49 protein-coding genes are annotated in these 55,706 nt (G+C 55.3%); 35 read left to right on the top strand and 14 right to left on the bottom strand.

All coding sequences use genetic code 11. From position 1 onward, the window contains the following. Nucleotides 1-250: 250 nt before the first annotated feature. The 4 genes from metA to aceK all read left to right on the top strand — a co-directional run bounded on the left by metA (nt 251) and on the right by aceK (nt 6,204). On the top strand, nt 251-1,180 hold the full coding sequence (metA, locus tag ACMVME_RS20425; RefSeq protein WP_014168174.1) for a homoserine O-acetyltransferase MetA: 930 nt from the start codon (nt 251-253) through the stop codon (nt 1,178-1,180). 270 nt (nt 1,181-1,450) lie between these two features. Continuing rightward, on the top strand, nt 1,451-3,052 hold the full coding sequence (gene aceB, locus ACMVME_RS20420; protein WP_032681929.1) for a malate synthase A: 1,602 nt from the start codon (nt 1,451-1,453) through the stop codon (nt 3,050-3,052). A 31-nt stretch (nt 3,053-3,083) separates the two neighbouring features. After that, a complete protein-coding gene (gene aceA, locus ACMVME_RS20415) occupies nt 3,084-4,388 on the top strand; it encodes an isocitrate lyase (RefSeq protein WP_020882864.1) in 1,305 nt (434 codons plus the stop codon). Between the two features lie 88 nt (nt 4,389-4,476). Next, nucleotides 4,477-6,204, top strand: coding sequence for a bifunctional isocitrate dehydrogenase kinase/phosphatase (gene aceK, locus ACMVME_RS20410; protein ID WP_251859095.1), 1,728 nt, complete (start codon nt 4,477-4,479; stop codon nt 6,202-6,204). A 43-nt stretch (nt 6,205-6,247) separates the two neighbouring features. On the opposite strand, the gene iclR is transcribed toward aceK, so the two are convergent. Continuing rightward, nucleotides 6,248-7,075 (bottom strand): glyoxylate bypass operon transcriptional repressor IclR, encoded by an 828-nt coding sequence (iclR, locus tag ACMVME_RS20405; protein ID WP_020882862.1) that lies wholly within the window; start codon nt 7,073-7,075, stop codon nt 6,248-6,250. A gap of 194 nt (nt 7,076-7,269) precedes the next feature. Between iclR and metH the strand changes: the two genes are divergently transcribed. The 3 genes from metH to rluF all read left to right on the top strand — a co-directional run bounded on the left by metH (nt 7,270) and on the right by rluF (nt 13,703). Further along, the gene (gene metH / locus ACMVME_RS20400; RefSeq protein WP_032681927.1) at nt 7,270-10,953 is read left to right on the top strand and encodes a methionine synthase; all 3,684 of its coding nucleotides are present in this window, start codon (nt 7,270-7,272) and stop codon (nt 10,951-10,953) included. Nucleotides 10,954-11,067: 114 nt separating this feature from the next. Next, nucleotides 11,068-12,699: a Na/Pi cotransporter family protein gene (locus ACMVME_RS20395; protein WP_020882860.1), complete on the top strand. Its 1,632-nt coding sequence runs from the start codon at nt 11,068-11,070 to the stop codon at nt 12,697-12,699. A gap of 134 nt (nt 12,700-12,833) precedes the next feature. Next, nucleotides 12,834-13,703 (top strand): 23S rRNA pseudouridine(2604) synthase RluF, encoded by an 870-nt coding sequence (rluF, locus tag ACMVME_RS20390; protein ID WP_014168181.1) that lies wholly within the window; start codon nt 12,834-12,836, stop codon nt 13,701-13,703. Here rluF and ACMVME_RS20385 read toward each other — a convergent pair whose 3' ends face one another. From ACMVME_RS20385 to lysC, 3 genes are all read right to left on the bottom strand, one after another. After that, a complete protein-coding gene (locus tag ACMVME_RS20385) occupies nt 13,704-13,976 on the bottom strand; it encodes a DUF3811 domain-containing protein (protein ID WP_014168182.1) in 273 nt (90 codons plus the stop codon). A gap of 50 nt (nt 13,977-14,026) precedes the next feature. After that, a complete protein-coding gene (gene panS, locus ACMVME_RS20380) occupies nt 14,027-14,971 on the bottom strand; it encodes a ketopantoate/pantoate/pantothenate transporter PanS (protein ID WP_014168183.1) in 945 nt (314 codons plus the stop codon). 92 nt (nt 14,972-15,063) lie between these two features. After that, nucleotides 15,064-16,413, bottom strand: a complete 1,350-nt coding sequence (gene lysC, locus ACMVME_RS20375) for a lysine-sensitive aspartokinase 3 (protein ID WP_014168184.1) — start codon at nt 16,411-16,413, stop codon at nt 15,064-15,066. Between the two features lie 375 nt (nt 16,414-16,788). Here lysC and pgi point away from each other — a divergent pair, with 375 nt between their 5' ends. The 5 genes from pgi (at nt 16,789) to ACMVME_RS20350 (ending at nt 22,635) form a co-directional block, all read left to right on the top strand. Continuing rightward, nucleotides 16,789-18,438: a glucose-6-phosphate isomerase gene (pgi, locus tag ACMVME_RS20370; protein ID WP_251859094.1), complete on the top strand. Its 1,650-nt coding sequence runs from the start codon at nt 16,789-16,791 to the stop codon at nt 18,436-18,438. A gap of 367 nt (nt 18,439-18,805) precedes the next feature. Then, nucleotides 18,806-19,048: an exopolysaccharide production protein YjbE gene (gene yjbE, locus ACMVME_RS20365; RefSeq protein ID WP_014168186.1), complete on the top strand. Its 243-nt coding sequence runs from the start codon at nt 18,806-18,808 to the stop codon at nt 19,046-19,048. A gap of 118 nt (nt 19,049-19,166) precedes the next feature. Further along, a complete protein-coding gene (locus ACMVME_RS20360; protein ID WP_020882855.1) occupies nt 19,167-19,805 on the top strand; it encodes a YjbF family lipoprotein in 639 nt (212 codons plus the stop codon). Continuing rightward, on the top strand, nt 19,802-20,539 hold the full coding sequence (locus ACMVME_RS20355; protein WP_047954910.1) for a capsule biosynthesis GfcC D2 domain-containing protein: 738 nt from the start codon (nt 19,802-19,804) through the stop codon (nt 20,537-20,539). The genes ACMVME_RS20360 and ACMVME_RS20355 overlap by 4 nt, the downstream gene beginning before the upstream one ends. Then, nucleotides 20,539-22,635 carry a YjbH domain-containing protein gene (locus ACMVME_RS20350; protein WP_014168189.1) on the top strand — a complete coding sequence of 699 codons (2,097 nt, stop codon included), beginning with the start codon at nt 20,539-20,541 and terminating at the stop codon, nt 22,633-22,635. Before ACMVME_RS20355 ends, ACMVME_RS20350 begins: the two co-directional genes overlap by 1 nt. Nucleotides 22,636-22,673: 38 nt before the next feature. Here ACMVME_RS20350 and ACMVME_RS20345 read toward each other — a convergent pair whose 3' ends face one another. Both ACMVME_RS20345 and ACMVME_RS20340 read right to left on the bottom strand, forming a co-directional pair. Beyond that, nucleotides 22,674-23,129: an acyltransferase gene (locus tag ACMVME_RS20345; protein WP_020882853.1), complete on the bottom strand. Its 456-nt coding sequence runs from the start codon at nt 23,127-23,129 to the stop codon at nt 22,674-22,676. An 8-nt stretch (nt 23,130-23,137) separates the two neighbouring features. Next, nucleotides 23,138-23,653 carry a GNAT family N-acetyltransferase gene (locus tag ACMVME_RS20340; RefSeq protein ID WP_052951135.1) on the bottom strand — a complete coding sequence of 172 codons (516 nt, stop codon included), beginning with the start codon at nt 23,651-23,653 and terminating at the stop codon, nt 23,138-23,140. 129 nt (nt 23,654-23,782) lie between these two features. On the opposite strand from ACMVME_RS20340, the gene psiE reads away from it, so the two are divergent. Then, on the top strand, nt 23,783-24,193 hold the full coding sequence (psiE, locus tag ACMVME_RS20335; protein ID WP_020882851.1) for a phosphate-starvation-inducible protein PsiE: 411 nt from the start codon (nt 23,783-23,785) through the stop codon (nt 24,191-24,193). A 96-nt stretch (nt 24,194-24,289) separates the two neighbouring features. On the opposite strand, the gene malG is transcribed toward psiE, so the two are convergent. From malG to malE, 3 genes are all read right to left on the bottom strand, one after another. Next, nucleotides 24,290-25,180, bottom strand: a complete 891-nt coding sequence (gene malG, locus ACMVME_RS20330; RefSeq protein WP_014168193.1) for a maltose ABC transporter permease MalG — start codon at nt 25,178-25,180, stop codon at nt 24,290-24,292. A gap of 14 nt (nt 25,181-25,194) precedes the next feature. Continuing rightward, complete coding sequence (malF, locus tag ACMVME_RS20325) at nt 25,195-26,739, bottom strand: maltose ABC transporter permease MalF (protein ID WP_020882850.1); 1,545 nt, start codon at nt 26,737-26,739, stop codon at nt 25,195-25,197. A 66-nt stretch (nt 26,740-26,805) separates the two neighbouring features. Beyond that, nucleotides 26,806-27,996 carry a maltose/maltodextrin ABC transporter substrate-binding protein MalE gene (gene malE, locus ACMVME_RS20320; RefSeq protein WP_020882849.1) on the bottom strand — a complete coding sequence of 397 codons (1,191 nt, stop codon included), beginning with the start codon at nt 27,994-27,996 and terminating at the stop codon, nt 26,806-26,808. A gap of 372 nt (nt 27,997-28,368) precedes the next feature. Here malE and malK point away from each other — a divergent pair, with 372 nt between their 5' ends. From malK to ubiA, 5 genes are all read left to right on the top strand, one after another. Next, nucleotides 28,369-29,478 carry a maltose/maltodextrin ABC transporter ATP-binding protein MalK gene (gene malK, locus ACMVME_RS20315; RefSeq protein ID WP_014168196.1) on the top strand — a complete coding sequence of 370 codons (1,110 nt, stop codon included), beginning with the start codon at nt 28,369-28,371 and terminating at the stop codon, nt 29,476-29,478. A gap of 42 nt (nt 29,479-29,520) precedes the next feature. After that, a complete protein-coding gene (locus tag ACMVME_RS20310; protein WP_020882848.1) occupies nt 29,521-30,831 on the top strand; it encodes a maltoporin in 1,311 nt (436 codons plus the stop codon). Nucleotides 30,832-30,945: 114 nt separating this feature from the next. Then, nucleotides 30,946-31,899: a maltose operon protein MalM gene (gene malM / locus ACMVME_RS20305; protein WP_032681924.1), complete on the top strand. Its 954-nt coding sequence runs from the start codon at nt 30,946-30,948 to the stop codon at nt 31,897-31,899. A gap of 180 nt (nt 31,900-32,079) precedes the next feature. Beyond that, nucleotides 32,080-32,577, top strand: coding sequence for a chorismate lyase (gene ubiC / locus ACMVME_RS20300; RefSeq protein ID WP_014168199.1), 498 nt, complete (start codon nt 32,080-32,082; stop codon nt 32,575-32,577). A gap of 12 nt (nt 32,578-32,589) precedes the next feature. After that, nucleotides 32,590-33,459, top strand: a complete 870-nt coding sequence (gene ubiA, locus ACMVME_RS20295; RefSeq protein WP_025206398.1) for a 4-hydroxybenzoate octaprenyltransferase — start codon at nt 32,590-32,592, stop codon at nt 33,457-33,459. Nucleotides 33,460-33,523: 64 nt separating this feature from the next. Here ubiA and plsB read toward each other — a convergent pair whose 3' ends face one another. Further along, the gene (gene plsB / locus ACMVME_RS20290) at nt 33,524-35,944 is read right to left on the bottom strand and encodes a glycerol-3-phosphate 1-O-acyltransferase PlsB (RefSeq protein ID WP_020882845.1); all 2,421 of its coding nucleotides are present in this window, start codon (nt 35,942-35,944) and stop codon (nt 33,524-33,526) included. Between the two features lie 154 nt (nt 35,945-36,098). Between plsB and ACMVME_RS20285 the strand changes: the two genes are divergently transcribed. The 4 genes from ACMVME_RS20285 to ACMVME_RS20270 all read left to right on the top strand — a co-directional run bounded on the left by ACMVME_RS20285 (nt 36,099) and on the right by ACMVME_RS20270 (nt 38,914). After that, nucleotides 36,099-36,467, top strand: a complete 369-nt coding sequence (locus tag ACMVME_RS20285) for a diacylglycerol kinase (RefSeq protein WP_014168202.1) — start codon at nt 36,099-36,101, stop codon at nt 36,465-36,467. 108 nt (nt 36,468-36,575) lie between these two features. Continuing rightward, nucleotides 36,576-37,184, top strand: coding sequence for a transcriptional repressor LexA (gene lexA / locus ACMVME_RS20280; protein ID WP_014168203.1), 609 nt, complete (start codon nt 36,576-36,578; stop codon nt 37,182-37,184). Nucleotides 37,185-37,247: 63 nt separating this feature from the next. Beyond that, entirely contained in the window at nt 37,248-38,585 is a 1,338-nt protein-coding gene (dinF, locus tag ACMVME_RS20275) for an MATE family efflux transporter DinF (RefSeq protein WP_014168204.1), read from the top strand. Between the two features lie 119 nt (nt 38,586-38,704). Continuing rightward, a complete protein-coding gene (locus tag ACMVME_RS20270) occupies nt 38,705-38,914 on the top strand; it encodes a CsbD family protein (protein ID WP_014168205.1) in 210 nt (69 codons plus the stop codon). Nucleotides 38,915-38,962: 48 nt separating this feature from the next. Here ACMVME_RS20270 and zur read toward each other — a convergent pair whose 3' ends face one another. Then, the gene (zur, locus tag ACMVME_RS20265; protein WP_014168206.1) at nt 38,963-39,475 is read right to left on the bottom strand and encodes a zinc uptake transcriptional repressor Zur; all 513 of its coding nucleotides are present in this window, start codon (nt 39,473-39,475) and stop codon (nt 38,963-38,965) included. Nucleotides 39,476-39,590: 115 nt separating this feature from the next. Between zur and ACMVME_RS20260 the strand changes: the two genes are divergently transcribed. The 4 genes from ACMVME_RS20260 to pspG all read left to right on the top strand — a co-directional run bounded on the left by ACMVME_RS20260 (nt 39,591) and on the right by pspG (nt 43,017). Next, nucleotides 39,591-40,079, top strand: a complete 489-nt coding sequence (locus ACMVME_RS20260) for a cupin domain-containing protein (RefSeq protein WP_032679386.1) — start codon at nt 39,591-39,593, stop codon at nt 40,077-40,079. 221 nt (nt 40,080-40,300) lie between these two features. Continuing rightward, nucleotides 40,301-41,560, top strand: coding sequence for a conjugal transfer protein TraF (gene traF / locus ACMVME_RS20255; protein ID WP_153853120.1), 1,260 nt, complete (start codon nt 40,301-40,303; stop codon nt 41,558-41,560). A gap of 82 nt (nt 41,561-41,642) precedes the next feature. Beyond that, nucleotides 41,643-42,638: a tRNA dihydrouridine(20/20a) synthase DusA gene (gene dusA, locus ACMVME_RS20250; protein WP_032681921.1), complete on the top strand. Its 996-nt coding sequence runs from the start codon at nt 41,643-41,645 to the stop codon at nt 42,636-42,638. Nucleotides 42,639-42,774: 136 nt separating this feature from the next. Then, on the top strand, nt 42,775-43,017 hold the full coding sequence (gene pspG / locus ACMVME_RS20245) for an envelope stress response protein PspG (protein ID WP_020882842.1): 243 nt from the start codon (nt 42,775-42,777) through the stop codon (nt 43,015-43,017). Nucleotides 43,018-43,201: 184 nt separating this feature from the next. Here pspG and ACMVME_RS20240 read toward each other — a convergent pair whose 3' ends face one another. Next, nucleotides 43,202-44,185, bottom strand: coding sequence for a quinone oxidoreductase (locus tag ACMVME_RS20240; RefSeq protein WP_014168211.1), 984 nt, complete (start codon nt 44,183-44,185; stop codon nt 43,202-43,204). A 66-nt stretch (nt 44,186-44,251) separates the two neighbouring features. On the opposite strand from ACMVME_RS20240, the gene dnaB reads away from it, so the two are divergent. From dnaB to ACMVME_RS20200, 8 genes are all read left to right on the top strand, one after another. Continuing rightward, the gene (dnaB, locus tag ACMVME_RS20235; RefSeq protein WP_008503375.1) at nt 44,252-45,664 is read left to right on the top strand and encodes a replicative DNA helicase; all 1,413 of its coding nucleotides are present in this window, start codon (nt 44,252-44,254) and stop codon (nt 45,662-45,664) included. Between the two features lie 16 nt (nt 45,665-45,680). Then, entirely contained in the window at nt 45,681-46,760 is a 1,080-nt protein-coding gene (alr, locus tag ACMVME_RS20230) for an alanine racemase (protein ID WP_014168212.1), read from the top strand. A gap of 22 nt (nt 46,761-46,782) precedes the next feature. Continuing rightward, entirely contained in the window at nt 46,783-47,340 is a 558-nt protein-coding gene (pnuC, locus tag ACMVME_RS20225) for a nicotinamide riboside transporter PnuC (protein WP_014168213.1), read from the top strand. Then, nucleotides 47,337-48,347: an AAA family ATPase gene (locus ACMVME_RS20220; RefSeq protein ID WP_068795427.1), complete on the top strand. Its 1,011-nt coding sequence runs from the start codon at nt 47,337-47,339 to the stop codon at nt 48,345-48,347. The genes pnuC and ACMVME_RS20220 overlap by 4 nt, the downstream gene beginning before the upstream one ends. Before the next feature lie 75 nt (nt 48,348-48,422). Next, on the top strand, nt 48,423-49,616 hold the full coding sequence (gene tyrB, locus ACMVME_RS20215) for an aromatic amino acid transaminase (RefSeq protein ID WP_032679391.1): 1,194 nt from the start codon (nt 48,423-48,425) through the stop codon (nt 49,614-49,616). Between the two features lie 253 nt (nt 49,617-49,869). Next, nucleotides 49,870-50,583 carry an acid phosphatase AphA gene (gene aphA, locus ACMVME_RS20210; RefSeq protein WP_014168217.1) on the top strand — a complete coding sequence of 238 codons (714 nt, stop codon included), beginning with the start codon at nt 49,870-49,872 and terminating at the stop codon, nt 50,581-50,583. A 113-nt stretch (nt 50,584-50,696) separates the two neighbouring features. Beyond that, entirely contained in the window at nt 50,697-51,113 is a 417-nt protein-coding gene (locus ACMVME_RS20205) for a secondary thiamine-phosphate synthase enzyme YjbQ (protein WP_014168218.1), read from the top strand. A gap of 2 nt (nt 51,114-51,115) precedes the next feature. Beyond that, nucleotides 51,116-51,469 (top strand): MmcQ/YjbR family DNA-binding protein, encoded by a 354-nt coding sequence (locus ACMVME_RS20200; RefSeq protein WP_014168219.1) that lies wholly within the window; start codon nt 51,116-51,118, stop codon nt 51,467-51,469. A 3-nt stretch (nt 51,470-51,472) separates the two neighbouring features. Here the strand turns inward: ACMVME_RS20200 and uvrA are convergent, their stop codons facing one another. Beyond that, nucleotides 51,473-54,295, bottom strand: a complete 2,823-nt coding sequence (gene uvrA, locus ACMVME_RS20195) for an excinuclease ABC subunit UvrA (protein WP_014168220.1) — start codon at nt 54,293-54,295, stop codon at nt 51,473-51,475. A gap of 251 nt (nt 54,296-54,546) precedes the next feature. On the opposite strand from uvrA, the gene ssb1 reads away from it, so the two are divergent. Continuing rightward, on the top strand, nt 54,547-55,074 hold the full coding sequence (gene ssb1, locus ACMVME_RS20190) for a single-stranded DNA-binding protein SSB1 (protein ID WP_014168221.1): 528 nt from the start codon (nt 54,547-54,549) through the stop codon (nt 55,072-55,074). A gap of 63 nt (nt 55,075-55,137) precedes the next feature. On the opposite strand, the gene ACMVME_RS20185 is transcribed toward ssb1, so the two are convergent. Then, nucleotides 55,138-55,419, bottom strand: coding sequence for a YjcB family protein (locus ACMVME_RS20185; RefSeq protein WP_020882839.1), 282 nt, complete (start codon nt 55,417-55,419; stop codon nt 55,138-55,140). Between the last annotated feature and the right edge of the window lie 287 nt (nt 55,420-55,706).

Genomic DNA, 55,706 nt, shown 5'->3' with positions numbered 1-55,706 from the left:
CTCAGAAGTGAAACGCCGTAGCGCCGATGGTAGTGTGGGGTCTCCCCATGCGAGAGTAGGGAACTGCCAGGCATCAATTAAAAGAACCCCGTACCGTATGGTGCGGGGTTTTTTGCTTTTTGGGCTTCTTACTTCCTCCTTGAAACTTTCTCACCTTCCGCTTGCAGACTCGACATTCAGCCTGTTTCTGGGTATCGTTAGCTGTCTGGATGTCTAAACGTTTATACGTATGCTGTGAGGATATGAGGTTATGCCGATTCGGGTGCAGGACGAGCTACCAGCCGTCAATTTCTTACGTGATGAAAACGTCTTTGTGATGACGACTTCACGCGCTACAGGTCAGGAAATTCGCCCACTGAAGGTGCTTATTCTCAATCTGATGCCGAAAAAGATCGAAACAGAGAACCAGTTCCTGCGTTTGCTTTCGAACTCGCCGCTGCAGGTTGATATCCAGCTGCTGCGAATCGATGCCCGTGAGTCGCGAAATACGCCTTCTGAGCATCTGAATAATTTTTACTGTAACTTCGACGACATTCGCGACGAAAACTTCGACGGACTGATTGTGACCGGTGCACCGCTGGGCCTGGTCGAATTTAATGATGTTGCCTACTGGCCGCAGATCAAACAGGTACTGGAGTGGGCTAAAGATCACGTCACGTCCACGCTGTTTGTTTGTTGGGCGGTGCAAGCCGCCCTGAATATCCTCTATGGGATCCCCAAACAAACCCGCACTGAGAAGCTTTCAGGTGTTTACGAGCACCACCTTGTCCAACCTCACGCCCTGTTGACGCGCGGGTTCGATGACTCCTTCCTGGCCCCACACTCGCGCTACGCCGATTTTCCGGCACAGCTGATTCGTGATTACACCGATCTCGATATCCTGGCCGAAACCGAAGACGGGGATGCTTACCTGTTTGCCAGTAAAGACAAGCGCATTGCCTTTGTTACCGGCCATCCTGAGTACGATCCGAACACCCTCGCGTCGGAGTATTTCCGTGACGTTGAAGCCGGTCTGAATCCGGACGTTCCGTACAACTATTTCCCCAAAAACGATCCACAGAACAAACCGAGAGCCACCTGGCGTAGCCACGGGAATTTGCTGTTTACGAACTGGCTCAACTATTACGTCTACCAGATCACACCATACGATCTGCGCCACATGAATCCAACGCTGGAGTAATCTTCTGCACTAAACGATCCTAAAGCGTTTCAGCTATTCACATCAGGCACCTTCGGGTGCCTTTTTCATTTCCGAAATACCACTCAACAAACAATAAAACTTTAATTTCATATTAATCAATGTGTTAAGTTCATTTAATAATTAAAATGGAAATTGTTTTTGATTTTGGAAAAAATATAGATAGTCTTAATTCTGCTGAGCGAAAACTACACAACGATCTTTCGTTCGCATCGGGGGCGTGATTTTGGATCTTTGATGAGGAGCAGAGTAATGACTCAACAGGCAACGACGGTCGATGAACTGGCCTTTACCCAGCCGCATGGCGAGCAAGAACAGCAAATTTTGACAGCAGACGCTGTCGAATTCCTGACCGAACTGGTGACCCGCTTTACGCCAACGCGCAATAAGCTGCTGGCGGCACGCATTCATCAGCAGCAGGAAATTGATGATGGCAAGTTGCCTGGGTTTATTTCGGAAACCGCTTCCATTCGCCGTGGTGAGTGGAAAATCCGCGGCATTCCGGATGATTTACAGGATCGGCGCGTCGAAATCACCGGCCCGGTGGAGCGCAAAATGGTGATCAACGCCATGAACGCGAACGTAAAAGTCTTTATGGCAGATTTTGAGGACTCACTGGCGCCGGACTGGCATAAGGTTATCGACGGGCAAATCAATCTGCGCGATGCCGTAAATGGCACCATCAGCTATACCAACGAAGCCGGCAAAATCTATCAACTGAAACCCAATCCGGCGGTTCTGATCTGTCGCGTACGTGGACTGCATCTGCCTGAAAAGCATGTCACCTGGCGCGGCGAAGCCATTCCGGGCAGTCTGTTTGACTTCGCCCTCTATTTCTTCCACAACCACAAGAATCTGCTGGCAAAAGGCAGCGGCCCCTATTTCTATCTGCCGAAAACACAGGCCTGGCAGGAAGCGGCCTGGTGGAGTGAAGTGTTTAGCTTCACGGAAGATCGTTTCAACCTGCCGCGCGGCACCATTAAAGCCACCCTGCTGATTGAAACGCTGCCTGCCGTGTTCCAGATGAACGAAATTCTGCATGCGCTGCGCGACCATATTGTTGGGCTGAACTGTGGACGCTGGGATTACATCTTCAGCTACATCAAAACCCTGAAAAATCATCCCGATCGTGTACTGCCGGATCGCCAGGTGGTCACCATGGATAAACCGTTCCTGAGTGCCTACTCACGCCTGTTGATTAAGACCTGCCACAAGCGTGGGGCCTTTGCGATGGGTGGAATGGCGGCATTTATCCCAAGCAAAGATGCTGAACGTAACAATCAGGTGCTCAACAAGGTGAAAGCCGATAAAGAGCTTGAAGCACGAAATGGCCATGACGGAACGTGGATCGCGCATCCGGGTCTGGCGGATACGGCAATGGACGTCTTCAACCGCGTACTCGGTGAGAACAAAAACCAGCTGTTTGTGACGCGTGATGAGGATGCCCCAACGGCTGAAGAACACCTGCTGGCACCGTGTGCGGGCGAGCGTACGGAAGAGGGCATGCGCGCCAATATCCGCGTAGCCGTCCAGTACATTGAAGCGTGGATCTCCGGTAACGGCTGCGTGCCGATATACGGCCTGATGGAAGATGCCGCTACCGCCGAAATCTCTCGCACCTCAATCTGGCAGTGGATCCACCATCAAAAAACGCTCAGCAACGGCAAGCCGGTGACCAAATCCCTGTTCCGTCAGATGCTGGCCGAAGAGATGCGGGTGATCCAGGACGAACTGGGTGAACACCGCTTCAGCAGCGGACGTTTTGATGACGCCGCACGCCTGATGGAGCAAATCACCACATCTGATGACTTAATCGACTTCCTGACCCTGCCGGGCTACCGCTTCCTGGCGTAATTCACCCCACAACAATATGGAGCATCTGCACATGAAAACCCGTACCCAACAAATCGAAGAATTGAAGAAAGAGTGGACCCAACCTCGCTGGGAAGGCATCCGCCGCCCGTATAGCGCGGAAGAGGTGGTGAAATTGCGTGGCTCGGTCAATCCGGAATGTACCCTGGCGCAGCGCGGCGCGGCGAAAATGTGGGATCTGCTGCACGGCGGTGCCAAAAAAGGTTACATCAATAGCCTCGGCGCGCTGACTGGCGGCCAGGCCCTGCAGCAGGCGAAAGCCGGCATCGAAGCCATCTATCTTTCCGGCTGGCAGGTTGCGGCGGACGCCAACCTGGCCTCCAGCATGTATCCGGATCAGTCGCTCTATCCGGCAAACTCGGTACCAACCGTGGTGGATCGGATCAACAACACCTTCCGCCGTGCGGATCAGATCCAGTGGGCGGCAGGCATTGAGCCAAACGATCCGCGTTTTATTGATTATTTTCTGCCAATCGTCGCGGATGCGGAAGCGGGATTCGGCGGCGTGCTGAACGCCTTTGAGCTGATGAAATCGATGATTGAGGCCGGTGCAGCGGCCGTTCACTTCGAAGACCAGCTGGCGTCAGTGAAGAAATGCGGACACATGGGCGGGAAAGTCCTTGTCCCAACCCAGGAAGCGATTCAGAAGCTGGTTGCGGCGCGTCTGGCGGCTGACGTGCTCGGCGTACCCACGCTGGTGATTGCCCGTACCGATGCGGATGCGGCTGACCTGATCACCTCTGACTGCGATCCTTACGACAGCGAGTTCATTACCGGCGAACGCACCAGCGAAGGGTTTTATCGTACCCATGCTGGCATTGAACAGGCGATCAGCCGTGGGCTGGCATATGCACCGTATGCGGACCTGGTCTGGTGCGAAACCTCCACGCCGGACCTGGCGCTGGCAAAACGCTTTGCCGATGCTATCCACGCCAAATATCCGGGCAAACTGCTGGCCTATAACTGCTCGCCGTCCTTCAACTGGCAGAAGAAACTGGACGATAAAACCATCGCCAGCTTCCAGCAGCAGCTGTCCGACATGGGCTACAAATATCAGTTCATCACGCTGGCTGGCATTCACAGCATGTGGTTCAACATGTTCGACCTGGCGCATGCCTACGCGCAGGGTGAAGGCATGAAGCATTACGTTGAGAAGGTGCAGCAGCCGGAATTTGCTGCCGGTAAAGAGGGCTATACCTTCGTTTCGCATCAGCAGGAGGTCGGGACCGGTTACTTCGATAACGTGACCACTATCATCCAGGGGGGCACCTCCTCCGTCACCGCCTTAACGGGATCGACGGAAGAAGCCCAGTTCTGAGCCGTGTAATGCCCGGTGGCACGCTGCCGGGCCTGTGAACATACTCCCTCTCCCGTCGGGAGGGGGCCGGGGTGAGGGAGCATGAACAATGTCGCGTGGTCTGGAATTACTGATTGCCCAAACTATTCTGCAGGGCTTCGATGCCCAGTACGGACGTTTCCTGGAAGTCACATCCGGCGCGCAGCAGCGTTTTGAGCACGCCGACTGGCATGCGGTTCAGCAGGCCATGAAGCAGCGAATCCACCTTTACGACCACCATGTGGGTCTGGTGGTTGAGCAGTTGCGCTGCATTACCGACGGCAAAATCCCTGACGCGGAGTTTTTACTGCGCGTGAAGGAGCATTACACCCATCTGTTACCTGATTACCCGCGCTTCGAGATTGCGGAGAGCTTTTTCAACTCCGTCTATTGCCGGTTATTTGACCACCGCTCATTATCTCCTGAGCGGTTATTTATCTTTAGCTCTCAGCCGGAACGCCGCTTTCGCACTATTCCGCGTCCGCTGGCGAAGGATTTCTTTCCCGATCGTGGCTGGGAAAAACTCCTGCATCGCGTATTAACGGATTTGCCGCTGCGTTTGCCCTGGGAGAATAAAACCCGTGATATCGGCTATATCTCTGCGCATCTCAAGGAGACCTTCGGCGAAGAGGTGCTCGGGCAAAGCCATTTGCAGGTTGCCAATGAGCTTTTTTATCGTAATAAGGACGCCTGGCTGGTCGGTAAACTGATGACACCGTCGGCCATTGTGCCGTTTCTGTTACCCATCCATCGTACCGATGACGGTGAACTGTTTGTTGATACCTGCCTGACAACCAGCGCCGAGGCCAGCATTGTCTTTGGTTTCGCCCGCTCCTACTTTATGGTGTATGCCCCGCTGCCTGCTGCTCTGGTGGAGTGGTTGCGCGAGATCCTGCCGGGGAAAACCACCGCCGAGCTGTACATGGCCATTGGCTGTCAGAAACACGCCAAGACGGAAAGCTATCGGGAATATCTGCGCTATGTCACCACGGCAGATGAGCAATTTATCGAAGCCCCCGGTATTCGCGGCATGGTGATGCTGGTCTTTACCCTGCCGGGTTTTGATCGGGTGTTTAAGGTCATCAAAGATACGTTCGCGCCGCAGAAGGAGATGACCGCTGCTCACGTCCGCGCCTGCTACCAGCTGGTTAAAGAGCACGATCGCGTCGGGCGAATGGCGGACACCCAGGAGTTCGAGAACTTTGTGCTGGATAAGCAGCAGATCGATCCGGCATTAATGGCGTTATTACTGCAGGAAGCGCCGGCGAAAATCACCGATCTGGGCGACAAAATTGCCATCAGCCATCTCTATATCGAACGCCGCATGATCCCACTCAATATCTGGCTGGAGCAGTCCGAAGGTCAGGCACTGCGGGATGCCATTGAAGAATACGGCAACGCTATCCGTCAGCTTGCCGCCGCGAATATCTTCCCGGGCGACATGCTGTTTAAAAACTTCGGGGTCACCCGTCACGGGCGGGTGGTGTTCTACGATTATGATGAAATTTGCTATATGACTGAGGTGAATTTCCGCGATATACCGCAGCCCCGCTATCCGGAAGATGAACTGTCCGGCGAGCCGTGGTACAGCATCTCACCGGGAGATGTCTTTCCTGAGGAGTTTCGCCACTGGCTGTGCGCTGACCCGCGCATCAGGCCACTGTTTGAAGAGATGCATGATGACCTGTTCCGCGCCAGCTACTGGCGGGGCCTGCAGACGCGCATCAAGAATGGGCATGTGGAAGATGTGTATGCCTATCGCCGCAAACAACGGTTTTGCATCCGATATGCGGTGTAATGCCCCCTCTCCCGACGGGAGAGGGATTCAGGTGCACCCGATGTTATCGAATCCCGCCATATGCCAGCGTGACCTCTTTCGCCGCCTTAATCACCAGCGCACCTAACTCCGTGACGCGGTCATCGGTCATACGGGAAATCGGTCCGGAGATCGAAATGGCGGCAAACGGCTCGCGGTGCTCGTCAAAGATGCAGGCCGCAATGCAGCGCAGGCCTAACGCATGCTCCTCGTCATCAAACGAATAGCCGCGCTTGCGGGTCAGGGCCAGATCTTCTTTCAGATGTACCGGTGAGACCAGCGTGGCGTGGGTGTAGGCGTGCAGCCCTTTCCGGTGCAGCAGCCCGGTGACCTGCTCTTCGCTGAGCTGCGACAGAAACGCTTTCCCCGCCCCGGAGGCATGCATCGGCAGCTTGCCGCCAATCGGTGCCGACATACGCATCAGCTGGGTGCACTGTACCTGGTCGATGATAATGGCCTGATGGTCGCTCTGGTCGAGCACGGCCAGGTTTACCGTCTCGCCGGAATCTTCCATCAGCTTGCGCAGAATAGGGTGCACAATCGCCAGCAGGTTGCGGCTCTGCAGGAAGCTGCTGCCGACGATAAAAGCATGTGCGCCCACCGCCCAGTGTCCCAGCTCGCCCACCTGGCGCACAAAGCCCAGCTGCTGCATCGTGGTCAACAGTCGATGGGTCGTTGAGTTCGGCAGGCCAGCCTGCTGTGCCAGCTCTGTCAGGGCCACGCTGCTGTGCGACTCGGCTATCCATTCCAGCAGCTTCAAACCGCGCGTGAGCGATTGAACCTGTCCGCCCTGAGAGGCGGCGGTGGTGGCAGCAGGTTTTCTGCCGCGTTTAGCGGGAACGGTCGTGACCATGACGAACTCCTTTTTCTGTATCGTGGAAACCATTTTCGTTTTATTTGGTGATTTTGCAACCGTTATCCTGACTGATCGGATGAGTGATAGTGAACATGTCTCATGTTACCGCTGTGTGACTTTTACACCCTGCGAGATTGTGCCAGTATGGACTGCTGGCCTTTTGGCCTGGTTGAGCGTTGTCGGGAGCAAGTGTGAGCAGCAAAGTAGAGCAACTGCGTGCGCAGTTAAATAAACGAATTCTGGTGCTGGACGGCGGCATGGGTACCATGATCCAGAGCTATCGTCTGAGTGAAGACGATTTCCGCGGCGAGCGTTTCGCCGACTGGCCATGCGACCTCAAAGGTAACAACGACCTTCTGGTGCTCAGCAAACCGCAGGTCATTTCGGCGATCCACAACGCGTATTTCGAGGCGGGTGCGGATATCGTCGAAACCAACACCTTTAACTCGACAACCATCGCCATGGCGGATTACCAGATGGAATCCCTCTCGGCGGAGATAAACCTTGCCGCGGCAAAGCTGGCCCGCGCCTGCGCTGATGAATGGACAGCCCGTACGCCGGACAAACCGCGCTACGTGGCCGGGGTGCTTGGCCCGACCAACCGAACCGCGTCGATTTCACCCGATGTGAACGACCCGGCCTTTCGTAACATCAGCTTTGATCAGCTGGTGGCGGCGTATCGTGAATCGACCAAAGCGCTGGTGGAAGGCGGTTCCGATCTGATCCTGATTGAAACGGTATTCGACACCCTCAATGCCAAAGCCGCGATTTACGCGGTGAAAGAGGAGTTCGAGGCGCTGGGCGTCGACCTGCCGATCATGATTTCCGGTACCATCACCGACGCCTCTGGTCGTACCCTCTCCGGCCAGACCACAGAAGCTTTTTACAACTCCCTGCGTCACGCTGAAGCGCTCTCCTTCGGCCTGAACTGCGCGCTGGGTCCCGATGAGCTGCGCCAGTATGTGCAGGAACTTTCGCGCATCGCTGAATGCTATGTCACCGCACACCCGAACGCCGGCCTGCCGAACGCCTTTGGTGAATACGATCTGGATGCAGACACCATGGCGGCGCAAATCCGCGAGTGGGCCGAATCTGGTTTTCTGAATATCGTCGGTGGTTGCTGCGGTACCACGCCAGAGCATATTGCCGCGATGAGCAATGCGGTGGCGGGTCTGCCGCCGCGTCAACTGCCTACGCTGCCGGTTGCCTGCCGTTTGGCCGGCCTTGAGCCGTTGACCATCGGTGACGACAGCCTGTTTGTGAACGTCGGGGAGCGTACTAACGTGACCGGTTCGGCGAAATTCAAACGGCTGATTAAAGAAGAGAAGTACAGTGAAGCGCTGGACGTGGCCCGCCAGCAGGTTGAGAGCGGCGCCCAGATCATCGACATCAATATGGATGAGGGGATGCTCGACGCCGAAGCGGCGATGGTGCGCTTCCTCAACCTGATAGCCGGTGAGCCGGACATTGCCCGGGTGCCGATCATGATTGACTCCTCTAAGTGGGAAGTCATCGAGAAAGGGCTGAAGTGTATTCAGGGTAAAGGCATTGTTAACTCCATCTCGATGAAAGAAGGCGTTGATACCTTTATCCACCACGCGAAGATGGTGCGCCGTTATGGTGCCGCCGTGGTGGTGATGGCCTTCGATGAAATGGGCCAGGCCGATACCCGGGCGCGCAAAATTGAGATTTGCCGCCGCGCATACAAAATTCTGACCGAAGAGGTGGGCTTCCCGCCGGAAGACATCATCTTCGACCCCAACATCTTCGCGGTTGCCACCGGTATTGAAGAGCACAATAACTACGCGCAGGACTTTATCGGCGCGTGTGAAGACATCAAACGCGAGCTGCCGCATGCGCTGATCTCCGGCGGCGTATCGAACGTGTCATTCTCCTTCCGCGGTAACGATCCGGTGCGTGAAGCTATCCACGCCGTGTTCCTCTATTACGCTATCCGTAACGGTATGGACATGGGGATCGTTAACGCCGGACAGCTGGCCATTTACGACGACCTGCCGGCGGAACTGCGCGACGCCGTAGAAGACGTGATCCTCAACCGGCGTGATGATGCCACCGAGCGCATGCTGGATCTGGCCGAGAAATACCGCGGCAGTAAATCCGATGCATCGGTAAACATTCAGCAGGCGGAGTGGCGTGCCTGGGACGTGAAAAAACGTCTGGAATACTCACTCGTTAAGGGAATTACCGAGTTTATTGAACAGGACACCGAAGAAGCACGTCAGCAATCGACGCGCCCGATTGAAGTGATCGAAGGGCCGCTGATGGACGGCATGAACGTGGTCGGCGATCTGTTTGGCGAAGGCAAAATGTTCCTGCCGCAGGTGGTGAAATCCGCACGCGTCATGAAGCAGGCGGTGGCCTATCTCGAACCCTTTATCGAAGCCAGCAAAGAGAAAGGCTCCAGCAACGGTAAAATGGTGATCGCCACCGTGAAGGGCGACGTGCATGACATCGGTAAGAACATTGTGGGCGTCGTACTGCAGTGTAATAACTACGAGATTATCGATCTTGGCGTGATGGTGCCGGCGGATAAAATCCTCAAAACCGCGCGCGAAGTGAATGCTGACCTGATTGGACTTTCCGGGCTGATTACCCCGTCGCTGGACGAGATGGTCAACGTGGCGAAAGAGATGGAGCGTCAGGGCTTTACCATTCCACTGCTGATTGGCGGGGCGACAACGTCCAAAGCGCACACAGCGGTGAAAATCGAGCAGAACTACAGTGGCCCGACGGTTTATGTGCAAAACGCCTCGCGTACCGTGGGCGTCGTGTCGGCATTGTTGTCTGCCACCCAGCGTGATGATTTTGTCGCGCGTACCCGCAAAGAGTACGAGACCGTGCGTATTCAGCATGGCCGTAAGAAACCGCGGACGCCGCCGGTGACACTCCAGGCCGCACGCGATAACGATCTGGCGTTTGACTGGGCCAGCTATACGCCCCCTGTGGCGCATCGTCTGGGCGTTCAGGACGTTACTGCCAGCATCGAGACGCTGCGTAACTACATCGACTGGACACCGTTCTTCATGACCTGGTCACTGGCGGGCAAATATCCCCGCATCCTTGAAGATGAGGTGGTCGGGGAAGAAGCCAAACGCCTGTTCAACGACGCCAACGAAATGCTTGACCAGTTGAGTGCGCAGAAAAGCCTCAACCCGCGCGGCGTGGTGGGCCTGTTCCCGGCGAACCGTGTGGGCGACGACATCGAAATTTATCGCGACGAGACCCGCACGCACGTGCTGGCAGTAAGTCGCCATCTGCGCCAGCAAACCGAGAAAGTGGGCTTTGCTAACTACTGCCTGGCCGATTTCGTTGCACCGAAGCTTTCCGGCAAAGCGGATTATATCGGGGCGTTTGCCGTGACCGGGGGTCTTGAGGAAGATGCGCTGGCGGAGGCGTTCGACGCGCAGCACGATGATTACAATAAAATCATGGTGAAAGCGATTGCCGATCGTCTGGCGGAAGCCTTCGCAGAGTACCTCCACGAGCGCGTGCGCAAGGTGCACTGGGGCTACGCGGCCAATGAGAACCTCAGCAACGAGGAGCTGATCCGCGAAAACTACCAGGGGATTCGTCCGGCTCCGGGCTATCCAGCCTGCCCGGAACACACCGAAAAGGGCACTATCTGGACATTGCTGGATGTAGAAGCCCATACCGGCATGAAGCTCACCGAGTCTTTCGCCATGTGGCCTGGGGCATCGGTGTCCGGCTGGTATTTCAGCCATCCCGACAGCAAATACTTCGCCGTCGCGCAGCTGCAGCGCGATCAGATTGAAGATTACGCCCTGCGCAAAGGCATGAGTGTCTCAGAGGTTGAACGCTGGCTGGCACCCAATTTAGGCTACGACGCTGACTAACGTCACTTTTCCTTACAACAAACAGGGCGCTCATTGGGCGCCCTGTCTCTTTCTTACGTTTAAACCCTTATACTGAATCATAAAAACATAGAACGATAAGGAGGAGAACCTTCCGTGCTGACCCTGTTACACTTGCTTTCCGCAGTAGCACTGCTGGTATGGGGCACGCATATTGTCCGTACCGGCGTTATGCGCGTCTTTGGCGCGCGCTTACGCACCGTTCTCAGCAGCAGCGTTGAGAAGAAGCCGCTCGCCTTCTGCGCGGGCATCGGCGTGACGGCACTGGTGCAGAGCAGTAATGCGACGACCCTGCTCGTGACCTCGTTTGTGGCGCAGGATCTGGTGGCACTGGCACCCGCGCTGGTCATTGTGCTGGGCGCTGACGTGGGTACCGCGCTGATGGCGCGTATCCTGACCTTCGATCTCTCCTGGCTGTCGCCGCTGCTGATTTTTATCGGTGTCATCTTCTTCCTTGGCCGTAAGCAGACGCGTGCCGGACAGCTTGGCCGCGTGGGGATTGGCCTTGGGTTGATCCTGCTGGCGCTGGAGCTGATTGTGCAGGCGGTGACCCCCATCACCGAGGCCAACGGCGTTCAGGTCATCTTTGCCTCGCTGACCGGGGACATCATGCTGGATGCGTTGATCGGCGCGGTATTTGCCATCGTCAGTTACTCCAGCCTGGCCGCTGTGCTGCTGACGGCGACGTTAACCGCCGCGGGGGCGATCTCTTTCCCGGTCGCGCTGTGTCTGGTGATCGGGGCCAACCTTGGATCTGGCCTGCTGGCGATGCTCAATAACAGCGCCGCAAACGCTGCTGCCCGGCGCGTGGCGCTCGGAAGCCTGCTGTTTAAGCTGGTGGGCAGCCTGATTATTCTGCCGTTTGTCTATCCGCTGGCCAACCTGATGGACAATCTCCCGTTACCGAAGGCTGAGCTGGTTATCTATTTCCACGTGTTTTACAACCTGGTGCGTTGTCTGGCGATGGTGCCTTTTGCTGAACCCATGGCCCGCTTCTGCGAACGGCTTATTCGGGATGAACCGGAGCTGGATGCGCGTCTGAAACCTAAGCATCTGGACACCTCCGCGCTGGATACCCCGGCACTGGCGCTGGCTAATGCCGCGCGCGAGACGCTGCGCATGGGCGATGCCATGGAAACGATGCTTGAAGGGCTGCAAAAGGTCATGCACGGAGAGCCGCGAGAAGAGAAAGAGCTGCGCAGGCTGGCGGACGATATCAACGTGCTCTATACCGCCATCAAGCTCTACCTGGCGCGTATTCCGCAGGATGAACTGGCAGAGGAAGAGTCCCGCCGCTGGGCGGAAATCATCGAAATGTCGCTTAACCTCGAGCAGGCCTCGGATATAGTTGAGCGTATGGGAAGTGAAATTGCTGACAAATCCCTTGCCGCGCGCCGCGCCTTCTCGGTTGAAGGCCTGAAGGAGCTGGAGGCGCTGCACGAGCAGTTGCTGAGCAACCTGAAGCTGGCGATGCTGGTCTTCTTCTCCAGCGACGTACCGAGCGCACGCCGCTTGCGTCGTAACAAACATCGCTTCCGTATCCTCAACCGGCGCTACTCGCACGCCCACGTTGAACGACTGCACCAGCAGAACGTCCAGAGCATTGAAACCAGCTCCCTGCACCTGGGGTTGCTGGGGGACATGAAGCGTCTCAACTCGTTATTCTGCGCGGTCGCTTATAGCGTCATGGAGCAGCCGGATGAAGACGACGATCGAGATGAATATTAATCTCTGAAAGCGCCTTGATAAGGCGGTTAACCTGAAAACCAGCAGGTTTACGCCGGGCATGATGCCCGGTAACCGTCGGCTAATCTTTTTACCAGCCCAAACCTAAGGTATATTTCGCCTTTACAGGAGAAACTATGCTGCCAACTCAATCAACACGATTAAACAAATACATTAGCGAGAGCGGGATCTGCTCACGTCGCGAGGCGGACCGTTACATTGAACAGGGTAACGTGTTCCTCAACGGCAAACGCGCCACCATCGGTGACCAGGTCGTCCCCGGTGACGTGGTCAAAGTGAATGGTCAGCTCATTGAACCGCGTGATGCGGAAGACCTGGTATTTATCGCGTTGAATAAGCCGGTTGGCATCGTCAGTACCACGGAAGACGGCGAGCGGGACAACATTGTTGATTTCGTTAATCACAGCAGCCGTATCTTCCCGATTGGCCGCCTTGATAAAGACTCACAGGGGCTGATTTTCCTGACCAACCACGGCGATCTGGTGAACAAAATTCTGCGTGCCGGTAACGACCACGAGAAAGAGTACATCGTCACGGTCAATAAGCCGGTCACGGACGACTTTATCCGCGGTATGGGCGCAGGTGTGCCGATTCTGGGGACCGTCACGAAGAAGTGCAAGGTGAAGAAAGAGGCGCCGTTTGCTTTCCGCATTACCCTTGTGCAGGGCTTAAACCGTCAGATCCGCCGGATGTGCGAGCACTTCGGTTATGACGTGGTGAAGCTCGAACGTACGCGCATTATGAACGTGAGTCTGACCGGTATTCCACTGGGCGAGTGGCGTGATTTAACGGATGACGAACTGATTGAGCTGTTCAGGCTCATCGAGAATTCATCGTCTGAAGCGAAGCCAAAAACGAAAGCCAAACCGAAAACCCAGGCCATTAAGCGCCCGGTGGTGAAAGCGCCGCCATCAGAAGAGAAAAGCCGCGGTAAGCCTGCGGGCAAACGCTTCGTCCAGCCGGGCCGTAAAAAGAAAGGGCGCTAATTAGCGCCTTCCACGGGGTGAGGTATTGGCTGACCAGGAAAAGGTCGCTTCTTTATCGGGTTTATAAGCCTGCTCTTTTTTCAGCTTGCGGGCTTGTTTCGCCTCAGTTTCACGCTGAGCCATTAATTTATCGATGTACTCTTTTTTAACCTGATTGGTTTCGGCGTTAGTCAGCGTGCGGCCATGGGCGATACGAGCGCGGTCGAGGAGCGTTTTCAGTTCGCGCTGCTCAGCTTCCGTCATGTCTTTCTGGGTCAAACGTGGTGTAGCCATTGCTGAAGCCTCCTGAAGGGGAGGCTCCAGTGTAAAGCAAGCGAAGGAAATTAACCCTGTTTCACTGCATCTTTTTTCGCGGGCTCATTAATGGGTTTGCCTGACCAGTAGCCTGCCAGCAGCGAGCCGGACAGATTATGCCAGACGGAGAACAGCGCACCCGGCAGGGCCGCCAGCGGCGAGAAGTAGATCTTGCCCAGTGCTGCGGCCAGCCCCGAGTTTTGCATCCCCACTTCGATTGCCAGCGTACGACAGGTGGATTCGTCGAAACCAAACAGCTTCCCGCCCCAGTAACCGCCCAAAAGACCAAGGGTGTTATGCAACACCACCGCGATGATCACCACAAAGCCCACTGAGGCAATGTGCGAGGCGGAGCCGGCAACCACGGCGCTGATGATGGCCAGAATACAGACCATCGAGAAGGCAGGCAGGTACGGTTCAACGGCTTTGACCACGCGCGGGAACAGATGGTGAATCACCAGGCCCAGCGCAATCGGGATCACCACAATCTGCAGAATACTGAGCAGCATCCCCATGACGTCTACCTGAATCTGCGCATCCACATACAGACGCGTTAACAGCGGCGTGGCAATCACGCCCACCAGCGTTGAAACGGAAGAGATGGTCACCGAGAGCGCCACATCACCTTTTGCCAGGTAAATCATCACATTGGATGCCGTGCCGCTGGCCACGCTGCCGACCAACACCATACCGGCGGATAAATCTGGCGGCATTTTAAAGGCCATGGCCAGCAGCCAGGCCGCAAGCGGCATGACCAGATAGTGCAGGAAAATCCCTGCCGCTACGGGGGCCGGGCGCGACAGGACGCGTTTGAAGTCGTCAATTTTCAGGTGTACGCCCATGCCGAGCATAATCAGCATCAGCAGCGTCGTGACCCATGGGCCAATGCCCGTAAAGTGGGTGGGAGTGTAATACGCGAGTACGGAAAGCAGCAGTGCCCACAACGGGAACAGCCGGGTGATGGCGGATAACATAGATAGTCCTTGCAGTATTGTCGTGTTGTTTAGTTATAAAAAAGCCGGGTCTGTGCCCGGCTTATAGGTATTGTTTATCGTGCTAACGAATTTTATTCAAACAAATTCTGATGAAGTTTTTGCACGACCTGCTCGGCCTGATCGGCTGGCACCAGGAAGCAGAGGTTGTAGCTGGAGGCGCCGTAGCAAATCATACGAATGCTGAACGGGTCGAGTACGCCGAAGACCTCTTTGCCCACGCCGCAGGCACGCGACAGCTTGTTGCCGATGATGGCAACCAGCGCCAGATCTTCTTCCACTTCCACGCGGCACAACTCAGAGAGTTCGATCAGCAACGACTGCGTCAGCAGGGTGTCGCCGGTTGACGTGGAGCCAGTGGTGTCCAGCGTCAGCGCGATGCTCACTTCGGATGTGGTGATCAAATCCACGGAGATATTATGGCGCGCGAGGATGCCAAACACTTCCGCCAGGAAACCGCGAGAATGCAGCATATTGTGGCTGTGCAGCGTCACCAGCGTCTGGCGGCGGCGCAGGGCCAGCGCTCGGAACAATGGCGGGTTTTCGGTTTTCTTGCACACCAGCGTACCGCCTGCTTTGGGATCCTTACTGGAGCCAACGAAGACCGGGATATCGCTGCGCACGGCCGGCAACAGCGTCGCCGGGTGCAATACTTTCGCGCCGAAGGTGGCCATTTCGGCCGCCTCTTCAAACGCGATCACATCAATGCGTTTCGCCGCAGAGACCACGCGCGGGTCGGTGGTGTAAATACCCGGCACGTCAGTCCAGATATCCACACGGGTGGCATGCAGCGCTTCGCCGAGCAGGGCTGCCGTATAGTCACTGCCGCCGCGGCCAAGCGTTGTTGTACGGCCTTTGGCTTCGCTACCGATAAAGCCCTGAGTGATCACCATCCCTTCTGCCAGGCGCGGAGCCAGCTGCTGCTGGGTCAGCTCGGCCAGCATTTCAACATCCGGCTCGGCACGGCCAAAGCGATCGCTGGTGCGCATGACTTTACGCACGTCAAACCATTGGGCATGGACGTTACGCTCGCGGAGGATCTCCACGAACAGCAGCGTGGACATCAGCTCGCCGTGGCTGACCAGTTCATCGGTCAGCGCGGTGGAGGTCGCCAGAGAGGCGGCTTCAGCCAGGGTAGTGATATTTTCCAGCAGGCGTTCCACTTCCTCACGGATCACGTTCGGATTCTGCAGACGTTCAAGGATGTTGAACTGAATTTTGCGCAGTGCGTCCAGCTTAACGAAACGTTCGGTTGCTTCCAGTCCTTCAGACAGAGAAACCAGCAGGTTCGTCACGCCAGCAGAGGCGGAAAGCACCACCAGGCGGGTATTCGGATCGGCCAGCACCACATCGGCGCTGCGGTTCATGGCATCGTAATCGGCCACACTGGTGCCGCCAAATTTGGCGACCACAAAACTCGTCATAACAACCTCGTGTCAGGGAATGAATAAAGCGACCTTGGCACAAGAATGAAACGAGAACAGGTGCAGGCGCAAAATACGGCCCTATAAATAAAATGTGGGGGAGGTCCTGTCAATGCTGGGATTATGCGGATTTTTTATGGGGGGGTACCCCTCAGTAACAGGACTTATAACAGGGCCATATTTTATGCTCCTTTTTACCGCCTTTTGACCGACATTTCGCCGCCCCTGAAGGGCGTTTCAGCAGCTATACTTTTCGGGTCTTTTCACCTGTGTTTGATGCAGGCCAGGGCAATGGCATAAAAACCATCACAATTTTTATTTGCAGGCGCTACAATCGACCGCAGTCACAATTCTCAAATCAGAAGAGTATTGCTAATGAAAAACATCAACCCAACGCAGACCGCTGCCTGGCAGGCACTACAGAAACATTATGATGAAATGAAAGACGTCACCATCGCGGACCTGTTCGCGAAAGATGCCGATCGTTTCAATAAGTTCTCCGCGACCTTCGATGACCTGATGCTGGTGGATTTCTCCAAAAACCGCATTACCGAAGAAACGCTGGCGAAGCTGCAGGATCTGGCGAAAGAGATTGAGCTGGCCGACGCCATCAAATCCATGTTCTCCGGTGAGAAGATCAACCGCACCGAAGACCGTGCCGTGCTGCACGTGGCGCTGCGTAACCGTAGCAATACTCCGATTGTCGTTGACGGCAAAGATGTGATGCCGGAAGTGAATGCGGTGCTGGAAAAGATGAAAGCTTTCTCTGAAGCGATCATCTCCGGAAGCTGGAAAGGCTACACCGGCAAACCGATTACAGATGTGGTTAACATCGGTATCGGCGGGTCTGACCTTGGCCCATTCATGGTCACCGAAGCGCTGCGCCCATACAAAAACCACCTCAACATGCACTTTGTTTCTAACGTCGATGGTACCCACATCGCCGAGGTGCTGAAAAACGTGAATCCGGAAACGACCCTGTTCCTGGTCGCGTCTAAAACCTTCACCACTCAGGAAACCATGACCAACGCCCACAGCGCGCGCGACTGGTTCCTGAAAACCGCAGGCGACAACAAGCACGTGGCGAAACACTTCGCCGCGCTGTCGACCAACGGGAAAGCCGTTAGCGAGTTCGGTATCGACACTGCGAACATGTTCGAGTTCTGGGACTGGGTGGGGGGTCGTTACTCTCTGTGGTCCGCTATCGGCCTGTCGATCATCCTCTCCGTCGGCTTCGACAACTTTGTTGAGCTGCTCTCCGGCGCGCATGCGATGGATAAACACTTCTCCACCACCGCACCTGAGAAAAACCTGCCTGTGCTGCTGGCGCTGATTGGTATCTGGTACAACAACTTCTTCGGGGCTGAAACCGAAGCGATTCTGCCATACGACCAGTACATGCACCGTTTTGCGGCCTACTTCCAGCAGGGCAACATGGAATCCAACGGTAAATACGTTGACCGTAACGGTAACGCCGTGGATTACCAGACTGGCCCAATCATCTGGGGCGAGCCAGGCACTAACGGCCAGCATGCGTTCTATCAGCTGATCCACCAGGGCACCAAAATGGTCCCGTGCGATTTCATCGCCCCGGCCATTACCCATAACCCGCTGTCAGACCACCATCCGAAGCTGCTGTCTAACTTCTTCGCACAGACTGAAGCGCTGGCGTTCGGTAAGTCTCGTGACGTGGTTGAGCAGGAATACCGCGACCAGGGTAAAGATCCGGCCACGCTGGACCACGTTGTGCCGTTCAAAGTGTTCGAAGGCAACCGTCCAACCAACTCCATCCTGCTGCGCGAAATTACGCCGTTCAGCCTGGGTGCGCTGATTGCCCTGTACGAGCATAAGATCTTCACTCAGGGCGCTATCCTGAACATCTTCACCTTTGACCAGTGGGGCGTTGAGCTGGGTAAACAGCTGGCAAACCGTATCCTGCCTGAACTGGGTGACGATAACGCGATTAACAGCCACGACAGCTCCACAAATGGTCTGATCAACCGTTATAAAGCATGGCGCGCGTAATTAAAGTGTCATGAAAAAGTGCCGGCGAAATGCCGGCATTTTTTTATCGGATAATTCCTGATGTCTGTTATTAAACTCAAATTCCTGTAGTGAGTTTAATCTGAAAATAGTCGTTAACCTGTTAATTGCTGCGGTTTATTTTAGGAAAATACGGATAATTACCGTCACGGGATCTAATTCTATTTCATTGATTTATATAAGTTATATTATTATCTAATCGTCCTTTTGTTTCCATTTTATCCAATTGTCCGAAAACCCTTCTTCTATTTACCCCTACGGCAAACCCTCACCTTTAGTTGTGTATACTCGAATCCGCCTGAAATTCTTTTTGGGCAAATCTCCATTCATTAAATGAAGGGAAATTCTTATGAAGAAAGTACTGTATGGCATTTTCGCCATATCTGCGCTTGCGGCGACATCTGTTAATGCGGCTCCGGTTCAGGTCGGAGAAGCGGCAGGTTCGGCTGCGACGTCTGCGTCTGCGGGGATTTCTACCGCGTCCAGCGCCAGCACCGTAAGTTCAGCCGTGGGTGTCGCCCTGGCGGCAACCGGTGGCGGTGATGGCTCCAATACCGGAACCACGACCACCACGACCACCAGCACCCAGTAATAACGGGTGTTTTAATCATAACCACACTTCGGTGTGGTTATTCTGGCTTTTCAGTAGCCTTCGGGACCTGTAGACCGGGTAAGCGCAGCATCACCCGGCAATAATGCGGAGAAGAGTCGTGAAGCGACCTGGGATCATCCTGATTTGTCTGCTTTTGCAGGCGTGCTCGGCCACCACCAAAGGGCTGGGCCATTCACTGTGGGAAAGCATGTTCGGTACGCCGGGCGTGCATCTGACCGATGACGAACTTCAGAACATGCCCTATGCCAGTCAGTACATGCAGCTCAACGATGGCCCACAGCTGTTTGTGGTGCTCGCTTTCGATGAAAACGGGCAGCAGAAATGGGTGACGCAGGATCAGGCCACCATCGTAACGCAGCATAGCCGTATCGTGAAAACCCTGCTCGGGGGCGACAACCTGCTTGAAGTCAACAATCTCGCCGCCGATCCGCTGAACACGCCGAACCAGATAACCGACGGGGCAAGCTGGACCCGCACGATGGGCTGGACCGAACACAAGCAGGTTCGCTATGCCACCGCCCGCTCCACCTTCCGCTGGGATGGCACGGACAGCGTCAATGTGGGCAGCGACGAAACCCGGGTTCGCGTGCTGGATGAAGAGGTCACCACCGATCAGGCAACCTGGCATAACCGCTTCTGGGTGGACGATGACGGCCAGATACGCCAGTCGTTACAGTATCTTGGTGCCGGATTCTTCCCGGTCAAAACCACGCTGATCAAGGCCGCGAAATCATGAAAACACTTATTCGCGTTGCGCTGATCGCAAGCTTTGCTACGCCGCTCGCATGGTCTGCCGGGACGGTGAAAGTCTATACGCAGGACAATACGAAGCCTAAAACATTGACCAACGCCGGACACTTGATCGATCTCGTCGGCCAGCCAAGGCTGGCGAACAGCTGGTGGCCGGGTGCGGTCATCAGTGAACGACAGGCGACGGTGGTGGCGGAGCAACAACATAACGCGCTGCTCGCCAGGCTAACAGGGCTGGCGGAGCAGGAAGAGGGTGACGACGCGGCGGCCATTAACAGCCTTCGCCAGCAGCTTAAGGCGCTAAAGGTCACCGGACGATTGCCGGTCAATCTCGATCCGGACCACGTTCGCGTCGCGGAGACGGCTAACCCGTCACTGGAAGGTGAGTACACGCTCTGGCTACCTGTTCAGCCTTCTACCATTACCGTGTTCGGGCTTGTCAGCAGTCCGGGTGACAAGCCGTTTATGCCGGGTCGCGATGTGGCGAGCTATCTCGATGAACAACATCTTTTGAGCGGTGCGGATAAGAGCTACGCATGGGTGGTGTACCCGGACGGCCAAACGCAAAAAGCACCGGTAGCCTACTGGAATAAACGCCATATCGAACCGATGCCAGGCAGCGTCATTTTTGTCGGTTTTGCCGACCATTTCTGGACGAAGGCATATGACGGGCTGAACGCCGATATCCTTCACTCCCTGAAACAGCGGATACCGGAATAATGAAAAGAACCTATCTCTATAGCATGCTGGCGTTATGCGTGAGTGCCGCCTGCCATGCAGAAACGTATCCGGCACCCATTGGCCCGTCTCAGTCAGATTTCGGCGGCGTCGGTTTGCTGCAAACGCCTACCGCGCGCATGGCGCGGGAAGGGGAAATCAGCCTCAACTACCGTGATAACGATCAGTATCGCTACTACTCCGCCGCTGTGCAGCTGTTTCCGTGGCTCGAAACCACGCTGCGCTACACTGATGTGCGCACCAAACGGTACAGCAGCGTCGAGTCCTTCTCCGGCGATCAGACCTACAAAGATAAAGCGTTCGACGTGAAGCTGCGTCTGTGGGAAGAGAGTTACTGGATGCCGCAGGTCTCCGTTGGCGCACGGGATATCGGCGGTACCGGTCTGTTTGATGCGGAATACGTGGTGGCCAGCAAAGCCTGGGGACCGTTTGATTTCTCACTCGGTCTCGGCTGGGGGTATCTGGGCACCAGCGGCAACGTGAAAAACCCGTTCTGCTCCTACAGCGACAAATATTGCTATCGCGATAACAGCTATCAGAAAGCAGGCTCCATCAACGGCGACCAGATGTTCCACGGCCCGGCCTCGCTGTTTGGCGGCGTAGAGTACCAGACGCCCTGGCAGCCGCTGCGCCTGAAGCTGGAATACGAAGGGAATGACTATTCACAGGATTTCGCCGGCAAGATTGAGCAGAAGAGCAAATTTAACGTCGGTGCCATTTACCGTGTGGCTGACTGGGCTGACGTTAACCTCAGCTATGAGCGTGGCAATACCGTGATGTTTGGCGTGACGCTGCGTACCAACTTTAACGATATGCGGCCACACTACAACGACAACGCGCGCCCTGCCTACCAGCCGGAGCCGCAGGATGCCATTCTGCAGCACTCCGTCGTGGCGAACCAGCTGACCCTGCTGAAATACAACGCCGGTCTGGCGGATCCGAAGATTCAGGTGAAAGGCGATACGCTGTACGTGACCGGCGAGCAGGTGAAATACCGCGACTCGCGGGAAGGGATCGAGCGTGCCAACCGGATCATCATGAACGATCTGCCGGACGGGATCAGCACGATCCGCGTGACCGAAAACCGTCTGAACATGCCGCAGGTCACGACGGAAACGGATGTCGCCAGCCTTAAGCGCCATCTGGAAGGCGAACCGCTGGGGCATGAAACCGAACTGGTGCAAAAACGCGTTGAGCCAGTGGTGCCAGACACTACCGAGCAGGGCTGGTATATCGATAAGTCGCGCTTTGATTTCCATATCGATCCGGTACTGAACCAGTCTGTTGGTGGGCCAGAAAACTTCTACATGTATCAGCTGGGCGTCATGGCGACGGCGGATCTGTGGGTCACCGACCACCTGCTGACCACCGGCAGCCTGTTCGGTAACCTTGCCAACAACTACGACAAGTTCAACTATACCAACCCGCCGAACGACTCGAAGCTGCCGCGCGTGCGTACTCGCGTACGTGAATATGTGCAGAACGATGCTTACGTAAACAACCTGCAGGCCAACTACTTCCAGTACTTTGGTAACGGTTTCTACGGCCAGGTTTACGGCGGTTATCTGGAAACGATGTTTGGCGGCGCGGGGGCTGAAGTGCTCTACCGTCCGGTAGACAGCAACTGGGCGTTTGGTCTTGATGCCAACTACGTAAAACAGCGTGACTGGCGCAGCGCGCAGGACATGATGAAGTTCACCGACTACAGCGTTAAAACCGGCCACCTGACGGCCTACTGGACGCCGTCGTTTGCCCCGGATGTACTGGTGAAAGCCAGCGTTGGTCAGTATCTGGCGGGGGATAAAGGCGGCACGCTGGATATCTCTAAACACTTCGACAGCGGTGTGGTGGTCGGTGGCTATGCCACGATCACTAACGTCTCGCCGGACGAGTACGGGGAAGGGGACTTCACCAAAGGCGTGTACGTCTCCATTCCGCTGGATCTGTTCTCGTCAGGCCCAACCCGCAGCCGTGCGGCAATTGGCTGGACGCCGCTGACGCGTGACGGTGGTCAGCAGCTGGGACGTAAATTCCAGCTGTACGACATGACCAGCGATAAGAACATCAACTTCAGATGATGCGTGAGTGCCCGGTAGCGTTACGCCTGCCGGGCACCTTACAAACGCCGCAACAGTCTCGCCGGGTTGCCGGCGTAAACCCCTTTCTCGGTGATGGACTTTGTCACCACGCTTCCCGCCCCAATCACCGCCCCATCACAAATTGAGACAGCCAGAATGGTGGCCCCGCTGCCGATTGAAACGTCGTTGCCCACGCGAATGTGTCCCCAGCTGCGCCGGTCGGCATTGGGTTTACCGTCGCGGAACATATCGTTGGCGAACATCACCCCATGGCCAATGAAACAGCGCTCGCCGACGGTGACGTACTCGCAGATGAAGGTATGGGACTGAATTTTGCTGTCAGCACCGATGTGCGAGTTAGCCTGGATTTCAACAAACGGGCCGATAAAGACGTTATCGCCCAGCGAACATTCATAAAGATTCGCGGGTTCGTAAATGACGACGTTTTCGCCGCAGACAACATGACGAATAGCCGCCTGGCGTTGCTCTGGCATACATCTCCTTAGACTGGCATCGACATAATATGGAGGGTGCTGGTTTGCGCCGCAGTGACGAAGAGGGTGTCTTTGACATGTTTCAGCCCCTGCGCTTCGTAAAACCGGCGTGCGCGAGGGTTCTTTTCGAGGACTTCCAGCCACAGCAGATTTTCCGAACAGGCTTTTGCCTGGCGAATCACTTCCGCAAGGAGTTGCTCGCCGTAGCGGTGTCCCGTGGCATCCGGCAATAAATAGAGTTTATGCAGGAGCGTCCCCGACAGCCCCTCGGGCTCGATGGTCTGCTGGGTTGAGAATTTTGCGAAACCGACTGGCATTTGTGCGCTGGCAATGAGCCAGTAAGTGCCCGGCTGCATCAGGCTGTCTGCTATCGCCTGCGGTGCGTATTCCTGCTCAAGAAAGGCGGCAAGCTCTGTCTGGCTTTCCCATAGATGCCCAAAGTGATGCCGGTAGCTGGCATACCCCATTTCACTCAGCTGTTTTGCATCATCCACGGTGGCGCGTTGAATGGTTAATTTCATCATCCCTTCGTCGAAATAAGCGTGTCACAGTGCAACATGCCACAGCGCTGAACATAATATAAACAAAAAATATAGATCACCGTCACATTTTTGCGTTATACAGGAACCTCGCCCTGGAGAATGAGGTGCTCTATGACATCCCTGACTCGCCCGCGCGTTGAGTTTATCTCAACAATCCTCCAGACCGTGCTGAACCTCGGTCTGCTGAGCCTTGGCCTGATACTGGTCGTCTTTTTGGGAAAAGAGACGGTGCATCTGGCGGATGTGCTGTTCGCCCCTGAACAAACCAGCAAATATGAGCTGGTGGAAGGCCTGGTGGTCTACTTTCTCTACTTTGAATTTATCGCGCTGATTGTGAAGTATTTCCAGTCGGGCTTTCACTTCCCGCTACGCTATTTTGTTTACATCGGGATCACCGCGATTGTGCGGCTGATCATCGTGGATCATACCTCCCCGCTCGACGTACTGATCTATTCGGCGGCGATCCTGCTGCTGGTGATCACGCTCTGGCTGTGCAATTCGAAACGGCTGAAACGGGAATAAAAAAATGGCGGCCCGGAGGCCGCCTAACAACAGTCACAAGTTGGGTCAATACAATACGTCTAAAGTTGAGGGTTGCAGTGGCATAACAAATGAAACTTAACCTTTCACACCGCCCGCCGTCAGGCCATTCACCAGCCAGCGCTGCGCCAGCAGGAACACGACAGTGATAGGGATGGCGGAGAGTACAGCCGCCGCAGCAAAGTCGCCCCACAAATAGTTCTGCGGATTGAGGTATTGCTGCATACCGACGGCCAGCGTATAGCTGTTGACATCACGCAGTAACAGGGAAGCGACCGGCACTTCGGTGATGGCTGCGATAAACGACAGGATAAAGACCACCGCCAGGATCGGCACCGACAGCGGCAGAAGCACCAGACGGAATGCCTGCCACGGGGTCGCGCCATCCAGCGCCGCCGCTTCTTCCAGCGAGCCGTCGATGGTTTCGAAATACCCTTTGATGGTCCACACATGCAGCGCGATACCGCCAAGATAGGCGAAGATGACGCCACCGTGGGTGTTCAGGCCGATAAACGGCACGTACTGGCCCAGTCGGTCAAACAAGGCATACAACGCCACCAGTGACAGTACCGCCGGGAACATCTGGAAAATCAGCATCCCTTTCAGCAGCGTGGCCTTACCCGGGAAACGCATACGGGCAAAGGCGTAAGCACAGGTCGTGGAGAGTGCGACAATTCCAATCGCGGTAATCCCGGCAATTTTCACCGAGTTCCACAGCCATAACAGCACCGGGAACGGCGGTGGCGTGACGCGGCCATCCGCGTGTTCAACGCTGAAGCCCAGCGCTAACTTCCAGTGCTCCCAGGAGATTTCATCCGGGATCAAGCTCCCGGTCGCGAAGTTACCGGCACGCAGGGAGATGGCGATGACCATCAGCAGCGGGAACATGATTGCCGCGATAAAAATCAGCAGCCCTAAATGCGTCGCGAAGAGGCGCAGTTTCTGAGATTTGGGTTGGACCATAGACATATTCTGTGCCCTCCTTAGTCGAATTTCATGCGTGTTGCTTTCAGGTTCACAATCGCCAGAGCGCCAACCAGCAGGAAGATCAGGGTGGCAATTGCTGCCGCCAGACCGAAGTCCTGACCGCCGCCGCCTTCGAAGGCGATACGGTAGGTGTAGCTGACGAGCAGGTCGGTATAGCCTGCCGGCGTGGTGGTGCCAAGACGGTCAGGCCCACCGTTGGTCAACAGCTGAATCAGCACGAAGTTGTTAAAGTTGAAGGCAAAGCTGGCAATCATCAGCGGCGTCAGCGGCTTAATGAGCAGCGGCAGCGTAATCTTAAAGAAATTCTGGAACGGACCCGCGCCATCCATTGCCGAGGCTTCGTACAAATCGTCCGGAATCGCCTTCAGCAGGCCCATGCACAGGATCATCATGTACGGATAACCGAGCCAGGTGTTCACGATGATAATCATCGAGCGGGCGGTGATTGGGTCGCTGAACCAGGCCGGTTTGATGCCGAACAGCGCGCTCAGCATCATGTTGATTTCACCGAAGCTCTGGTTAAACAGCCCTTTGAAAATCAGAATCGAGATAAACGACGGGACGGCATACGGCAGAATAAGCAGCACGCGGTAAATGGCTTTCCCTTTCAGAGATTCCCACTGCACCAGACACGCCAGCACCATGCCCACGGCAACGGTCAGGATCACCGTCAGTATGGAGAACACTACGGTCCAGACAAAGATGGCGAAGAACGGTTTCTGGATCCCTTCATCGGTGAAGACGCGGGTGAAGTTGTCCCAGCCTATCGTCACGGTGTAGCCCGGGCTGAGCTTGTCATCACCCCATTTGCCATCAGCCGTAATGGACTGGTAGAAACCAATGTCGTTGTTTGGACGGTACTTTACGCCGCTCTGGTTGTTGGTCAGCGTGCCGTCGTCCGCCAGCGTATAAAGCGGTTGTGTCCCGGAGAACTGGCGCAGTGAACTCATGGTCACTTTGCTTTCGTCCGGCAGTTGGGCGGTAAGCTGCGTCAGCGCCTGACGGTTCTGCGTAATGATGCGCAGGTTAGCGCGTTCACCTTCCGGCAGGGCCGCAGCCTCTTTTAAGGCCAGCTTCTGCTCGCCACCAAATTTGAAAGCGTCGGAAACATAATTTTTGCCGGTTTCTTCGTCAGTGAGTGCTAACTTCCACTCGCTGCCCGCAGGATACAGGCCGAAGTTAAAGGTTTTGCCCGCCTGATAAGAGCGGTCCATCAGCACCTGTTGGGCGCGCTCCTGCGCAAGCTGGTTGGTGCTGCTGTAGTTGGTGAACGCGATAGCAATGGTACAAATCAGCGGGAACAGGACAAACAGACCCATCCCGGCCACGCCCGGGTAAACATATCGCCAGGCATAGGCTTTACGGTTGGCGAAAATATACAGGCCAGCAGAGCTTAAAATCAGCGTCATGATGGCGAACAGATATTCCCCTTGTACGTACATTAAAACAACAAGGTAACCCACCAGCAGACACAGCAGACCCATTACAGACCACTTCAGGGCAGAGCTTTGCCACCAGTGTTTCTTTTTAATGACATCCATGGGGTTCTTCCTCTACAACACATTTTGTTCTCCCTCTCTCCGCAGGGGAGAGAGGGGATAAAAGCCTTACTTCGTGATACGACCCTGAGCATCTTTCAGCGCAGCATCAACCGTCTGACGACCGCTTGCTGCGTTGATGACGGCGGTACGGGTGGCGTACCAGAACGCTGCCATTTGTGGGATGTTCGGCATGATTTCGCCTTTCTGGGCGTTATCCATGGTTGCCGCGATACGTGGGTCTTTCGCCAGCTGATCCTGGAAGGATTTCAGCGCAACCGCGCCCAGCGGTTTGTCCTTGTTCACTTCATCCAGACCCTGATCGGTCAGCAGGTAGTTTTCCAGGAACTCTTTCGCCAGCTCTTTGTTCGGGCTGGCAGCGTTAATACCTGCGCTCAGCACGCCAACGAACGGTTTAGACGGCTTGCCTTTAAAGGTTGGCAGCAGGGTTACGCCGTAGTTGATTTTGCTCTTGTCGATGTTGGTCCAGGCCCACGGACCGTTGATGGTCATCGCGGTTTCGCCTTTGTTGAACGCCGCTTCTGCGATGGAGTAGTCGGTATCCGCGTTCATGTGTTTGTTCTTGATGAGGTCAACCAGGAAGGTCAGGCCTGCTTTCGCGCCAGCGTTGTCCACGCCCACGTCTTTCACGTCATATTTGCCGTTTTCAAATTTGAACGCGTAACCGCCGTCGGCAGCAATCAGCGGCCAGGTGAAGTACGGTTCCTGCAGGTTGAACATCAGCGCGCTCTTACCTTTCGCCTTCAGCTCTTTATCCAGTTTCGGGATCTCTTCCCAGGTTTTCGGTGGGTTGGGTACCAGATCTTTGTTGTAAATCAGAGACAGCGCTTCTACCGCGATTGGGTAAGCGATGATCTTGCCGTTATAGCGAACGGCATCCCAGGTGAACGGGTACAGTTTGTCCTGGAAAGCTTTGTCCGGCGTCACTTCAGCCAGCAGACCCGACTGGGCGTAGCCACCGAAACGGTCATGTGCCCAGAAGATGATGTCCGGACCGTCACCCGTTGCAGCCACCTGCGGGAATTTCTCTTCCAGTTTGTCCGGGTGTTCAATGGTAACTTTGATACCGGTGTCTTTCTCGAATTTCTTGCCCACTTCGGCCAGGCCGTTATAGCCTTTATCGCCGTTAATCCAGATAACCAGCTTACCTTCTTCAATTTTGGCGAGAGCCGGTGCGGAAATCATCATTGCTGCAAGGGCGGACAATGCGAAAACGCGTGCGCCAGTCTTGATCTTCATATCTGCCATCCTTTTTTGGTGATGTGCTCGTGGATACACTGAGGTGGTTCAACGTGACTCAGTCTCCTTATTTGACATCCTCTTTCCATCCTCCCAACCCCTACGCCCCACCCCCCGTTTGTGTGATCTCCGTTACATAAATTTAAGTTATGAGTGCTGGCGCACATAAAAACACAGTGAATTTTGCAGGTGGCTTCACGAATTTCGCCCCAGCCCTCCAGCGGCGGTCGCAGAGCCTGCTCTCTCATCCTCCCGCCTCCTCCCCCATAAAAAAGCCGGGGGGTGGAGGATTCACGAAAGTAATGGATACCCCATAGTGAACTTATCTTGAATGTTTCTGTCGGTGACAGGTTGTAACGAAGGGAGAAGGGCATGGCGAGCGTACAGCTGCGTAATGTAACGAAAGCCTGGGGTGACGTTGTGGTGTCGAAAGACATCAATCTGGACATCCACGAAGGTGAATTCGTGGTATTTGTCGGCCCATCTGGCTGCGGTAAATCAACTCTGCTGCGTATGATTGCCGGTCTTGAAACCATCACCAGCGGCGATTTGCTGATTGGTGATACCCGAATGAATGACATTCCGCCTGCCGAACGTGGCGTCGGCATGGTTTTCCAGTCTTATGCACTCTATCCCCACCTTTCCGTAGCCGAGAACATGTCCTTCGGTCTGAAGCTGGCGGGCGCGAAAAAAGAGGTGATTAACCAGCGCGTCACGCAGGTGGCGGAAGTGTTACAGCTGGCACACCTGCTTGAGCGTAAACCAAAAGCCCTTTCTGGTGGTCAGCGTCAGCGTGTGGCAATTGGCCGTACGCTGGTCGCCGAACCGCGCGTGTTCCTGCTCGATGAACCGCTTTCTAACCTGGATGCCGCCCTGCGCGTCCAGATGCGTATCGAAATCTCCCGTCTGCACAAACGTCTTGGCCGCACGATGATTTACGTCACCCACGATCAGGTCGAAGCGATGACGCTGGCCGACAAAATTGTGGTGCTGGACGCCGGTCGCGTGGCGCAGGTGGGTAAACCGCTGGAGCTTTATCACTACCCGGCAGACCGCTTTGTTGCGGGCTTTATTGGCTCGCCAAAGATGAACTTCCTGCCCGTCAAAGTGACCGCGACAGCCATTGAACAGGTACAGGTGGAGCTGCCAAACCGTCAGCAAGTGTGGCTGCCGGTCGACAGCGCCAACGTACAGGTGGGGGCCAATATGTCCCTCGGTATTCGTCCTGAGCATTTACTGCCGAGCCACATCGCCGATGTGACGCTGGAAGGTGACGTTCAGGTCGTCGAACAACTTGGTCACGAAACACAGATTCATATCCAGATCCCCGCCATCCGTCAGAACCTGGTCTACCGCCAGAATGACGTGGTGTTGGTAGAAGAGGGTGCCACATTCGCTATCGGTTTGCCGCCAGAGCGTTGCCATCTGTTCCGTGAGGATGGCACCGCATGTCGTCGGTTGCACAAAGAGCCAGGCGTTTAAGCATTCCAATTACAAAGAAAAGCAATGATCTCAGGAGATAGAATGATGATTACTCTGCGCAAACTTCCTCTGGCAATCGCCGTGACGGCAGGCATTTTGTCTGCACACGCGGGTGCCGTGGACTTTAAAGGTTATGCTCGTTCTGGCATTGGCTGGACCGGGAGTGGCGGTGAACAACAATGTTTCCAGGCAACCGGTGCACAAAGTAAATACCGTCTCGGTAACGAATGTGAAACCTACGCCGAACTGAAACTGGGTCAGGAAGTGTGGAAAGAGGGCGATAAGAGCTTCTATTTCGACACTAACGTTGCGTATTCCGTTTCTCAGCAGAATGACTGGGAATCCACCAGCCCGGCCTTCCGTGAAGCAAACGTGCAGGGTAAAAACCTGATTGAATGGCTGCCAGGCTCCACCATCTGGGCCGGTAAGCGTTTCTATCAGCGTCATGACGTCCACATGATCGACTTCTACTACTGGGATATCTCTGGTCCTGGTGCGGGTATCGAAAACATCGATCTGGGCTTCGGTAAACTGTCTCTGGCCGCGACCCGTTCTTCTGAGTCCGGCGGTTCTGCAACCTTCGCCGATCGTGATGCGAACGGCGACCGTATTTATGACAACGTAGTACCAAACGATGTCTTCGACGTCCGTCTGGCCGGCCTGGAAACCAACCCGGGTGGTACACTGGAACTGGGTGTTGACTATGGTCACACCAACATTCCTGACGACTACTATCTGCAGCCTGGCGCCTCTAAAGATGGCTGGCTGTTCACCGCTGAACACACCCAGAGCATGTTGAAAGGCTTCAACAAGTTCGTGCTGCAGTACGGTACGGACTCCATGACCTCTAACGGCAAAGGTATTCCGCAGGGCGGTAGCATTGATAACGACGGTTCCATGTGGCGTGTGCTGGACCACGGTGCAATCACCCTGGCAGACCGTTGGGACCTGATGTACGTCGGTATGTACCAGAATATCGATCGTGACAACAACAATGGTACAGAGTGGTGGACTGTCGGCGTGCGTCCAATGTTCAAATGGACGCCAATCATGAGCACCCTGCTTGAAGTGGGCTACGACAACGTTAAGTCTCAGAAAACTGACGAGAAAAACAGCCAATACAAAATCACCCTGGCACAGCAATGGCAGGCAGGCGACAGCATCTGGTCTCGCCCGGCTATCCGTGTCTTCGCAACCTACGCGAAGTGGGATGAGAAATGGGGTTATGCGAACAACGACTCAGGCGCAGGTTACACCTCTGGCGTAGCGTATAGCGACACTTCCGCGAAAACATTCAGCCGTGGCGACTCCGACGAGTGGACCTTCGGTGCCCAGATGGAAATCTGGTGGTAATTCGGTAGACCTGACGTAATGACCTAAAAAGAGGGGCGCAAGCCCCTCTATCCTTAGGGTGCTGCGCGCTATTGCCTGGCCACCGCAGTGCTCACGCTATCAGAGGTAATAACAATGAAAATGAAGAAAAGTCTCGTCGCGCTGTGCCTCTCTGCGGGGCTGCTGGCCTGTGTTCCGGCGATCACCTTCGCAGATGTCAATTTCGTGCCACAAAATACCAGCGCTGCGCCTGCCATTCCGGCGGCGGCGCTCCAGCAACTGACCTGGACGCCGGTTGACCAATCCAAAACCCAGTCAACCCAACTTTCTGCGGCAGGACAACAGCTTAACGTGCCGGGGATTGCCGGTCCGGTTGCCGCTTTCAGCGTCCCGGCCAATATTGGTGAGCTGACCCTGACGCTGACCAGCGAAGTAAGCAAGCAGACCAGCGTATTTGCGCCTAACGTCCTGATTCTGGATCAAAACCTGACGCCATCTGCCTTCTTCCCGAGCGACTATTTTGGCTACCAGGAACCTGGCGTCATGAGTGCTGACCGCCTCGAAGGCAAAATGCGCCTGACGCCTGCTCTGGGACAGCAGAAGATTTATGTCCTGGTCTTCACCACGGATAAAGATTTGCAGCAGACCACTAAGCTCACCGACCCGGCAAAAGCCTATGCCAAAGGAACCGGTAACTCTGTTCCGGATATCCCGGATCCGTTAGCGCGTCATGTCACCGACGGGTTGCTGAAGTTGAAAGTCTCAACAAACAGTGCTTCCAGCGTACTGGTTGGCCCTCTGTTTGGTTCATCCGGTACAGGCCCGGTCACGGTGGGGAACACTGCTGCGCCTGTGTATGCCGCACCCGTTGCTACGGCGGCGGCTCCGGCTGCAACCGCAGCCCCAGCGCCGGCGAAGAAAGCCGAGCCGGTACTGAACGACACCGAAGAATACTTCAATAACGCCATTAAGCAGGCGGTGAAGCGCGGCGATGTCGACAAAGCGCTGAAACTGCTTGATGAAGCCGAACGTTTAGGTTCAACCACTGCCCGTTCCACCTTTATCAGCAGTGTAAAAGGCAAGGGGTAACCGTTTCCCCACAGTGCTGATTTGTTAGTAGTTTAGTGCGCCTGAGTGGGCGCACTTTTTTTGGTGTCACACGGGCTGTTGCGCTCTTGTTGCGATCGTGATCGTTAAATAACGTTTGGCCCCCCTCAATCCGCTTTTCTGCGATACAATGCCATTACGTTATGTATCGGAGAGTCTGGCATGTCACACCCCGCGCTAACGCAACTGCGTGCGCTGCGCTATTTCGACCAAATACCTGCGCTTGACCCGGAGCAACTGGACTGGCTGCTGCTGGAAGATTCCATGACTAAACGTTTCGAGCAGCAGGGCAAAACCGTTACGGTGACCCTGGTTCAGGAAGGGTTTGTCTCTTGTGCTGAGATCGCCTCTGAGCTGCCGCTGTTGCCGCAGGAAGAACGCTACTGGCTGCGCGAAATTTTACTCTGTGCAGACGGTGAGCCATGGCTTGCCGGACGAACGGTCGTTCCCGAGTCTACCCTTTCCGGGCCAGAACTGGCGCTACAACGGCTGGGGAATACGCCGCTGGGGCGTTATCTTTTCACGTCGTCCGAGCTTACCCGGGATTTTATTGAGATTGGTCGCGATGCCGAACTGTGGGGGCGTCGTTCCCGCCTTCGCCTGAGCGGTAAACCGTTAATACTGACGGAGCTTTTTTTACCGGCATCGCCGTTGTACTAAGAGGAAGAAAAAATGGAGTGGAGCCTGACGCAGAATAAGCTGTTGGCTTATCACCGCTTGATGCGTACAGATAAACCCATCGGCGCGCTGCTGCTGCTGTGGCCGACCCTTTGGGCGCTATGGGTAGCAACACCAGGGGTACCGCCGCTGTGGATCCTGGGGGTGTTCATTGCAGGAGTCTGGCTGATGCGTGCGGCGGGCTGCGTGGTCAATGACTATGCGGATCGTAAATTCGACGGGCACGTAAAACGTACGGCCCATCGTCCATTGCCCAGCGGGCAAGTGACCGAGAAAGAGGCCCGTACGCTGTTTATCGTACTGGTTCTGCTCTCTTTCCTGCTGGTGTTGACCCTGAACACCATGACCATTCTGCTTTCAGTTGCGGCCCTGGCTCTGGCCTGGGTTTATCCGTTCATGAAGCGCTACACCCACCTGCCTCAGGTGGTGCTGGGCGCGGCGTTTGGCTGGTCGATCCCGATGGCGTTTGCGGCGGTGAGTGAGTCCGTCCCGTTAAGCTGCTGGCTGATGTTCCTGGCGAACATTCTCTGGGCCGTGGCATACGACACGCAATACGCAATGGTAGACCGCGACGATGACCTGAAGATTGGCATAAAATCGACGGCGATCCTCTTCGGACGTCATGACAAGCTGATCATCGGTATCCTGCAGGTTGCGGTGCTGGCGTTAATGGTGACGATGGGTTACCTGAACGGGCTCAACTGGGCGTTTTACTGGGCCGTGCTGGTGGCGGGAATGCTGTTTGTCTACCAGCAGAAGCTGATTGCGAAACGTGAGCGTGAAGCCTGCTTCAAGGCGTTTATGAATAACAACTATGTCGGTCTGGTGCTGTTTTTAGGGCTGGCGATGAGCTACTTTTCGTAAAAAAACGGCAGCCAGAAGGCTGCCGTTTTTGTTTTCATCGCAGGTCATCAGACTGCTGAACGCTTCACTCGCCTTGCGTCGCACTTTCAATCGTTAAACGCACATCAGACGTGATCAGTTCGGCCAGCATCTGGTACACCTTCAGCGTCTCTTCCGGCTCGGCATCGCCCGTATCACTGATAAACCCTTCATCACGCAGCGTCAGCACCAGAGAGCTGAAGACCGCTTTGTCGAAGAATTCCGGGGCGTTAATCCCGTGCAGAACAGACAGGCGCTGTGCCAGCGTCCGGCTCTCTTTCTCGAGCGTACCGCGGTTAATGGACGGATTCGCGCTCAGCAACCAGAAGGTGATGGCGTAGCGCTGCAGCGTTTCACGCGCGCCCGCCGCCAGCAGTTGCAGGGTACGGGACCGTGACGGATTGATATGCAGCTCGTCGTTCGTGACGGTAATCAGCCCCTGACGACGCAGCTCTTCGGTCAGTTTATCCAGCTCAGTCGCCAGTTCGTCCTTGTCCCAGCGCAGGAACAGCTCCGCTTTCAGCATTGGATAGAGCGTTTCAACATGACGCAACAGCTCCTGACGCGAGATGCGACGATGCTGGGTGATGATGGCCGCCATGAGCGAGGGCAGCATCAGCATATGCGCGATGTTGTTGCGATAGTAAGTCATCAGCACCGCCTGCTCGCGCGGGAGAATGATGATGTCGCCGATGGTGTCCTTTTCGACTTCAAACTTGTTCATCTGCAGGGCATGCTCGATAAGCTCGCTTGCCGTGCTTACCGGTACGGTCGAATCCACCGAGTACGGCACGTTGCGCATCATATCCAGATAGCAATCCAGCTGCTCCGTAAGCTGTTCACGGGTCAGTGAACGCTGACGAGAGGCCAGAAGTGCCGTACAGCACAGGTTCATGGCGTTTGCCGCACCGGCGTTGTTAATGCGCACCATCAGTTCAGAGGCGATGCTGTTGACCGTAGGCGTCAGCCAGGCCGGGCGTATTGCTTCGATAGGATCGATAGACTCGCGCCACTCCGGAACATGGTTGTTCAGGTAGGTCATCAGCGGCATCGGCTCGCCAAAGTTGACGTAGCCCTGGCCAAGGTTGCGTAACTTGCTCAAGCCGCGCAGCATCTGCGGCAGGCTCTCTTTCTCTTTGGTCGCACCGCGCAGCTCTTTGGCGTAGGTGCCCACTTCCATCACGTGCTCGTAGCCAATGTAGATGGGTACCAGCGTGATCGGGCGGGTTCCCCCGCGCAGCATCGCCTGAATGGTCATCGACAGCGTGCCGGTTTTAGGATCGAGCAGACGACCGGTACGGGAGCGACCCCCTTCCACGAAGTATTCAACGGAATAACCGCGGCTGAACAGCTCGCCAAGATATTCACGGAATACGGTGGAGTAGAGCTTGTTGCCCTTAAAGGTACGACGGATAAAGAACGCCCCCAGGCGACGGAAAATCGGGCCGGCTGGCCAGAAGTTCAGGTTAATGCCGGCAGCGATGTGCGGCGGTACCAGACCCTGGTGATAGAGCACATAGGAGAGGAGCAGATAGTCCATGTGGCTGCGGTGGCAGGGGACATAGACAATCTCATGGCCATCATGGGCCAGCTGGCGTACGCGCTCGGCGTTATGAACGTTGATGCCCTGATAGAGGCGGTTCCACGTAAAGCCCAGAATACGATCGGAAAGACGAATCATCTCGTAAGAGAAGTTCGCGGCAATCTCCTCCATCAGTGCAATAGCGTTCTGCTGTGCTTTCTCATGGGAAATCTTTTTGCTGCGCGCTTCGTCTTCAACGGCTCTGGCAATCGCTTTGGAGGCCAGCAGCTTGTTGAACAGGTCCTGACGTGCAGGAAGACGCGGGCCGACGGCAGCCAGACGCTGACGGGCGAAGTGCATACGCGCCACGCGCGCCAGTTTCTGCGCGATAATCTTGTCGGTGCCGTGTTCGTCCGCCATACGGCGCAGCGAAACGGACGGGGAGAAACGCACGAAGCTGTCACGTCCCAGCCAGGAGACCGCGAAGAATTTCTGAATGCCGTTAAGCATGCGCAGCGGTGGGTTCTCTTCACCTTTCTCTCTGCCCGGGCGGCGACCAAACATCACCGATACCGGCACCATCTGCACATCCAGACCCGGATTGCTGCGGTGCAGGTCGAGATAGTCGTGGAAAAGCTTAATGGACTCTTCCTTTGGCGTGTAATAGGTAAACACGCGCGGCCCGCCGTGAATGAACACATAGCGCGGCAGCAGAGTGCCGTCGACTTCGAGGGGTTCAAGCGGGTCAGGTAAATCATGCGCCAGACACTGGGCGCGAAGCGTCAGTAGGTCTGCCTTCGAGTTATAAGGCAAAACGTACATAATTGGGCGTGACGTATCGAGCCCCAATTCCAGCGCGGGTTCCGCTGGGATAGACTTGCTTTTTACCAGGACGCTTAATGGTAAATTAAGTAATTTGTAGTAAATTCGTGGCCAGCCGGACATAAACGATGTAAAGCCTCTGGTTAATAATGCAATTGCGGCGCAAGGATAACAGAAAGCGCGCAAAATTTCTGTTGTTACCCGTCATACTTCAGGCAGCAGCGAAACACGCTGCGCCTACTGTTACTGACGCTATTTTAATTAAAAGGTTCTTTTAATGGCCAATAATACCACTGGGTTAACCCGAATCATCAAAGCCGCCGGCTATTCATGGAAAGGTTTCCGTGCCGCGTGGGTCAATGAAGCCGCGTTTCGCCAGGAGGGCGTCGCCGCTATCATCGCGGTGATTATCGCCTGTTTCCTTGATGTTGATGCGATTACCCGCGTTTTGTTGATCGGCTCCGTGCTGTTGGTGATGATAGTGGAAATTCTCAATAGCGCTATTGAGGCCGTGGTGGACCGTATCGGCTCTGATTTCCATGAGCTCTCCGGCCGGGCGAAAGACATGGGGTCTGCTGCCGTATTGCTGGCGATTATCACTGCGGTCATCACCTGGGTCACGCTGCTTTGGTCACATTTCCGATAAGCCTCGAGAAATAATTAAGTCCCTGGTTTTTTGTGCAGTTTTTGGTTCCAAAATCGCCTTTGACTGTATATACTCACAGCATAACTGTATATACACCCAGGGGGCGGAATGAAAGCGTTAACGACCAGGCAGCAAGAGGTGTTTGATCTCATCCGGGATCATATCGGCCAGACGGGTATGCCACCCACGCGTGCGGAGATCGCTCAGCGTCTGGGTTTCCGTTCTCCGAATGCTGCCGAAGAACACCTGAAAGCGCTGGCGCGTAAAGGCGTCATTGAGATTGTATCGGGCGCTTCGCGTGGCATCCGTCTGCTGGTGGAAGAAGAGACAGGTATTCCGCTGGTGGGCCGTGTCGCGGCAGGTGAACCTTTGCTGGCACAACAGCATATTGAAGGTCACTACCAGGTTGACCCGGGCATGTTTAAACCGAGCGCAGATTTCCTGCTGCGCGTCAGCGGCATGTCGATGAAAGATATCGGTATTCTGGACGGCGATCTGCTCGCAGTTCATAAAACCCAGGACGTGCGCAATGGGCAAGTTGTGGTCGCGCGTATTGACGATGAAGTTACCGTTAAGCGTCTGAAAAAGCAGGGTAACACCGTCCAGTTACTGCCTGAAAACAACGAGTTCTCCCCGATTGTGGTGGATCTCCGCGAACATAACTTCTCTATTGAAGGGCTGGCTGTTGGGGTTATCCGCAACGGTGAATGGCTGTAATCATGTCATAACAGGCTACGGACCTGCCGTAGCCTGATTCAATCTCCACTGCCGGTATTTTTCATGTCACTGCTGACGACATCAGATAAGGCATTGTGGCGTCTTGCACTGCCAATGATTTTTTCCAATATCACCGTCCCTCTGCTGGGACTGGTAGACACGGCTGTTATTGGTCATCTGGATTCCCCCGTTTATCTGGGCGGCGTCGCGATCGGCGCGACGGCAACCAGCTTCCTTTTTATGCTGCTGCTCTTTTTGCGTATGAGTACCACCGGGCTTACGGCTCAGGCGTATGGCGCAAAAGATCCGTTGCGTCTGGCGCGTGCGCTGGTACAACCCTTGATCCTTGCCCTGGGCGCGGGTGCGCTGATCGTGGTGTTGCGCACGCCACTGATTGATCTGGCGCTGCATGTCGTTGGCGGGAGCGAGGCGGTACTTGAGCAGGCGCGACGCTTCCTTGAAATTCGCTGGCTCAGCGCGCCCGCATCACTGGCGAACCTGGTCCTGCTTGGCTGGTTACTCGGCGTGCAGTATGCCCGTGCGCCAGTCATTCTGCTGGTGGCAGGCAATCTTCTCAACATCGTGCTTGATGTCTGGCTGGTGATGGGTCTGCATATGAACGTGCAGGGCGCCGCGCTGGCGACGGCAATTGCAGAATACGGTACCTTTTTCATCGGCCTGTGGATGGTCTGGCGCGTGCTGGCCCTGCGCGGTATCTCGCTTGCGATGCTCAAAACCGCGTGGCGCGGTAATATCCGCACGCTGCTGGCGCTTAACCGCGACATTATGCTGCGCTCGTTACTGCTTCAGCTCTGCTTTGGCGCGCTGACGGTCTTTGGGGCGCGACTTGGGCCGGAGATCGTCGCGGTTAATGCGGTCCTGATGACGCTGCTCACCTTTACCGCGTATGCGCTGGATGGCTTTGCCTATGCCGTTGAAGCCCATTCCGGGCAAGCGTATGGTGCACGCGAAAGCGGCCAGCTCCGCGAGGTGTGGCGGGCCGCCTGTCGTCAGTCAGGCCTGGTGGCGCTGGCGTTTGCACTCATTTACGCCTGTCTGGGTGAACAGATCGTTGCTTTACTCACCTCACTCCCATCGCTGCGCGAACTGGCGAGTCACTATCTCTTCTGGCAGGCAATCTTACCGGTGGTGGGCGTGTGGTGTTATCTGCTGGACGGCATGTTTATTGGCGCGACGCGAGGTGCGGAGATGCGCAATAGCATGGCGGTCGCTGCGGCGGGATTTGGTCTGACGTTACTGACGCTGCCGTATCTGGGCAACCACGGTTTGTGGCTGGCTCTGGCGGTTTTCCTCGCGTTACGTGGCCTGTCGCTGGCCTTTATCTGGCATCGTCACTGGCGAAATAACACCTGGCTGCCTTCCCGCCACGATATATCGTGACGGTTAAAGATTCCGAATATAAAAACAACTGCCGGATCCTTAACTACAATAATAATCACGTCCAGCAGAAAAGAACGAAGCGGACGAAACTTACAGACGCTTAACACGAGGACACGATTATGAATAAAGACGAAATCGGCGGCAACTGGAAGCAGTTCAAAGGTAAAGCGAAAGAACAGTGGGGTAAGCTGACGGATGATGATATGACCATCATCGAAGGTAAACGCGATCAGCTGGTGGGTAAAATTCAGGAACGTTACGGCTACGAGAAAGATCGTGCTGAAAACGAAGTGAAAGACTGGGAAACCCGTAACGATTATCGCTGGTAATCCTTTACTCCCCCTGAGGGCGGCTTCGGGCCGCCTTTTCTTTTGCCGTTAACGCGGCTTTTTCTTCACCAGTACAGAATGGTCGTGCTGGCACTCATCCTGGTGACGACAGGCTTCTACCTCTACGCAGGCTGAGCACAGGCCGTGCGCTTCAATCACGTTATGACGCAACGCAAAGCCCATTTTGGCTGCCAGCGTATGCATAATATCTTCAACGCCTTCCGCACCTTCTTCCTTCACGCTGCCGCAGCGATCGCAGATAAACATGGCCGACGTATGGGTTGGCTGATCGAACAGATGGCACAGCACATAGCTGTTTGTCGATTCAACCTTATGCACAAAGCCCTGTTCCAGCAGGAAATCCAGCGCGCGGTACACCGTTGGCGGTTTAGCCTGTGGCTCGCTTTCGCGCAGCAGATCAAGCAGATCGTACGCGCTGATCGCGCCCTGCTGCAGGCTCATCAAACGTAATACTTCAAGGCGCTGCGGAGTCAGGCGCACATTGCGTTGCACGCACAGCTTTTCTGCCTGCGCTAACAGCTCTTTTGTGGACTTATCCATTTAGCACCCCGGATGTTATAGGCTGGAAAACCCCCACTTTATCATGTTCTGCTAAAAACACCGAGATCCGCCAGGCTGTGCTATACCTGACGCAACGCAATCCGGGGAATAAACGATGAAAAGACCTGACTGTATTCGACACTGGCGCGACGTAGAAGGCGCAGATGACTCAACCTATCCCGACAGTAGTGAACGTTTTTCCATTGGCGCACCGCTGGCGCGTAAGCTCGGCCTTGGACGCATTGGTATACACCATGAGCGCTTACCGCCAGGCCGACGGACCTCTTATCCACATGCTGAAAGCGACGAAGAAGAGTTTATCTACGTGCTTGAAGGCTACCCTGAAGCCTGGATTAACGGATATTTATGGAAACTTGAACCTGGCGACAGCGTGGGCTTTCCCGCCGGAACCGGGGTCTGTCACACCTTCATCAACAACACCGACGAAGAGGTACGGCTCCTGGTGGTGGGTGAGGCCAACAAGAAGCATAACCGTATCTATTACCCGCTTAATCCGGAGTACGCCGCCACGCGCGACGATCGCTGGGTAGACCACCCTCCTCAGTTTTTTGGACCGCACGATGGAAAACCTGGGAAAAAATAATTTCCTCTTCTATAAATATTGAGGGCCGTCACAAATAACTACAGGCCTGGCGGGAATTTAACTTAAGGAAATAGCGGGTCTTTTTGCACTTATTCACAGCAATAGTTCGTTCCTGTTTGGGAGATAACAGACAGGGGTTATTTAATAACAGACTATAAGACGAGCATACTGTGAAAAAACATTTTAAATTTTCGGTGGTTAGCATCGCTGTCTCCTTGTTTATGGCAAATCAGGCGGGAGCAGCCAATACCTGGACAGAATCACGTAGCGACGCCATGGGGGGCACGGGTGTCGCGGCCGGAAACTATGGCAGCGGGGCGTTAATCAACCCTGCGCTACTGGCGAAGGCGAAACCGGACGACGATGTGACGGTCATTTTACCGTCCGCTGGCGTGCAGGTGACCGATGAAGACAATCTTCAGGATGAGATTGATACCATCAACGATAAAATCAACCATTACAAAGACGTGGTTGATAACCTTACACCGATTGAGATCATTACCAACCCGTTAGGTTCCATCAACCAGTTCCAGGGCGCGGCGAAAGATCTCGCCGATGAGCTGGACTATCTCAAGGGCAAAACGGCACGCGCCACGGCGGGTGCGGGGATAGCCGTCAGTATTCCTAACGATGTCCTTTCCGTGGCCTTTATGGCTAAAGGCTATGCCCACGGGCGAGTCAGTTCTTCTATTGATCAGCAAGATATTGATTACCTGCGCGGTATTCAACGCAGCGATGCGGTGGCTGCCGGCGTTGCACTGGACGCTGCGCTGAACGGCACCGATCAAATCACGAAAAACCTCAACTCAACGGCGTCTGGCCGGGCGGCAATTGTCTCCGACTATGGTATCGCGGTGGCGCGTCAGTTCGAGCTTGGCGGTGTTCCGGTGTCTGTTGGCGTGACTCCAAAACTGCAAAAGACCTGGGTCTATAACTACACCACCTCCATTTACGATTATGACAGCAACAAGTGGAATGACAGCCGCTACCGTACTGACGACACCGGCTTTAACGTTGATGCCGGTATCGCGGCCGATTTTGGTGAGCACTGGACGGTCGGCGTGAGCGGACAAAACCTGATGTCACGCGATATCGACACCAAAGACATTCGCATCCGCAACGGGCGCACGGGTGAGGTGGTGAGCTATAAAGACACCTACCAGATCCGCCCTCTGGTTACCGCGGGTGCCGCCTGGCATAACGATCTGGTGACGTTAACCGCCGATGGCGATCTGACGGAAACCAAAGGATTCAAAAGCGAAGACACTTCTCAGTATGTTGGCGTAGGCGCCGAAGTGACGCCGCTGAACTGGCTGGCGGTGCGTGCGGGTTTCCGTGCTGACATGAAAGGTAACGACAGCAATGTCTTTACTGGCGGTGTCGGTTTTGCACCGTTTAACACGGTCCATGTCGACCTGATGGGCCTGTACGGTGAAGACGAGACCTGGGGCGCAGGCGCCCAGCTGAGCATGACCTTCTAAAGTGCACCGGAGGCGCTGCGCCTCCGGCTTTTCTTTGTGCTATAGTAGCGCCCCCTTTTCACCAGATGCTTAAAACTTCGCCATGTCGTCAGAATTACAGACTGCTTTCCCTGCACACCGTTTCTCCATTGCGCCGATGCTCGACTGGACGGACAGACACTGTCGCTACTTCCTGCGTCAGCTCTCCCGCCATACGCTGCTGTACACCGAAATGGTGACCACCGGAGCAATTATTCACGGAAAGGGCGACTATCTGGCCTACAGCGAAGAAGAGCATCCGGTTGCGCTGCAGCTTGGCGGTAGCGATCCCGCTGCGCTGGCGCAGTGTGCGAAGCTTGCAGAAGCGCGCGGCTATGACGAGATTAACCTTAACGTTGGCTGTCCGTCTGATCGTGTGCAGAACGGCATGTTCGGCGCGTGTCTGATGGGCAATGCATCCCTGGTGGCAGACTGCATCAAGGCGATGCGCGATGTGGTTTCCATTCCGGTGACGGTCAAGACCCGTATCGGCATTGACGACCAGGACAGCTACGAATTTCTCTGCGATTTTATCAATACGGTCTCCGGCAAAGGCGAGTGCGAGATGTTTATCATCCATGCGCGTAAAGCCTGGCTCTCCGGACTTAGCCCGAAAGAGAACCGTGAAATCCCGCCGCTGGACTACCCGCGCGTGTACCAGCTAAAACGTGACTTCCCGCAGCTCACGATGTCGATCAACGGCGGCATTACGTCGCTGGAAGAGGCCAAAACACACCTGGAGCATATGGATGGCGTAATGGTCGGGCGCGAGGCGTATCAAAATCCAGGCATTCTGGCGACGGTCGACAGGGAAATCTTTGGCGTTGAAGGCGCAGATACCGACCCGGTGGCCGTGGTACGCGCCATGTATCCCTACATTGAGCGTGAGCTGAGTAACGGGACGTATCTTGGTCATATCACCCGTCATATGCTGGGCCTGTTCCAGGGGATCCCGGGAGCACGCCAGTGGCGTCGCTACCTTAGCGAGAACGCGCATAAAGCCGGTGCAGACATCGAGGTGCTGGAACACGCGCTACGTCTGGTCGCTGATAAGCGATAATTTTCGCTAAAAGATCGTCAAATTCACCACGCCTCGCACACCCGTGCGGGGCGTTTTGCTTTAAGAACAGCGGGTTATGGTTGGCATGATTCTTGTAATGATCGCGGTATCATTTGGGAACGCGTGGGAGAGCACCATGTTAGAACTACTTTTTGTGATTGGCTTTTTTGTCATGCTGATGATGACGGGGATTTCCCTGCTCGGGATTCTGGCGGCTATCGTCGTGGCGACGGTGGTCATGTTTATCGGGGGATTATTTGCCCTGACGCTGAAGCTCCTGCCGTGGCTGCTGCTGGCCATTGCCGTGGTGTGGGTAATACGGGCGATTAAATCACCAAAACTGCCCACTTATCAGCGCAATAACCGTTTTCGTTACTAAGGTATTGAGGTGTTCGTCACATACTTGCAACTTTTCCGGCAGCATTGCTTAGAACAGAATAGGATTTACTTATCGAATCTGTCACTATGACTGCCGCTAAAGAATTCATCGAGCTGTACCCTACATACAGCCGAACTAAAAAAAGAAAGGGCTTCCCACGGGAAGCCCAATTTCTTTTTAGGGGTCAGGGAATTAACAGACTTGAACCCTGTGTTGCTCTGCTCTCCAGCACCTCATGTGCTCGCCTGGCATCGGTTAGTGCGTATTTCTGCGCCTCCGCCACATCCACTTTAATCACGCCGCTGGCGATCAGCGAAAAGAGCTCGTTGCTGGCCTCGATCAGCTCTTCCCGGTTAGTGATATACCCCTGCAGGGAAGGGCGAGTCACATACAGCGACCCTTTCTGGTTGAGAATGCCAAGATTAATGCCGGTCACGGCGCCCGAGGCGTTGCCGAAGCTCACCATCAGCCCGCGACGCTGCAGACAATCCAGCGACGCCTCCCAGGTATCTTTACCCACCGAGTCATAAACCACGCGCACCTTTTTGCCGTTGGTTATCTCTTTGAGGCGCTCAGCAATGCTCTCTTCACGGTAGTTAATCACCTGCCAGGCGCCGGCCTGAAGCGCGCGCTGGGCTTTTTGTGCACTGCCCACCGTGCCGATAAGTTTTGCACCGAGCGCTTTGGCCCACTGACAGGCGATCAGCCCCACGCCGCCCGCCGCGGCATGAAACAGGAACTGCTCGTCAGGTTTGATCTCATAGGTTTTGCGCAGCAGATAATAGACCGTGAGCCCTTTCAGGAATGAGGCGGCCGCTTGTTCAAACGAGATGGCATTTGGCAGAAGGGCGGCTTTATCGGCCGGCACGTTGTGCACGGAACTGTAGGCACCCAGCGCGGATTGCGCGTACACCACGCGATCGCCCTCTTTAATATGCTTAACGGCACTGCCCACTTTGAGCACGACGCCTGCCGCTTCCGTTCCCAGTCCGCTTGGCATGGAGGGAGGCGGATAGAGACCGCCGCGAATATACGTGTCGATGTAGTTAATGCCGATGGCTTTGTTTTCAACCTGAACTTCGTTTTCACCAGGCGCTGCGGGGGTAAACTCCACCGCGTTTAACACTTCTGGCCCACCATGTTTCTGGAATTCAATGCGCGTTGCCATGCTCCCTCCGTCAGAAAAATATGGTAATCTTTCGACCCACTCTTTATCTCGGTAACTCCATTCACTATGGCAGGAAACAAACCCTTCAACAAACAGACTGAACCTCGCGAGCGTGATTTCCAGGTCGCAGGATTAAAAGTCCCGCCGCACTCGATTGAAGCGGAACAGTCGGTGTTGGGCGGTTTAATGCTGGATAACGAACGCTGGGACGACGTCGCCGAGCGCGTGGTGTCCGAGGATTTCTATACCCGTCCGCACCGTCATATCTTTACTGAAATGGCACGTCTGCAGGAGTCGGGCAGCCCGATTGACCTTATCACGCTCGCGGAATCGCTGGAGCGTCAGGGGCAACTGGACAGCGTGGGTGGGTTTGCTTACCTGGCGGAACTGTCAAAAAACACGCCAAGTGCGGCGAATATCAGCGCTTATGCCGATATCGTGCGCGAACGTGCAGTTGTTCGTGAGATGATCTCGGTGGCGAATGAGATCGCCGAAGCCGGTTTTGATCCGCAGGGGCGTACCAGCGAAGACCTGCTTGATCTGGCCGAGTCCCGCGTCTTTAAAATCGCGGAAAGCCGGGCAAATAAAGACGAAGGCCCGAAAAATATCGCTGATGTGCTTGATGCCACCGTCGCGCGTATTGAGCAACTGTTCCAGCAGCCGCACGACGGTGTCACCGGCGTGAACACCGGCTATGACGATCTCAATAAGAAAACCGCGGGTCTGCAGCCGTCAGATTTGATTATCGTTGCGGCGCGTCCCTCCATGGGTAAAACGACATTTGCGATGAACCTCGTCGAAAATGCGGCGATGTTGCAGGACAAGCCGGTTCTTATCTTCAGTCTTGAGATGCCATCAGAACAGATCATGATGCGTTCTCTGGCGTCGCTGTCGCGCGTGGATCAGACCCGTATCCGTACCGGCCAGCTCGACGATGAGGACTGGGCGCGTATCTCCGGCACCATGGGTATCCTGCTGGAAAAACGGAATATTTATATCGATGATTCCTCCGGCCTGACGCCGACGGAAGTGCGCTCCCGTGCGCGCCGTATCGCCCGTGAACATGGCGGCATTGGCCTTATCATGATTGACTACCTTCAGCTGATGCGCGTGCCGTCGCTGTCCGACAACCGTACGCTGGAAATCGCGGAGATTTCCCGCTCGCTCAAGGCGTTAGCCAAAGAGTTGCACGTGCCCGTGGTGGCGCTGTCGCAGCTTAACCGCTCCCTGGAACAACGTGCTGATAAGCGCCCGGTCAACTCCGACCTGCGTGAATCGGGCTCCATCGAGCAGGATGCCGACTTAATCATGTTCATCTACCGTGATGAGGTTTATCACGAGAACAGCGACCTGAAAGGGATCGCCGAAATTATTATTGGTAAACAACGTAACGGCCCTATCGGTACGGTACGTCTGACCTTTAACGGACAGTGGTCGCGTTTCGACAACTACGCCGGTCCTCAATATGATGATGAGTAATTTCTAAGGAATTCAAATGCAAGCGGCAACTGTAGTCATTAACCGCCGCGCTCTGCGACACAACCTGCAACGTCTGCGTGAACTGGCTCCCGCCAGTAAACTCGTTGCAGTCGTGAAAGCGAACGCTTACGGACACGGTCTTATTGAGACCGCGCGAACGCTCCCCGATGCCGACGCCTTTGGCGTCGCCCGTCTTGAAGAAGCCATCCGCCTGCGCGCGGGTGGGATCACTCAACCGATTTTGCTGCTGGAAGGCTTTTTTGAAGCGGCAGATCTGCCGACCATTGCTGACCAGCATCTGCACACCGCGGTACATAACGAAGAACAACTCGCGGCGCTGGAAACCGCCGAGCTGAGTGAGCCTGTCACCGTCTGGATGAAGCTCGATACCGGCATGCACCGTCTGGGCGTGCGCCCGGAAAAGGCGGACGCGTTTTATCAGCGTCTGTGTCAGTGCAAAAACGTCCGTCAGCCGGTGAATATCGTGAGCCACTTTGCCCGTGCCGATGAACCCGAGTGTGGCGCGACCGAGCAGCAGCTGGATATTTTTAATACTTTCTGCGAAGGCAAGCCAGGAATGCGCTCCATTGCCGCGTCTGGCGGTATTTTGCTGTGGCCGCAGTCGCACTTCGACTGGGCGCGTCCAGGCATTATTCTTTACGGCGTCTCTCCGCTGGAGAACAGACCCTGGGGGCCGGATTTTGGTTTCCAGCCGGTGATGTCCCTTGTGTCTAACCTGATTGCCGTGCGCGATCACAAAGCGGGTGAGCCCGTGGGCTACGGCGGAACGTGGACCAGCGAGCGCGACACACGCCTTGGCGTGGTGGCGATGGGCTATGGCGATGGTTATCCTCGCGCCGCGCCGTCCGGCACGCCGGTACTGGTCAATGGCCGTGAAGCGAACATCGTGGGCCGCGTGGCGATGGACATGATCTGTATTGACCTCGGGCCAGATGCACAGGACAAACCGGGTGATGACGTGGTGATGTGGGGTGAGGGTTTACCTGTTGAACGCATCGCTGAAATCACAAAAGTGAGTGCTTACGAACTTATCACGCGCCTGACATCAAGGGTTGCGATGAAGTACATCGACTAACAGACCTTTCCAGGGAGGGGTAATGTCACCATCCGAAATGGCCGCTTGTCTGGCTTATGCCCTCTCGGTCTGGCTGGCTGCCAGAAACAGTATTCACACGTGGTGGATAGGCATCATCGGCAGTGGGCTTTATGGCTGGGTCTTTTATTCGGTTCAGCTTTACGCTGACGTTACCCTGCAGCTCTTTTTCATCATCACCAGCATCACCGGCTGGGTGCACTGGCTCAAAGGTCATCGCGGGGAGGTATTGCCCGTTCGGCGTACCCCGCCCAGACATTTCTTCATCCTGCTCGCCTGCGCCCTGCTGGTGGCCGCGGGTTATGGCCTGATCTTGCATCGCTACACTAACGCCTGGGCCCCCTGGGTGGACTCCGTTATTTTGACATTCAGCGTGCTTGCACAGTTTATGTTAATGGGGCGACGCCTGGAGAACTGGTACGTCTGGCTGGCTGTAAACACGCTGGCGGTACCGTTATATGCGATGAGAGATCTGCATTTGACCGCGGGTTTATATCTGGTGTTTTGGTTTAATGCCTGGCACGGTTTATATCAGTGGCGTAAGGAGATTCGCGCCCAGTGAAGCCTTATTGCGACGGTCTGGTTGTGGGTAAATTCGCGCCATTACACGTGGGGCATGAAGCGCTGATAAATGCTGCGCTGGCCCAGTGTGAGACGGTCTATATCATCAGTTATTCGCGTCCGGAAATTCCGGGTTATGACCCCGACAAGCGCCTTCACTGGTTAAGCGCGCGCTTCCCGCAATGTCATCACCTTGTGCTGACGCCGGAGGTCATCGCGACCCATGCGCTTGAACCACCGCCGCATAATGATGCGGATGCCGATCTTCACCGGCATTACGTGGCAACGCTGTGTGAAAAAATACTTCACTGCCAGCCACAGGCCGTATTTACCGCCGAAGACTACGGCGACGGATTTGCGGCGGTGTTAAGCCAGCGTTTTGGCAAGCAGGTTACCCATGTCCGCCTCCAGCGTCCGAAGGGGCCTGAGGCGCCCTCGGGAACCCTGATACGTTCCGATGTCCATCGCTACCGCACGATGATGTCCCCGGAGGTCTACCGTAGCTTTGTCTTTCGGATTTGTTTATTGGGGGGAGAATCGACAGGGAAAAGCACGCTTTCCCGCGCGCTGGCGACGACGCTCAACGCCCCGTTTGTCGCCGAGTTTGGCCGAGAATACTGGGAAGAGAAGAATGGCGTTCTGGGATGCGACGATCTGCTGCATATTGCCCGCGAGCAGGTACGTCGTGAAGCGATGGCCAGCACGGCTCCCTTCCTGGTTTGCGATACCTCGCCCTTAACCACGCTGTTTTATATGCTCGACCAGTTTGGCAGCGCGCCACGCGAGCTAGAGGAATTAGCCGGGCGCGCATATTCTCTGGTGGTGCTCTGTGGCGATGAGTTTCCTTTTGTTCAGGATGGTACCCGTCAGGGGGCTGCATTCCGCCAGCGACAGCAGGCATGGTACATCCGCGCGTTAACAGACAGAAATATCCCCTATCTGCCTGTTTCTGGTTCGCTCGCTGAACGCATCGAACAGATTCGACGACATCTGCAGGAACGGATCTGATATCGCTCTCGATCTTCTGTCATATCCGGTTTATTGTTGAAATCCCTGCCTCATCGAATTCCGGAGAATCATCGCGTGTTTCAGAAAGTTGACGCCTATGCCGGCGACCCCATTCTCTCCTTAATGGAGCGTTTCAAAGAAGATCCTCGCAGCGACAAAGTTAACCTCAGTATTGGTTTGTATTACAACGAGGAGGGCATTATTCCTCAGCTGCAAGCTGTGGCAGAAGCGGAAGCACGTCTTAACGCCGTCCCGCACGGAGCCTCGCTCTATCTGCCAATGGAAGGGTTAAACAGCTACCGCAACACCATTGCGCCGCTGCTGTTTGGTGCCGATCACGCCGTGCTGACACAAAAACGGGTGGCGACCATCCAGACGCTGGGTGGCTCGGGCGCATTAAAAGTTGGCGCTGACTTTCTGAAAAAATACTTCCCGGATTCTGGCGTGTGGGTCAGTGACCCGACGTGGGAAAACCACGTGGCGATTTTTGAGGGCGCAGGCTTTACGGTGCAGACCTATCCGTGGTTTGACAGCGAAACCAACGGCGTGCGCGTTGACGCGCTGCTGGAAAAACTGAATACGCTGCCGGAGCGCAGTATTGTTCTGCTGCATCCGTGCTGCCATAACCCGACCGGTGCAGACCTGACTAATGCCCAGTGGGATGCGGTAATCGACGTGCTGAAGACGCGTAACCTGATCCCCTTCCTCGACATCGCCTATCAGGGCTTTGGCGCGGGCATGGAAGAAGATGCCTACGCTATCCGCGCCGTTGCCAGCGCCGGACTGCCTGCGCTGGTCAGCAACTCGTTCTCAAAAATCTTCTCCCTGTACGGTGAGCGCGTCGGCGGCCTGTCAGTGGTCTGTGAGGACGCTGAAGCGGCCGGGCGAGTGCTCGGTCAGCTGAAGGCGACCGTGCGCCGCATTTACTCCAGCCCGCCAAACTTTGGTGCGCAGGTAGTCGCCACGGTGCTGGGTGACGATCGGCTGAAAGCGTCGTGGCTCGCTGAAGTGGAATCTATGCGCAAGCGCATCCTGACGATGCGTCAGGAGCTGGTCGACGTGCTGAAAGAGGCCGTCCCAGGGCATAATTTTGACTATCTGCTTAAGCAGCGTGGGATGTTCAGCTACACCGGCCTCAGCGCGGCTCAGGTCGATCGCCTGCGTGAAGAGTTCGGCGTCTACCTGATTTCCAGCGGCCGTATGTGCGTGGCGGGGCTTAATGCCAGCAACGTTCATCGTGTTGCGCAGGCGTTTGCTGCAGTGATGTAAGCACTCACTATCATCCCTCTCTCCCTGCGGGAGAGGGCCGGGTGAGAGCATCAGGACGCACAAAAATCTTGCCCGGTGGCGCTGCGTCTACCGGGCCTTCAGACCTCATCCGCGCTTTGTGATCATCTTCTTTTTATTCAGCTTCATAAGTAAAAACTCCTTCCCTTCATCTCCCCCCGGGGTTATGGTCGGATAGTTTTTTGACCATTCACTCAAAATAAAACGATAACAAACTGAATATTCAGGGGAAAACATGCGCAAGATCACACTGGCGCTCAGCGCCGCCTGCTTATTGTTCTCGCTAAATAGTGCCGTCGTGGCGCGCGCTTCCGCACCGACGCCACTTTACACCGGCACAACAGCCGCCATGCTTGCCGAGCAGGCACCTGTTCACTGGGTATCCGTAGCCCAAATCGAAAATAGCCTGTTAGGGCGCCCGCCAATGGCTGTAGGCTTTGATATCGACGATACGGTCCTGTTTTCCAGCCCGGGATTCTGGCGGGGCAAAAAAACCTACTCACCGGACAGCGAAGCGTATCTGAAGAACCCCGAGTTCTGGGAAAAGATGAATAACGGCTGGGACGAGTTCAGCATTCCTAAAGAGGTGGCGCGCGCGCTTATCGCCATGCACGTTAAACGCGGTGACAGCATTTACTTTGTGACCGGACGCAGCCAGACCAAAACCGAAACCGTCTCTAAAACGCTGCAGGATGATTTTCAGATCCCGGCTTCCAGCATGAATCCGGTTATTTTTGCCGGCGACAAACCCGGCCAAAACACCAAAACCCAATGGCTGGAACAGAAGAACATCAAAGTCTTCTATGGCGATTCAGATAACGATATCACCGCCGCGCATGACGTCGGAGCCAGAGGGATCAGGGTGTTACGCGCCTCAAACTCTACGTATCGACCGTTGCCCATGGCCGGAAAGTTTGGCGAAGAAGTGATTGTTAATTCTGAGTATTAACCGCCTGGCGGCGAGGCTGCCTCTTTTTTAATCAAATCTCGTCGCTGTGGGTTTTACCTTTCGCTTTCTTGCTGCACACTTAGAAAGATTCATCTTTCATAACGGAGCAGCACATGTGGTATCAACAGACCCTGACCTTAAGCGCGAAACCTCGTGGATTTCATCTGGTGACTGATGAAGTCATTGGGCAAATTCGCGACCTCTCGCGCATCAGGACGGGGTTACTGCATCTGCTGCTTCAGCACACGTCAGCCTCTCTCACGCTTAATGAAAATTGCGATCCCACCGTCCGGTCTGACATGGAGCAGCATTTTCTCAAAACCGTTCCGGACAACGCCCCTTATGAACATGACTATGAGGGAGCAGATGACATGCCGTCGCATATCAAATCCTCTCTGCTGGGCGTATCGCTGATGCTGCCGGTGCACAATGGTCGGTTACTGCTGGGAACGTGGCAAGGGATCTGGCTGGGAGAACATCGTATTCACGGTGGTTCGCGTAAAATTATCGCAACGCTACAAGGGGAATAAAGATGACAATTTCGGAGCTACTTCAGTACTGCATGAGTAAACCTGGCGCTGAGCAAAGCGTTCACAGCGACTGGAAAGCCACGCAGATTAAAGTGGGGGATATTCTGTTTGCGATGGTGAAAGAGGTTGAGGGTCGCCCGGCGGCGTCGCTGAAAACCAGCCCGGAACTGGCGGAGCTGTTACGCCAGCAGCACCATGACGTCCGGCCAAGCAAGCATCTCAACAAAGCGCACTGGAGCACCGTTTATCTCGACGGTTCACTGCCGGGTTCGCAAATTTACTATCTGGTGGACGCGTCTTATCAGCAGGCGGTAGAGCTGCTGCCGGAAGCGACCCGACAGCAACTCTCCGTGTGACAATTACAGCAACGGTTTGAGGAAGCGCGCGGTGTGCGAGGCTTCGCACTCTGCAACGGTCTCTGGCGTACCGGAGACGAGGATTTCACCGCCGCCGCTGCCGCCTTCCGGGCCGAGATCGACAATCCAGTCCGCGGTTTTAATCACGTCCAGGTTGTGTTCAATGACCACAATCGTGTTGCCCTGATCGCGAAGCTGATGCAGAACATCAAGCAGCTGCTGGATATCGGCAAAGTGCAGACCGGTGGTCGGCTCATCGAGAATGTACAGCGTCTGGCCGGTACCGCGTTTGGAGAGCTCACGCGCCAGCTTCACGCGCTGTGCTTCACCGCCAGACAGCGTGGTGGCAGACTGCCCCAGACGAATATAGGTCAGGCCCACATCCATCAGCGTCTGCAGCTTACGCGCCAGCGCAGGGACCGCGTCAAAGAACTCACGCGCCTCTTCGATGGTCATATCCAGCACTTCGTGGATGGTTTTGCCTTTGTACTTAATCTCCAGCGTTTCGCGGTTATAGCGTTTGCCTTTGCACTGGTCGCACGGCACGTAAATATCCGGCAGGAAGTGCATCTCAACCTTGATAACCCCGTCGCCCTGGCACGCCTCACAGCGTCCGCCGCGCACGTTAAAGCTGAAACGTCCTGGCGTATACCCGCGTGAACGCGCTTCCGGCACACCTGCAAACAGTTCACGTACGGGTGTGAACACGCCCGTATAGGTGGCAGGGTTGGAACGCGGAGTCCGCCCGATTGGACTCTGATCGATATCGATCACTTTATCGAAATGCTCCAGCCCCTGGATGTCACGGTACGGCGCCGGTTCGGCCAGCGTCGCGCCGTTCAGCTGCGTCTGCGCAATCGGGAACAGCGTATCGTTGATCAGCGTCGACTTACCGGAACCGGATACGCCGGTGATACAGGTAAACAGCCCAACCGGCAGCGTCAGCGTCACATCTTTCAGGTTGTTGCCGCGGGCGCCGGTCAGCTTCAGCACTTTTTCCGGGTTCGCCGGTACACGCTGTTTCGGCACTTCAATCTTGCGCTTGCCGCTCATGTACTGGCCGGTCAATGACTCCGGCACCGCCATAATATCTTTCAGCGTTCCTTCCGCGACCACCTGGCCGCCGTGTACGCCAGCGCCCGGGCCGATATCGATAACGTGGTCAGCGGCGCGGATCGCGTCTTCATCGTGCTCAACCACAATCACCGTGTTACCGAGATTACGCAGGTGGACAAGCGTGCCGAGCAGACGCTCGTTGTCACGCTGGTGCAGGCCGATTGAGGGTTCATCCAGCACATACATCACACCGACGAGGCCTGCGCCAATCTGGCTCGCGAGGCGGATACGCTGAGCTTCGCCACCGGAGAGGGTCTCTGCGGAGCGGGAAAGCGTCAGGTAATTCAGGCCGACGTTCACCAGGAACTTCAGACGATCGCCGATCTCTTTCAGCACTTTTTCCGCGATTTTCGCGCGCTGGCCGGAGAGCTTCAGGTTGTTGAAGAAGTCCATCGCGTGACCGATGCTCATGTCTGAGATGGTCGGCAGCGCCGTGTTTTCAACAAACACATGGCGAGCTTCACGGCGCAGACGCGTACCTTCACAGGTCGCACAGGAACGGTTGCTGATAAACTTCGCCAGCTCCTCGCGAACCGCGCTGGATTCGGTCTCTTTGTAGCGGCGCTCCATATTGTGCAGCACCCCTTCAAACGGGTGACGGCGCACGGAGGTATCACCGCGATCGTTCATGTACTTGAACTCGATGTTCTCTTTGCCGGAACCGAACAGCACCACTTTGTGCACGTTCGGGTTCAGGCTGGCCCACGGGGCTTCGACGTCGAATTTATAGTGCTCTGCCAGCGACTTCAGCATCTGGAAATAGTAGAAGTTGCGGCGATCCCATCCGCGGATCGCACCGCCAGCCAGCGACAGCTCCGGGTTTTGGATCACGCGGTCCGGATCAAAATATTGCTGTACGCCCAGTCCGTCACACGTCGGACAGGCACCCGCCGGGTTGTTGAACGAGAACAGACGCGGCTCCAGCTCGCGCATGCTGTAACCACAAATCGGACAGGCAAAGTTGGCGGAGAAGAGCAGCTCTTCCGCTTTCGGGTTGTCCATATCGGAGACCACGGCCGTACCGCCAGAGAGTTCCAGCGCGGTTTCGAAGGATTCGGCCAGGCGGGTCGCCAGATCGTCACGGACTTTGAAACGGTCAATCACCACTTCGATGGTGTGCTTCTTCTGCAGCTCCAGCTTAGGCGGATCCGACAGGTCACACACTTCGCCGTCGATACGGGCGCGGATATAGCCCTGGCTTGCCAGGTTCTCCAGCGTTTTGGTGTGCTCGCCCTTACGCTCTTTAATGATGGGCGCCAGCAGCATCAGGCGTTTGCCTTCCGGCTGCGACAGCACGTTATCCACCATCTGGCTTACGGTCTGCGCGGCCAGCGGGACGTCGTGATCCGGGCAGCGCGGCTCACCCACGCGTGCATACAGCAGACGCAGGTAGTCATGAATTTCAGTAATCGTACCAACCGTTGAACGCGGGTTATGCGAGGTGGATTTCTGCTCAATGGAGATAGCAGGTGATAACCCTTCAATATGGTCTACATCCGGTTTTTCCATCAGTGACAGGAACTGACGTGCGTATGCAGAGAGTGACTCCACGTAACGACGCTGTCCTTCGGCATATAAAGTGTCGAAAGCCAGTGAGGATTTGCCAGACCCCGAAAGCCCGGTCACGACGATGAGTTTGTCGCGAGGGATTATGAGGTTGATATTCTTGAGATTGTGGGTGCGGGCGCCCCGAACTTCGATCTTATCCATTCACCTTTCCCGGTTGGAACACGGATTGCCTGGTTTGTTTGAAGGACAAACGGCTGTCAGAAACGGCTAATTATGACACAAAATGACCTGTTTGAATATACAGTATTGGAATGCATTTTCTGATTCACTGTGTAACAATGTCGAGTTCGCGGGAGATTTCGGAACCGACTACGCAACTATGCAAATTGCAGCGTGGAAATGGTACACTCGCGCGTTTACACTATTAAGAAACGTATTCAGGAGACACGAACATGGCCAGCAGAGGCGTAAATAAGGTGATTCTCGTCGGTAATCTGGGCCAGGACCCGGAAGTACGCTACATGCCGAGTGGTGGCGCAGTTGCCAACATTACGCTGGCTACTTCCGAATCCTGGCGTGATAAAGCGACCGGTGAGATGAAAGAGCAGACCGAATGGCACCGCGTTGTGCTGTTTGGCAAACTGGCGGAAGTGGCTGGTGAGTATCTGCGTAAAGGTTCACAGGTTTATATTGAAGGCCAGCTGCGTACCCGCAAATGGACCGATCAAGCCGGCGCTGAGAAGTACACCACGGAAGTTGTGGTCAACGTGGGTGGCACCATGCAGATGCTCGGTGGCCGTCAGGGCGGTGGCGCACCAGCAGGTGGCGGTCAGCAGCAGCAGGGCAGTTGGGGTCAGCCTCAGCAGCCACAGGGCGGCAACCAGTTCAGCGGTGGCGCGCAGTCTCGCCCACAGCAGCAGTCCGCGCCAGCACCGTCTAACGAACCCCCAATGGACTTCGACGACGATATTCCTTTCTGATATCCGACTGTTTAAAACAAAAAACCCAGACCTCGGTCTGGGTTTTTTTCTTCATCTCAGGGATCAGGTAATCACCATCGGCCAGTCTGGCGGGGTATGGCTCATGGCTTCCACCATGACCACTTTAATATTTTCCCAGACGGCAGCGAGATCCAGCAGGGTGATGCCAAGCAGGCCCGTTGCGAACCAGCATGCCGCGCCCAACCCCAACAGGGTGCTGATGACAGCAAGGCCAGCATAGTCAGATTTACGAAACTGAATGTTTAGCGTGCTGGCCAGGAACATCAGCACCGCACTTAACAAAGGCCAGCGCAGGAGAACCATGCTGGTAGTAATGGTTGCCATAAAACCCATCCTCAACAAAGCAGACGAACTGAATGAAACAGTGTTTCTCGTTACACAATATGTGTGAACTATATCACATTTGTTGATTTATTCGCCAGCCTCAGACGGGTGAAAAAAGCAGGAATTATCACAGCCAGGCGTCGCACGAGGATTGAGGGGAAAATATATCTTTGCACGCTAATGACCCCCTTTTATCGCTTCCAGGTAATAAATTCATTGAGATAACAAAACCTCTGCAAATTGAGGTGTGCTGTAGAACGTTTACAGCAACAACCCTTTGGATTATG

This window comes from Enterobacter cloacae complex sp. 2024EL-00711 (assembly GCF_047529885.1).
Classification (GTDB): domain Bacteria; phylum Pseudomonadota; class Gammaproteobacteria; order Enterobacterales; family Enterobacteriaceae; genus Enterobacter; species Enterobacter ludwigii.
This window is presented reverse-complemented; position numbering and strand designations above follow the sequence as displayed.

Excerpts from the sequence above, each read along its gene's own strand:
- metA (WP_014168174.1), top strand. The coding sequence starts at position 251 with ATGCCGATTCGGGTGCAGGACGAGCTACCAGCCGTCAATTTCTTACGT.
- aceB (WP_032681929.1), top strand. The coding sequence starts at position 1,451 with ATGACTCAACAGGCAACGACGGTCGATGAACTGGCCTTTACCCAGCCG.
- aceA (WP_020882864.1), top strand. The coding sequence starts at position 3,084 with ATGAAAACCCGTACCCAACAAATCGAAGAATTGAAGAAAGAGTGGACC.
- aceK (WP_251859095.1), top strand. The coding sequence starts at position 4,477 with ATGTCGCGTGGTCTGGAATTACTGATTGCCCAAACTATTCTGCAGGGC.
- iclR (WP_020882862.1), bottom strand. The coding sequence starts at position 7,075 with ATGGTCACGACCGTTCCCGCTAAACGCGGCAGAAAACCTGCTGCCACC.
- rluF (WP_014168181.1), top strand. The coding sequence starts at position 12,834 with ATGCTGCCAACTCAATCAACACGATTAAACAAATACATTAGCGAGAGC.
- ACMVME_RS20385 (WP_014168182.1), bottom strand. The coding sequence starts at position 13,976 with ATGGCTACACCACGTTTGACCCAGAAAGACATGACGGAAGCTGAGCAG.
- panS (WP_014168183.1), bottom strand. The coding sequence starts at position 14,971 with ATGTTATCCGCCATCACCCGGCTGTTCCCGTTGTGGGCACTGCTGCTT.
- lysC (WP_014168184.1), bottom strand. The coding sequence starts at position 16,413 with ATGACGAGTTTTGTGGTCGCCAAATTTGGCGGCACCAGTGTGGCCGAT.
- pgi (WP_251859094.1), top strand. The coding sequence starts at position 16,789 with ATGAAAAACATCAACCCAACGCAGACCGCTGCCTGGCAGGCACTACAG.
- yjbE (WP_014168186.1), top strand. The coding sequence starts at position 18,806 with ATGAAGAAAGTACTGTATGGCATTTTCGCCATATCTGCGCTTGCGGCG.
- ACMVME_RS20355 (WP_047954910.1), top strand. The coding sequence starts at position 19,802 with ATGAAAACACTTATTCGCGTTGCGCTGATCGCAAGCTTTGCTACGCCG.
- ACMVME_RS20350 (WP_014168189.1), top strand. The coding sequence starts at position 20,539 with ATGAAAAGAACCTATCTCTATAGCATGCTGGCGTTATGCGTGAGTGCC.
- ACMVME_RS20345 (WP_020882853.1), bottom strand. The coding sequence starts at position 23,129 with ATGCCAGAGCAACGCCAGGCGGCTATTCGTCATGTTGTCTGCGGCGAA.
- ACMVME_RS20340 (WP_052951135.1), bottom strand. The coding sequence starts at position 23,653 with ATGATGAAATTAACCATTCAACGCGCCACCGTGGATGATGCAAAACAG.
- psiE (WP_020882851.1), top strand. The coding sequence starts at position 23,783 with ATGACATCCCTGACTCGCCCGCGCGTTGAGTTTATCTCAACAATCCTC.
- malG (WP_014168193.1), bottom strand. The coding sequence starts at position 25,180 with ATGTCTATGGTCCAACCCAAATCTCAGAAACTGCGCCTCTTCGCGACG.
- malF (WP_020882850.1), bottom strand. The coding sequence starts at position 26,739 with ATGGATGTCATTAAAAAGAAACACTGGTGGCAAAGCTCTGCCCTGAAG.
- malE (WP_020882849.1), bottom strand. The coding sequence starts at position 27,996 with ATGAAGATCAAGACTGGCGCACGCGTTTTCGCATTGTCCGCCCTTGCA.
- malK (WP_014168196.1), top strand. The coding sequence starts at position 28,369 with ATGGCGAGCGTACAGCTGCGTAATGTAACGAAAGCCTGGGGTGACGTT.
- ACMVME_RS20310 (WP_020882848.1), top strand. The coding sequence starts at position 29,521 with ATGATGATTACTCTGCGCAAACTTCCTCTGGCAATCGCCGTGACGGCA.
- malM (WP_032681924.1), top strand. The coding sequence starts at position 30,946 with ATGAAAATGAAGAAAAGTCTCGTCGCGCTGTGCCTCTCTGCGGGGCTG.
- ubiC (WP_014168199.1), top strand. The coding sequence starts at position 32,080 with ATGTCACACCCCGCGCTAACGCAACTGCGTGCGCTGCGCTATTTCGAC.
- ubiA (WP_025206398.1), top strand. The coding sequence starts at position 32,590 with ATGGAGTGGAGCCTGACGCAGAATAAGCTGTTGGCTTATCACCGCTTG.
- plsB (WP_020882845.1), bottom strand. The coding sequence starts at position 35,944 with ATGTCCGGCTGGCCACGAATTTACTACAAATTACTTAATTTACCATTA.
- ACMVME_RS20285 (WP_014168202.1), top strand. The coding sequence starts at position 36,099 with ATGGCCAATAATACCACTGGGTTAACCCGAATCATCAAAGCCGCCGGC.
- lexA (WP_014168203.1), top strand. The coding sequence starts at position 36,576 with ATGAAAGCGTTAACGACCAGGCAGCAAGAGGTGTTTGATCTCATCCGG.
- dinF (WP_014168204.1), top strand. The coding sequence starts at position 37,248 with ATGTCACTGCTGACGACATCAGATAAGGCATTGTGGCGTCTTGCACTG.
- ACMVME_RS20270 (WP_014168205.1), top strand. The coding sequence starts at position 38,705 with ATGAATAAAGACGAAATCGGCGGCAACTGGAAGCAGTTCAAAGGTAAA.
- zur (WP_014168206.1), bottom strand. The coding sequence starts at position 39,475 with ATGGATAAGTCCACAAAAGAGCTGTTAGCGCAGGCAGAAAAGCTGTGC.
- ACMVME_RS20260 (WP_032679386.1), top strand. The coding sequence starts at position 39,591 with ATGAAAAGACCTGACTGTATTCGACACTGGCGCGACGTAGAAGGCGCA.
- traF (WP_153853120.1), top strand. The coding sequence starts at position 40,301 with ATGGCAAATCAGGCGGGAGCAGCCAATACCTGGACAGAATCACGTAGC.
- dusA (WP_032681921.1), top strand. The coding sequence starts at position 41,643 with ATGTCGTCAGAATTACAGACTGCTTTCCCTGCACACCGTTTCTCCATT.
- pspG (WP_020882842.1), top strand. The coding sequence starts at position 42,775 with ATGTTAGAACTACTTTTTGTGATTGGCTTTTTTGTCATGCTGATGATG.
- ACMVME_RS20240 (WP_014168211.1), bottom strand. The coding sequence starts at position 44,185 with ATGGCAACGCGCATTGAATTCCAGAAACATGGTGGGCCAGAAGTGTTA.
- dnaB (WP_008503375.1), top strand. The coding sequence starts at position 44,252 with ATGGCAGGAAACAAACCCTTCAACAAACAGACTGAACCTCGCGAGCGT.
- alr (WP_014168212.1), top strand. The coding sequence starts at position 45,681 with ATGCAAGCGGCAACTGTAGTCATTAACCGCCGCGCTCTGCGACACAAC.
- pnuC (WP_014168213.1), top strand. The coding sequence starts at position 46,783 with ATGTCACCATCCGAAATGGCCGCTTGTCTGGCTTATGCCCTCTCGGTC.
- aphA (WP_014168217.1), top strand. The coding sequence starts at position 49,870 with ATGCGCAAGATCACACTGGCGCTCAGCGCCGCCTGCTTATTGTTCTCG.
- ACMVME_RS20205 (WP_014168218.1), top strand. The coding sequence starts at position 50,697 with ATGTGGTATCAACAGACCCTGACCTTAAGCGCGAAACCTCGTGGATTT.
- ACMVME_RS20200 (WP_014168219.1), top strand. The coding sequence starts at position 51,116 with ATGACAATTTCGGAGCTACTTCAGTACTGCATGAGTAAACCTGGCGCT.
- uvrA (WP_014168220.1), bottom strand. The coding sequence starts at position 54,295 with ATGGATAAGATCGAAGTTCGGGGCGCCCGCACCCACAATCTCAAGAAT.
- ssb1 (WP_014168221.1), top strand. The coding sequence starts at position 54,547 with ATGGCCAGCAGAGGCGTAAATAAGGTGATTCTCGTCGGTAATCTGGGC.
- ACMVME_RS20185 (WP_020882839.1), bottom strand. The coding sequence starts at position 55,419 with ATGGCAACCATTACTACCAGCATGGTTCTCCTGCGCTGGCCTTTGTTA.